Raw genomic sequence first — 57,162 nt, 5'->3', positions numbered from 1 at the left:
CTTTAGCTCCGTTTTTTACGGCATCAATAATATATTCATCGTCATCAAACGTAGTTAAAATAAGCGGCTTTGCTTTGGTTGACTCTGAAATAAGCTTTGTAGCCTCTACACCGTCCATAACAGGCATTCTTACATCTAACAATGCAATATCAACGGAATGATTCTTGCAATATTGAACGGCTTCCTGACCATCTTTTAAAGTAGCAACAACGTCGAATTCCTCGTATGTATTTAATATAATTTTCATTCCTTCTCGAATAAACGAATTATCATCTGCAATAATAATAGTAATTTTCATTTCTGTAAGTGAGAACATCTCACTTTTTTTCACATCCTTTTTTCACATCCATCCGGATGCTTCTCATTTATTGTAGCCATAATAAACCAAAAGTTCAATGCGATAGTTCGCAGTCTTTCTAAGCACTAAAAAAGAGCAAACCTCCGCAGGTTTACTCTTTTATCTCATTACTTCTGAGCTAACTTAATCACCGTCTCTAAAAGTACATTTACACCTTTTTCACATTCTTCCCAAGGAGTGAACTCTTCCTCACAATGACTTTTTCCGTTTACGCTCGGTATAAAAATCATAGCCGTCGGAATATAGCTAGCTAAAAACTGTGCGTCATGTCCAGCTCCGCTTACCATTCGCTTGTAGGAATAGCCAAGCGAACGAACCGACTCTTCCACTTCATCGCAAACCGTTTTATCAAACCACACGGTATCGCGACCCCAAAGCTTGGTCACCCGCACTTCGCAGCCTTCTAACAGCTCCGCTTGATCAGGCAGTGATTGAATAATTTTTTCCACAGATGCAATGACATCTTCATCCGTATGTCTCGCTTCAAGCGAAAAAATAACTTTATTTGGAATAACGGTATGAATATTAGGCAGTACGTTCATACGACCCATTGTATAGACTAAATTTGAATCTAATCTGCCGAGCTCATGACGAGCTTCAGCAATCAGGTTATTAGTTGCAAAAAGCGCGTCTTTCCGCATGTCCATCGGCGTCGTCCCGGCGTGATCTGACTCCCCGGTAACTTCAATTTCATAGCATACCATTCCGAGCACGCACTCGACTACACCGATTGATTTGGCTTCTCTTTCTAAAATAGGCCCTTGCTCAATATGTAATTCTACAAATGCCGATGCTTCAGTAAGACGGTTACTCGTATCGCCTTCATATCCGCATGATTGAAGGGCTTGCTTAAACGTCACGCCGTCAACATCTGTCTTCTTCATCATAACGTCTTTTTGAAACTTGCCCGATAAAATACCTGAAGCCATCATGGAAGGCTCAAAACGCGCTCCTTCTTCATTCGTAAAGTTAACAATCATAATCGACACCTTCGGCTTAATATTATGTTCAACCAGCGTCCTTACTAACTCTAACCCTGCAACTACACCGAGGATTCCATCAAACCTTCCGCCTTTTTTTACGCTGTCCATGTGTGAGCCAATCACAACAGGCGGCTTATCTTCTAGTCCTTCAAGCGTGGCGTAAATACATCCAAGGTCATCGATTTTAATGTCCATTCCAAGATCCCGGCAGCATGAGCAAAAATAATCTCGTGCTAAACGGTCTTCTTCTGACAGCGCTAGGCGGGTTACACCGTTATTAGGTGTTCGTCCATAATCGGCAAATCGTTCAAGCGTATTTTTTAACCTTTCTCCATTCACTGCTACTTTTTGTCGTTGCAACTCAACCACTCTCCTCATTATTTGGTTATAAAGTGCGTCTAAGATGCTGTGTTAATGAATATCATTCATTATGACATAAAATAGGCGATATCACTTGAAGTCTGTTAGAACCCCTTCCATTATTTTTATAATGAAAGTGCGCAGTTTGCCTTATGTATCTATTAGCTTCAAAACGTAAATTTCCTGCTTTTTTCTATGAATAATGCACGCGTTATTTATGCATTTTTATTATAAAAATAGCGATAGGTTTTTTTCAAAAAAAAGAGAATTAGTTATTATACTAACTCTCCTCTACATACTTACTTTTTATTTGCTTTCTTCGCAATCGCAATCATTGTAGCTAAAACACCGACTGTAATAATCACAATAGCAATTACAGCAGTGGTAATAATAATTCCTGATGTTACTTCTGAAACACCCATTAGTCTACGTTCTCCTTTTGTGCCTGACCTATTTACCTACATCAGCATACTGGTCGGTTTATTCCTATTATATACGAACTTGTAAAGCGACGAAATATGTGACACATAATTGACATACTGTTTATATGTTTTCTTTTAATTCTACGTTTTATTTAAGAAAATACGGGAATAATTCAAACATATATAAGAAATACTCTTTATTTCTTTAAAGAAGTATTGTAATATAAATGTAACAATTGTAATATTAACAGCATGAATGTTACATATATTTCAATGAATGAGTAGGAGGGAAATGGAAATGAAAAAATTTGGAATAATCTTAGCATCACTTGCTCTTTTCTTTTCACTAAGCACAGGAGTTACAGCTCAAGCAGCATCACAAAATCTATCAACGACTAATGCGGTAAAAATTGCAGCAAACGCAAGCAACCATTTCTGGAATGCACTTCATGGATCTAAAGGTAATTTATGTACTCAAAAAACATTTAATTATAAAGGCACTCAGTACTCATATCTTTGTCAAGATTTTAATACAAAAAGCAAACTAGTAAGCTACTTATCTGAAACGTTTACAAACAGTGCTATTCAAAAAGGATTAACAAATTATCGCTACATCACATATAACGGAAAGCTTGCTCGTCCTGTCGGTGACGGATTCAGCATGCTAGAGTGGAACAAAGCAAAAGCAAAACTAACTTATCAACGTGCCGATGTTCGCTCTTATCAATTTACGGTTCCAACAGTTGACGGAGGAAGTGTAAAACGCACCGTTACATTTTATAAATCTGGTTCACAGTGGAAAGTAAATAAGTTTGATGCTGTACTATAAGCAATATAAAAAACAAGGTCTTCTAAGGCCTTGTTTTTTTATGCTCTCTCTTCCGCTCTTTATTAAAGAAGTTTCACTTTATTTTCACCAACTCCCCTTATAGTATGGAGACACACTACTACTTATTCGATACATTGTCATCGGAGGATTTTATATGAACATACTACAAAAAAGAACGGCTTTTATCGTAATGGCTGCTTTTCTTTTAGCATTTGTTTTCAGTATCGTTTCACTATCACACTATAAAGGAGAAGAACATTTATTTTCGATTCAAGAAAGTCATCAGTTAAAAAAGATTACGAATGGTATATCTGCTCCTGATAATAATTCGAGGGATCATCGTCTTCCTTCAGGAAACGGTTCCGCTTCACCCAGCAATTCCGGAGAACACGTAACGCCTTTTCATAATCTATCTATGGATAACGGTGCCGGAGGTCAAGGAGCTAATAAAGACTATGAAACGCCGCTCGCTCTTTATACGGTGGGCTTTTTTATAGCAGCAGCTTTCGTTTACGGATTATTAAAGAAAAAGAAATGGCATCATTCAATAGGGCATTCTCGCGTTATTTTATGGTCATTACTTGGCACTGGACTATTTATCCGGATTGCGCTGATTCCGTGGGTAGGCTCTCATATGGATGCATCTCTTTTCAAAAACTGGGCATCGGTTGCGGCTAATCATTTTTCAAATTTCTATGCTAAAAGCGGAAGCGATTATCCGCCGTTTTATATTTATATCTTGTTTATCGTTGGGAAAGTTGGCAGTTTACCGGATTTTCAGCAGTATTTTTCGCTGTTGATTAAAATCCCGCCTATTTTAGCAGATGTCGTCACATCATATTTACTCTATCGTTTAGCTCGTAAATACTTGGCACCTTCTTTTGCCTATCTGTTAGCAATTGGGTATTTATTTAATCCGGCCATTTTAGTTAATTCAACGTTTTGGGGACAAGTCGATTCATTTTTCACTTTGCTTATTGTCCTAGCCATTGTAATGATTACGGAAAAAAGAATTTATGCGTCGGCCGTTATTTTTACAGCAGCGGTCTTAATGAAGCCGCAGGCGATTATTATCCTGCCTATTTTGTTTTTCGAGCTCATTCGCCTAAAGCAAGTGAAACATTTCTTCGGCATTGCTTTAACGGCGGCTTTCACTGCTGCTGTGATTTTATTGCCTTTTTCAGCTGGAAAAAGTCCTACGTGGATTATTAATTTATTTTCATCCACCATTGGAGAGTACCCGTATGCCTCTGTTAACGCCTATAACTTTTTTAGTTTAATAGGCGCAAACTATAAAGACAGCTCTGCAACGCTGCTGTTTTTCAGCTATCATACGTGGGGACTTATTTTTATCGTCGCGACGACTATTTTTTCTTGGCTTATTTATATAAAAGGACGCAGCTTTAAATACGCCGCTCTTGCAGCACTTATTCAAATTTCCGGAGTATTTACGTTTTCTTCAAGCATGCATGAACGCTACTTGTTTCCAGCAGCAGCTCTTGCTTTGCTTGCTTATATTTATTTGAAAGACAAAAACTTGCTTTATTTATCCCTTGGATTTAGCATCAGTATTTTTATGAACACTTTTTTTGTTTTATACGGTGACAGCAATATGCAAAACAGTACGTCCTATCCGTTTTCTATGTTTGCTACGTCTATGCTAAACGTTTTGCTTGTTGTTTATTTAGTAAAAGTTGCTTGGAATTTAGTCCAAAAAAGTACGATTTTAAAAACTGCATAATACAAAAAGCTCAGTGAGTATGATTGATCACTGAGCTTTTTTATATAACAAGCGACATGCCTGGCGCGTCTTCTTCTCTTTCTTGAAACCCTAATTTTTTATAAAAATGATGCTTTCCTTTTGCTGCAAACAGCTGAATGGATTCAATTCCGCTTTCTTCGCATTTCGTCAACAGCTCTTGAATAATTTTCTTTCCAAGCCCTTTGTTTTGGTATGTAGGATCTACCATCACGTCGCAAATAAGCGCTTGGTAAATTCCGTCTGAAATCATACGGCCAAATGCAATTAATTGTTCATTATCGTAAATACCGACTCTAAACCAGCTGTTGGCTGCAGCTTCAAACAGCTGTTCTTTTGTATAATTGCCTTTTTTACTTTTATGTAATCCGCTCGCTTCATGCAAAGCTGCAAACTGCTCAAATGACGGAACCTCTTTTTTTATTACGTAAGACACGTTCATTCTCCTCTCAATACCGTTGTTTCTATATTATATTTATACATCAAATAGAATAATAATTCAACATTTTTATCTAGTTATCTTGTTACCCTTTCTCCAAATAAAAAAACTGCCGAACGGCAGTTTTTTAGGCTGGTACTGATTTTTTTCGTTTTTTAAGATCACTTCCTGCAATGATAAGCAAAATGACTCCAAGAACAATCATGATTTTACTCACCGTTTCTAGCCACTCCGGTGCGCTTCCAGCAAGTAAAAGTGAAAACCCAATGATATAAACCGGGAACCCCGCAAGAGCCCAAGGGGATTTCACCTTCTTTTTCTTCATATGTAGGATCTCCTCCTTCTTTACAGATTCTATGTAGACTGTATATGATGAGTTTATCAGAAAAAATTGGAAACAACAAAGGAGACAAACGCATGCATACGTTGCCTCAAACGTTTTGTGATACGATTACTCACCTTCACCCTCATAAAGGTCAAAAGTGGCTAACTGACTTTCCTCAGCTTATTCGCTACTGTGAAGAGCGCTGGCGTATCGACATTCACAGTCACTTCCCTCTTTCTTATCACTTTGTTGCTCCTGCGCGCAAAGCAGATGGAAGCGAACTAGTTGTCAAACTTTTTGTAGAGCCTTCAGAGCTGCTTCATGAGCAAGAAGCACTGACAGCACTAGCTGGTGAAAACACGGTAAAGGTCGTGGACAGCGATGCTGAAAAAGGCATTTTACTGCTTGAAAAGCTATCTCCCGGATGCCCGCTTTCCTCTTTATCAACTAAAGAAGAGGCTGCGTTAATCGCTGCTCGGCTCATGAAATCTCTATGGCGCGTGCCTCCTCACTCGGACTCCACTATTGAAACAGCCGTTAAAAGAGAGAAGCAGCTTCAAACGTGTGTAGAAACATATCCCAAGGGTATTGATTTTCTTTCATCTGAAACGCTTCAACACGCACTTGCCGTTTTCTCTGAATTAAACCGCACTTCTCAGCAGCTTTTTTTGCTTCACGGCGACTTGCATCATGATAACCTCTTACAGTCTGGTGAGGCGTGGAAAATAATTGATCCAAAAGGGTTAATTGGAGAAAAAGAGTACGAAATCATCCCTTTTCTTTTAAATCATCTGCCTAAGATAAACGTGGCAGAGACAATTGACCATCGAATCAATATATTTGTAAAAGAACTGAACGTAAGTAAAAAACGCATTTTACTGTGGGGATACGCTCATTCTGTGCTAGCCACGTGCTGGTTAATAGAGGACAGCCAAGATGCAGCTTCTTTTTTACGTGCTATAGAAGCATTTCAGCACTTATTTGAGTACTATTACGGGCATAAAAAATAAGAGCCGACATTTGGCTCTTATTTTTTGCATTTCTTTGCGACAAGCTCATATGATTTTAATCGGGCAGCCGGATCATGTGTAATGGTGACAAGCATGAGTTCATCCGCTCCGTAGCGTGCTTGAACTTCTTGAAGACGGACGTGTACTTCTTCTGGGTCTCCGATAATCATGGCTTCTTTCATCTTCTTCATTTTTTTCTCTTCTTCTTCCGTCAGCGGATAGCTGGCCGCTTCTTTAATAGAAGGCACACCTTTTGCTTCCATTTTATCCTGCTGAATTTTCCATACGAGTGAGCTCGTTGCGATGCGATGCGCTTGCTCCGTTGTTTCAGCGCAAATGACCGATACAGTGACAATCGCATAGGGCTGATCACCGGTCCGTCTTGGCTGAAATGCCTGTTTGTACTGATCAATAATAGCTGAACCATCTTGTTCACTCATAAACTGTCCAAACGTATAGGCCATTCCGTTTCTAGCGGCGAGCTCGGCACTTTTTTTACTTGTGCCAAGCAGCCAAGGTTCCGGAGAGACAGGAGGTAGCGGCGAAGCTGAAAGCTTTGCGTATTCATGTTCAGCCGGAAATTTATCGTCTAAAAACTGCAGAAGCTCTTTAACAAGTTCAGGCATTTTAAATACTTGCTGCAAGAAGTTATCCGACAGCGCATTTGTTGCTTCAGCCGATCCACCCGGCGCGCGCCCAATCCCTAAATCAACGCGCCCTGGAAACAGCGTTGCGAGCATGTTATACGTTTCAGCTACTTTATACGGCTTGTAGTGAGGCAGCAGCACCGCTCCCGATCCAATTCGAATTCTATTAGTCTGTGCGCCGATATAGCCAAGCATCACTTCAGGAGCCGAACAGGCAAGTCCAGACAAATCATGATGCTCTGCAATCCAGTAGCGTTCATAGCCAAGCTTGTCACCCGCTTTAGCTAGCTGCATTGATGCTTCTAACGCTTCCGCTGGGGTCTGATGGGATGAAACGGGCGATTGGTCAAGTATACTTACTTTCATCACGCATCTGCTCCTTATTCGTTCACTTCAATTAAACTTAATGAAAAATCCCCTACCTGGCCTTTTTCATATAAATTGGTAAAAGACGTAGAGTACTGGTGAATCGTTCCTTGGAAATCGAGATCTTCTTCCGGGACATTTACATGAAAAGTACCTTTATATAAAAGTGTAGTAATATCATGATATTCCTCACTTGTTACTTTAAAATCAACTGAAATTTTTGTTTTGCCTTTTACAATCTCTTGTTCATAGCTGTAAATTTGAATAGGCGTATCATTTAATACAATTTCTTGTACCACGTTAAATCGTCTCCTTTTTTAGTGCGTATGAAAAATAATAGCACTTGAAGAAGTCATGAGCAAATAAAAGAGCTTGTTTTTGTTCATGCAAAAAAAGCATGGCTTTTTGCCATGCTTTTAGTTCAAAAACGATCTTATACGCGCTTTGTACGCGTGCGTTTGAATACGAAATAAAGAACAATAATCACAAATGCCGCAACCACAAACGGAAGCGTATATTTGCTTGCTACGTCTTCAATGTTCGCCCAGTTCTCCCCTAGCTTTCCGCCTAAGTAAATAAATAAAATCGACCAAGGAATCATCGCTAACACGGTTAAAGACGTAAACTTCCAAAACGGCATTTTAGCAATACCCGCAGGAATCGAAATTGCATGTCGAACAACCGGGACAAAACGAGCGGAGAAAACAACGCCCGCGCCGTATTTATTAAACCAGTTTTCCGCAAGATCGATATGCTTATCATGAATGAATAAGTACTTGCCGTATTTTTGAAGAAACGGACGTCCTCCGTAGGCTCCAATCCAATATAAAAACCACTGTGCAATCGTTCCGCCAATAATTCCGGCAATGACTGCTCCAGGAAAACTAATCATGCCTTGAGAAATCATATACCCTCCGTAAGCTAGTACAATTTCACTTGGAATGATTTCAATCATTAAGCCGAGCGCAATACCTAAATAGCCAAGGCTCGTTAAAAAATCCAATATACTCGCAACAAATGAACTCACCTTTAATCACCTTACTCATTCTTTAATAATTTTACACTACTACTATATTCCAACCATCAGTATAAAAGGAAACTATGAACTCACTATGAACAGCTTACTTCCCTGTTGACTGCCGGTACCTTTTCCGCAGCTCATGCGTATGCAGATCCGCTAGGCGGACCGGAATCGGAAGCTTACTTTCTTTTGAAATAAAATGCATCATAAGCTGATATGACATGTCCAAATCAATATAGTTTCCGCACGACAGAAAAATAGGCTTTACCCCTTTGGCTGTCCTTACTACTCTACCATAAACTTCATCATCAATCACAATATCTTCATAAGCGCCCTCTGTATCTTCAGGCATAACGTAATCATGTCCCTTGATCTTTAAATAGCTTTTCCCAATTCCAACGGTAGGTTTATTGAGAAAAAACGAAGCATGTGTGGCTACTCCCATGTGCTCGTAGTGCAAATATCCGTTGCCATCAAATAAAAACACGTCGGGCTCTATTTGAAGTTTTTTAGCCGCTTCAAGAATTAAAGGAAGCTCTCGAAAAGCTAGGAATCCAGGAAGATAAGGAACGGTTACTCCTCCTACACTGTGCACTTTTTCTACAACGTTTTTCGTCTGATAATCAACCACTACAATGCTGCAAGCTCCGTAAGATATGCCGTTTTCTTCCCAATACGCAACATCAACACCAGCACAGTTATGTATATGCGTCATTTTGACCCGTGATGTTAAATCAATTTGTGCTTTTAGCTTTTGCTGAAGCGTCCGGCACTCCTCTTTCGTTTGCATCGTAAACGTATGTATGTACTGAATATCTATGTTCCATTCCTTTCATTGACTGACTCACCTATTATACAACTATTTTCTAAGAAATTCCTATTCTTTTTTTCACACCTTTTATTATAGCGCTGTTTCCTTAACGTTTGATTAAAATCCCTATTCGTTTACGCATTTTTTGTAAACATCGCCATGAAAAAATCCCTATTTTTCTTTACGAAATGTCAACGCTTTCTACACACTTTCTCTATATCAGCATCACATTTTTTCGTTACGCTATTTCTATACCAACGCATAGGAGAGAAACGTGATGAAAAAATATTTAGCTGGTCTAAGCGTAGTCGCCTTATTATGCTGTTCGATTGCTTCTTCTGCTTTTGCACGCACGGAAGAAAAACTCACAAATATCGCGCACCGAGGAGCCTCTGCTTACGCACCTGAAAATACAATGGCTGCTTTTCACCAAGCGCTAGAAATGAATGCGGATTACATTGAACTTGACGTGCAGCAAAGCAAAGACGGTGTACTCGTTATTATGCATGACCGTACCGTAGACCGAACGACAAACGGAAGCGGACACATTCGAGAGTTAACGTACGCGGAGCTTCAGCGCTTGGATGCAGGAAGCTGGAAAGACAATTCATTTGCGAATGAAAAAATTCCAACTCTTTCACGAGTGTTAGATGAATTTCAAGGAAAAATCGGTATATTAATAGAGTTAAAAGCCCCGGAACTTTATCCTGGAATTGAAAAAAAAGTAGCTTTTGAAATCAACAAGCGAAAGTTCGATCACGTTATCATTCAGTCTTTTAACGTTTCATCCATGAAAAAGATGCATGAGCTTCTCCCAAACGTTCCTATAGGCATACTAACTTCTTCAGAGCGAGATACAAACCCAAACTCAATTCAGCAATTCGCTGACTTTGCCACTTACTTTAACCCTTCCTATGACATCCTAACGCCTGCTCTTATCCACCAAGTCCATTCTGCCGGAATGAAAATATCGCCGTGGTCTGGAACCAAGCGGCTTCCCGCTTCATTTTTGTGGAAAACAAAAAGTGACGGAGTGATTACGAATTATCCCGATGAAGTGAATTGGGTGCAAACATCAAGTGCTATCGGACAACAGCTCGAAAAAGGAAGCGCACGCCGAGTAATTACACTCGCCGTCAAACTGTGGCCATAGTTCCTGTAATCTTTTACTAGTAACCTCGTCTTCCTTACTGCCTTTTTAACGCTTCAATACGTTTGATTTCATTGAAATACTGAAAGTTCCCTTTAAAACATCTCTCCATCGTTTTAAAAAACTGCTCCGCTCCTCCTAACACCATCATAAAAAAGTCTTGTTTCGGAAGCACTGCTTTTACGGGAGGAGATGTATGCAAGGTATACAGTATAAACTGTTCAGAAGCCGATTTTAAGGTTAATGCTAAAGCTTGATCTGGAAAATTCATCTCTCCATACCCGGTCTCTTTTAAACTCTCCATTGCATTCAACAAATAAAGCCACATCCCATCTATAACGTCCCATGCAGATGCATCAAGAAGCGGCTCACCGTAGTATTCGAGCTTAATAGCTCCTTCAAGGCAAGTAAAATCAAGCTGATTACCGTAACGAACGAGTTCTGCTTCATTTGATATCTCGATAAAATAGGTAGATTCCTTTTCATATAGAGATGATAAATCGGTAATCAAAATATCTGGACGCTTAATTAATGTTTGAACACGAAACAACGTTATCCCTCCATGCTCTGTTTACTTTCACAGCTCAAATAAATTTTCTCCGTCCTTATTTACCCAATACTTTTCTATTTTTGGAATCAAACCTGTAAAGTCTTCATACGTTCCTTTCCAATCGCTTGGAACATATTCTTCAAATGAAGCCGGCTCAGGAAACAGTGAGTAGAAAGTCTTTTGATCAAAATCCACCAAAAACGAAGGGCTAAAATCTAATACGTCTTCTCCATCTCCGCTTTCTATTTTATCTTCAAACAGCTTTAAAAGAGTAGCTGCATCTACTTTATATGACTCTATACGTTTTAAAAAAAGCTCAGCATTTTCACTGCTGAGAACCTCCATTCCTTTTCGTTCAGGTTCAATATATTCATCAACCGCTGAATCGCCTTCACTTTCAAAAGCTTGTGCAAACTTTACATAATCTAAATACCATAGCTCTCGATCGGTTACATACCATTGAAACTGCTTTTTATGTATAACTCCGACAATTACGTTTTCAGCATATATGGGTTCTAGCATGAGGTGGACCTCCTTTCTTTTATTAGCTTTGTGACCTGTTGTATAAGATTTAATTAGTCTTCAAATACTCTCTTTTATACTTTTTCATTTAGCTTTCGTATTAAATATTCAGCAATTTCTGTTTGTCCAAATTCCTTAGCATATCGGTACGCATCCATATCCTTAATATTCTCCCCCGTATATCGAATGGAAATATCTATACCTTGATCAACTAGATATTCAACTATTTTTTTATGACCACCGTAAATTGCTGCGAACAATGGATTTCTTTTTGCCGAGCTTACATCTAATTCTGCTCCAGATTGGATTAAATACTGTACTATTTCTACATGCCCCTCACCTGCTGCCACTCGTAAGGGAGAAGCATCAAATATATCACCTTTTATATTTACATCGATTCCTTTATGCACTAGATACTCTACTATGTCCATCTGTCCTTTTTTTGCTGCTATATGCAACCAGCTACCAAATGGAGTCATGGTGTGTAGAATTGTTTTATTACTACCTATTAATTCTTTGACTGAGTTAATGTCACCACGTTTAATTGCATTTCTTATTGCCTTATTGACGCTGTTTTTTTCCAAATCATATCCCCCTTAATTTAGTTGCCCATTATTGCCTTGTTTTAATGTAGACATCTCCCTCAATAATTTAGCTGTTTCTACCGTTTTTACTTTTAAATAGTTGTGGTCAATTAAAATTACTGTCGTATTTGTAGTTCTTTTAACACTTTTGTTCGCAGATCATTCACTGTTTTTCTATTCGTATCATCATTTAATAAAGAAGTTAATCTTTCTATGTAACTATTCGCATTCTCTATACATCTTTCAAAACCATTTACAAAATGCTCTACTAATGTATCATCAACTAAAGCAATGGGTTCGGGATAATATTCGACGCCTTTTCTTTCAAATGCTTTTCTACTAGTATAAGCAACTGCATCAATAATACAGTCCCAGGCTATAACATCTGTTTTATTATCTGACATCTCTTGAATTATTGTGATACCATTTCCCTCGTGATCTAATAATTCATAAAGAGTATCTCCACTATTTTCTTTGTCTTTTAACCATTCCCAGCATTTACATATAACTTTCCGGACTGAAATTTGATCTTCCGTACGAGAAAGTACCGGTACTACTTTTTCTGAAAGTGCCAGAAAAAATATCACTTTATCATGTTCTGTTAAACTATTGAAATTAGTATTAGTCATTCTTAAACTCCGTTTCCACTTCTCTCACTATGATGAGCTTAACGCCTCCGTCCATATATCTTTTGCTCTTCTATGATTAGGAAAGAAATTTTTTTATGATCTTTTTATCATATTCATCTTCTGAAATAATCCCTAAGTACTTATACTCCCAAATCACCTGTTGTTCATACGGGTCAACAGTAAGAATATCTTCATACCCGTAGTCTATCTCAAATTTCCCATCATGACCTAAATGCAAAGTTAAACTTGTCCATATCTCCTGCTTGTTTTCTATAAATACATCTAACAACTCACGAAAGCACTCTAACTGTTTATCTAATAACACTAAGTAGCTCTGTTCTGACACATCAAATAGTTCAGGTATATCATGACTATATATAGGTTCATCGCTTCCTTTTGGATAATAAAAGAAATACGTTGTTTGAGAACCTTCTCCTACTTCTGCATACAAATAGATTTCTCGCCAGCCTTCTTGTATCATTTCCTTTAAATTATCGGCCACCTTTTGATAAATATCATTAAGCTTTAATTCCATTTACTATCCACCTTCTGCTTTAAATATTCAGCAATTTCTATTTGTCCTCGTTCAATCGCAAATTCATAGGCATCTATATCTTTCATCGTATCCCCCGTATACTTTACAGTAATATCAATACCACTCTGAACAAGGTATTTTACAATATCAAGATGACCACCATAAACCGCTGAAAATAAAGGATTTCTACTCGAATCGCTTACATCTAACATTGCACCTCTATCGTATAAGTACTGAACTATGCTAAATTCACCTACACTCGCTGCATGTGCAATTGGCGCTGACTTTGGTACACCTTCATTTATGTTAATATACATCCCGTATTCAACTAGGAACTTTACCATGTCAAGACTACCAGCTCTAGCAGCCACGTGTAGCCACGTTCCAAAAGGAGTTATAAACTCAAGCAGCGTTTTATCTGTAATCAGAATCTCTTTTGCTTGTTCTGTATCACCATTCTTAATGAGATCATAGGTTTTAACTGCTTTTTCCTTATTATCCATAGAAACCTCCTAAGATATTTTTGTTCATACGGCTTCTTCACCAGTTTATAGTATCAGAGAGATTCCTTTAGTCTTCTGAAATCCCTTCCAGAATTCTTCTAATGATTTAAATAGGATTATGTGGATATTCTTTTAAATAGTGCTCTATTAAACTCTTACTCTATTTCAGCATATTCGTTCACACGCCCTACTCATATGCATTAAAATCAAAAATCCTCAATAGCCTGCTCTACTGAGGGTTTTACTCTTCACTTAAACTGTATTTTTCTCTATTTAAATTAACTCTATAATAAGTTTAAAGTATTTATCATCTTCCTGAAAAAAGATTTTATAATCTTCAATTTGATAAGCCTTGTACAAATACGCTTTTGCTTTTTCAAACTCTCCAAGCTCATAAAAACTTTCCCCTAACCGCAACAACAGAAAAGGATTTCCTTTCCCCTCAGGACAATTTAAGGCACATTCTAAGCTGTGTATAGCGTCTTCATAGTTTTTTATTGAAAAGTATGTATCACCTAAAGTGCCGTAAATCCACGTAGCCGCTGACCATTCTTCCTTTGGCTCTGGAACTAATTCAAGTGCTCGTTGATAAAAAACAATCGCTTCACTCATTTGTTGCAGTTCAGCAAATCGATCACCTTCTTCACATAACTTGACAATTTGCTGGTGAAGTTGATCGTTCATTTCCATTACAGCATCTCCCTACTGAAATAATAAGGCTTCATCTTCATCATCCTTTTAGCAGCTTTATATATTTGACATCTTGCCCTTCGAACGATCTTCCTTCTGACTTTTTATTAGCAATATCAAAAAATTCTTTTGCGACATTTAATTCGCCCAACTCATAATAAATAGTTCCTGATAAAAATTCACGCTCTCCGTCATCTATTCTTTCAAAATCCGATGTATATAAATGATTTAACCATTGCTTAGCGCTTTTGTAATTCTTTATCACTGTAAATGTATCAAGAATATCCCGTACAATACTGTAAGTGTCAGGATATAACCCTTTAGGCTGTGGAATTTCACCCCAAGCTTGTACCAATAAATCTATAGATGTTTCGTAATCATTATTTTCAAAGCATTCATCGCTTTTGGTCTTATATTTCTCAATTCTCACTTGCTTTTCAGGGTCAATTTGTATCATTTCTTCCTCCACTCAAAATATCTTCATCTCTTTCATTTAATATTGCCTTCACTTGATCTCTTTCAAAAATCACCATATATTCGTATGGTAAAGCTAAAACTTGAATAAGGGATGGACGAATCTTTAATAATTGATAAACATAAAAAGCCTCAAGCTCTTCTGTATCATCTTCTTCATTTACCGGCCCTATGTACCAGCCAGAATCTCCTCGTTCAGCTCCGCCGCTTCTTTGTAAGTAAATACTATCTACTTCTAGTATATTTTTAGCTACCACGACTTTATCTCTAAAGCTGACGCCTTCACCATTTTTCATGTTTAACTTGCGCAAAAAGTGAACTTGTTCCAACTGCGCCCATAGAGCAAGCGTTAAATCTTCTGTATAATCCTCAAAGGGATTCCCTGAATAGTCCGGTGAAAGAATGTAATACTCTTCATTCTTTACAGAAACAATAAAGTTCGACCATCCTATTTGTATCGAAAAGCCATCAGTCCATTTTTCTCTTTCTATCGTTTCAAAGATACGAAATAGAATCTGAACCTGCATTTTTAATTCGTGTTCTGCTTGAACTACGACTACTTTATCCCCTATATTTTTAATGAATTTTTTCAATTATTCTTCCCTTTCTTTTTTCACTAATTTTGTTGCCAAATATATTGCGTTTGGACAATACGTAAGGTTGCTTTCTATAGCTTATACCCATAAAAATACTTTTGTCCTTTTTCCCAGTTTTTAATGGTTCTTCGTTATGTGCTGCACTCATCGCTCTTTGGACTAATTTTTGTGCTAAGTCTCCGGGAAAAGCTAAATTTTGTTGAAAGTAATAACTTTCTGGATCATTCTCATCGCAATACTCAACATAATAGTCTCCTATTTCCTCGGCAGTCGCCTCTTCTCCGATTTTCGCTTCATAGTCAAGGGAAAAATCAAGCGAATCCTTTATGATAATAGCCGTATCGTCAATTTCATTCCAGTCTTCAAGCAAAGCCAATAAATACGGAACTACTTCAAGAGAAAATGATGTTATCGCTGCTGATGCAAACGTATCAACCGTTTCTTCAGTACTTTTACTCAAAAATCGCAGATTATTTGAATCTCTTAAGTCGTCATGTGTTGCGATAGCGAAAAAGACCCTTATACACAAATTCAAAACCGCTTCATCTTGAGTCCCGTTCATCAATTGAATTAATAGCGGCTTTTGAGTAAAATCCCCTATTTTATATAACTCGATTAAATTAAATAAAATGTCCCTTTCTGTATGGCTTTTCAATAGATGTTCTTTTATTTCAGCTTGAGATAAAGTGGTCTTTTCACCAAACCATATACTATTCATAAGGTTTCTTGAGCCTACCATCATTACACCTGCTTTCGCTAAGTAAATTATCTATTTCAACTTTCTCTTTAAATATTCAGCAATTTCTATTTGTCCTCGTTCAATCGCAAATGCATAAGCATCCATCTCTTTCATATTTTCACCAGAGTATGTAATCGATATATTAATATGATTCTCAACTAACAGTTTAACCATCTCAAAATGACCGTTATATATGGCAGCAAACAGCGGATTTTTATCTGGTTCACTGATATCAATTTCAATATTATGGTTAATAAGATACTTAGCAATATCTATATGTCCTTTTGCAGCCGCTCTTTCTAAGGCATTGGCAGAAAAAGTTCCTCCTTGTGCATTAACATCTATTCCAGCACGAATAAGGTACTGGACGATTTCTAAATGACCATGAGCTGTCGCTACATGTAGCCATGTGCCAAAAGGTGTGACCCATGTTAACATTTCTGGCTCTTTCTCAAGTAAGTCTCTCACCTTATTTAAGTGACCACCTTTTATATCACCTCTAATAGCTTTTGTCATTTGAGTTATTTCCATTTTTCGTTTTCCCTCTACTTTCTACCTTGTAGAATTCTCTCCAAAATATATCGTCTCTCTGCTTGGTGTAATGCGCTGTAGTGTGGGGAGCTTATTGTCTATAGCAAGACTCGATTCGTGGCTTCTTTATGTACTCCTACTAGTCTTCGATACTATAATTTTGTTTGATTTTATGTAAAAGAGCCATCACTTTTTCTTTATCATGGGCATGATCTTCAATATATACGCGGCAGATTTTGTGCAAGTAAGTTAAAAACGTTTCATAATCGACAATAACACTTTTGTCAGTGTCACCCGTACCGTCTAGAAATTCAATTCCGTTTTCAACATAACCCTCTTCCCACGGCTCTAAGTCACCTGAAAATGTACAAATGTGGTACTCATTTCCATAACCAGTTTCCTCTGAAAAATAGTGTAAGACTTTTAAAAATTTTTGATCTGATAAAGCGCTATAAAAACTTATCATGGGAGACAACGTACAATCTATATCATGAAATAATTCTACGATTTTCTGCATTCGTATCACCCTTTTATAATTAATTGAATCAACATTTACTATTTGACCGTGACCACTACGCAAACGCTAGGGTTATCTCTTGAACCTCTATAATCTAAACACACAAAGTCACCTGCAAACAAAACAGCTATTGGTAGCAGTTCCGTACCTACTAAATTTTCATCAAAAACAATTCTTTCGTCAAATTGTGTTCTAACCACTCCTATATCGTAATACTCATCATCTCTCTCCCCAGTTATGTTTAAAAACCTATCAATCATATACATATAGTTACTGCACTTAAAACGATTCTTTATAGGAGCGCCACCATTATATTTTTTACAAATTCTTTATACGTTTCTGGTAAATTTATTCTCCATTTACCTTCCTTTTCAGAAAGCACAGTATCGTCCGGCAAGGGATAAATGATTGATCCATCCTTACATTCCATTTGTATACCTCCTTAACATTATGATGAAGTGTAATAGTAAATTAGATAGTAACAATAGATACTCGACTTTAGCATCCTTGCTCAAATTATTAAATCGATTTATTTGATTGGGTGATCCTCCTTCATACATGGTTACCTTTTGAGTAATTTTATGTATTTCGTATCTTTCCCTTCAAATAATCTTCCTTCTGATTTTCGATTAGCTATATCAAAAAACTCTTTGGCAATTAAAAGGGATCCCAATTCATAATAAATAACGCCTGAAACAAACTCTTTTTCACCATCATCAAATCGTTTAAAGCCTGATGAGTATAGATGAGTTAGCCAAAACTGGGCACTTTCATAGTCATTTATTATGATAAAGGTATCAATGATATCTTTTACCACCTCATAAGTATCACTATATAACCCTTTTGGAAGCGGAATTTCTTCCCAGCCTTTGATTAATACATCAACAGATTTTTGATAATTTTTCTGTTCAAATAACTGATCACTTTTCACTCTATATTCTCCAACTATTTGTTGGATATTTAATTCCATTTTCATTTACATTCTCCTTAATAAAATGGGGTGACTTGTTAAGACTAAAGATACATTGTTATTTAATAGTTTTGCACTTATAAAATTTGACCAGATCTATTGATTCCTATCCTAAAACGTAAAAAGCACCTTTTACTTTACTCATTATTTCACCCAAACTTTAGAGCGGTTTAATATTAATTAAAGTAAAAACTTTGAAAAGCATTAGCCCATCAAGATCTAGTTTACAAATAACTTTCTCTTACTTCTTCGAACCAACAATCAAAAAGATCATCAGGTAATAGTTCGTCATCATTTGTATAAATTAAGTCATATCTATAGTTTGCTTTTACCCTATTCTGCTTCACATCATAAAAAAGTTTTATTTCGGTTGGCATGTCCCTATCAAATTCTTCGCATTTCTTATGAATAAATTTCAAGTTTTCATTACCGATTTTCAAAGCAGCCTTCTGTCTTTCTCTTGAAACATCATAAACTAGATTGCCTTGACCATTTAATTCAGGTTTGGCCTCATTTAGTTGATGTTTATGGACTACCTTTTCATTAATTTTAAAGAAAAAATCAAAAACATACATTTTTGGCTCGTATGAACAATAGATATAGATTTCATCTGCTTTATTTTCGACATACTCTAAACAAATAGCTACCATGTCTGTTTGTAATTCTGAAAAAAATCTTCAAATACCTTCATTTAATCACCTTTAATTTTCTATACTTGTAAAACTCATTTCATAATCTTTAATTAGTATGAGCATTATTTAATTGTTTTTAATCTCAGTTTCTTGTTGGAGTTTCCTTACCCAATATTCTTTGACGTTCTTGATAGAACTTGTTCATATCAGTATTTCTATATTTCACAATGTTTTTTATTCCTTAGGTTTAATGCACTTTTAGAATAATTTTATAAAGTCTTCTCTTTTTATTGGGGTTTCATTGCTTGTACACTCATAATCATAAAGAACTAATTCCATTCTTTCAATTTCCTCTACTGTGATAAAACCGGTTTCAACTGCGCTATTCAAAAAGACAGTGATACTATCTGCACCGATACCTTCCAATGCTTGGGGTACATATTTTACTTTTTCGTTTTTATAAGCTTTCCAAGATGTATAAGCGACGGCATCCACTAGTAGTGACCATAGCCTAGCCATATTCAAGTCTTCTTCTTCCTCAGCAAATTCTGAGATCCCTGTATAGTCTGCATTATCAATAAGCTCATAGAGTTCATCTCCAGTTACAGTATGAGATTCACCCCATAACCAACATTTGTCTAACGCTTCTCTACCTGCTGGATATCTTTCATCACCTTTACTTATTACAGAAAATACTCTTTCAGCAACAATTAAAACAACCCCAACTTTTTGTTCACTTTGCAAATTATGAATGGATTTATTTCCTATAAAATCCTCCTTATGTTTATTTAATAATCTTTCCATTTTTTTAAACGTACACGTAATTCATTTTTGAACTTTTCTATGATTGTACTGATTGTTACGCTCAAATAAAAGAAAGCACCTGCTTCCTTTTATGGACAATCAAGTGCTATATGCTATATAAACTTACTTAGTCTATTTACACATTATTTTTTAATTATCTTGTAACCCTATTAAAATCCATTCATCTACAATATCCCAGAAATCAACACTATATTCAGGCTGGTCATTGGTGAACCACAGTGTTGCTCTATTATCCGTACAATTGTTCAAATCTACCGCAACGTATCCACCCATACCATTCTCAAAAAATCCATAAGTGGTATCAAGATTGATTTCTAATGGATGCTCTAAATCATCAAGAATCCCCCATTCACCTTCTTTAAAATAAGTTACTCTCTCTAACGGTACTAGACCCATTGCTCGACTTGGCATATAATAAAAGCCATTATGTAACTTTCCATAAAATTTAACAATAGATTGCGGAACACTTGACCAGGCTTGTTGCATGTCTAAACCGTAAATTGATTTATTTGGTATTCCCCCTTCATAATAAAGAATTTCGTCATTTTCACTCTTCACGCTATATAGAATGGCGTACTGTCCATTATCTATAATGATTTCAACATCTACTAAATTCTCTTTTAAATATGAAATCGTATGACTTAATTCTTTTTCACATACCCGATTCCATAAAGCAATTAGTTTATCTTTCCTTTCAGTCTTATCAGTTTCTATAAATACTTCCATCCATTCTTCCGGGATGTTCTCTTTCTCAATATTTAGTAAGTCTTCATTAGATACAAGCTCAATACTTTTTCTGTATTGTTGTAGAAAAGACAACTTATCCACTTAGAATCCCTCCTATTTATCCGCTTAAATTCATTTATTAAACTATATTTATTTGCTTCCAGTAGACTATTGTAGAAACCAATAGGTGATTTCCAGTATTCATCAGTTTTCGGGTCTATTTAAGCTAGTCAGTATATTTAAAATCATGAGTTTTCGACTTTTCACCTGTCATATTACTTCAATACATTTTGTTTTCGTATCGACCAATGGTCTTTAATGATTTTTTGTGGAACTGGCTTTGTTTGAACACTAAATTCCAAAATTAATTCTCACTCTACTCGAACACCTTTTAAAGAATTTAGGTTAAATTTACCATAATAGTATTTTTTAGTAAACTCACTTAAATAACTTAATGCGGTCTTTTCTTGTACTTCAGTCAGTTGAGTGAATTTCCTCGAGACAATTTCCCCACCTGGAATATAAGAATCAACAACATATTTCTTCCCATTGTTTTTTCACAAAATTGGGTATTGATTTCTTTTTAGATACTGCTTTACCGTTCTCTTTAGCATACTTATAAAATTATCATGTTCATTTCACCTTTCATACTGAAATACAAAAAGCACTCATCGTCTCTCTTAGACAATTAAGTGCTTTAAGTTTGCAAGTTTTATAGTGAGAGTGTGACACCCTTTACATGCTGTGACAAATCATACATTAAAACGTAGGTGCCAATTTTACATACAATTTAAAATCAACTTCTATATCATTTTCAACACTTGTTCTTTCACATTTTCGTCAAACTTAGCTCCTTCTACATTTGCTCCTGTCCAAACTACATTGTCGAGTTTAGCACCGCTGAAATCCGCTTCTGTGAAATCCCCATTTAAAAGGATTGCTCCGGTAAAATCTGCTTCTGTGAAATTAGCATTTCTAGCATCTACCTCTGATAAATTCACATTTTCCAAATGCGCTTTTTCAAATTTACCATCTGTCAGATTGGCACCGCTGAAATCCGTTCCCGTACAGTCGGCCTGTTCCGCATCAATTCCTGACAAATCTGCACGGCGAAATGTAGCATGATTTAAAATTGTTCCAACTAATTCTCCATGTGAAAAATCAACTTCGTCAAAACGAGTTTCAAAGCAACTACTTATATTTATCTTTGCATATTTCATATTTGCTTTAGAAAAATCCGCTTCGCCAAACCTACAATCTGCCATGTTAATTTCCTCTAAATTACAACTTCTGAAATCAGCTAACTCAAAATCGCAGTCATGAAACGCTGCTCTCATTAGTGAAGAGGCTCTCAACACAACACGTTTTGCCATAATACGCCTTGCCATTACTTCTGACAGGTCTGAAAAACTAAGGTCTAAATCACTCATATCTACCTGATCTATAACCTCATCATTATATTGAGATCTATTTACTATTTCCATAACCCTTATTCGATCATTACTTTTCTCATCCATGATTACAAATTCCTTTCCTTTAATTTTCTAGATACTTCTTCCAAGCAACATTGGGCGAATACGTGACAACCATTCGACTTTCATGAAAACTTGGCACAGCTATTACTTGAGCTGGTTCTAAGTATTTCATTACATGTAACCACCGATCTAGCAATGTATCCCTATCAGCTTCTAATGGATTTTGTAAAAGATCCATACAAACCCCACCCCATTCCAATTCTGATACGACAGCGGGACTATTTAGTAGGAATTCCTTATCAAACATTTCTAAAATATGACCACTAAAATATGTTCTAGCTCCTACCCCCAAGGGACCGTTAGGAAGAAACCTGACCGGTATAGGTAGTGAAGACATATTCATCCACATATGTAAGCGTTCATATTCAGTATTCCATGGATAAGATGCTTTCCAAAAAATTTGCGACACTCCATAACGCGGCTTTACAATTTCTGCGATTTGATCAGATAACTCAAAAAAAACAGACCATAATTTTTTAGGTATTGATTTATGGAACTCAAACTCCAAATATGAACTATGACTCCAGTTAACTTTAAAACTCCCTTTATAGTGCATCGCTTTATCACGATACAGGTGAACTTCAGATACTCTACGCTCTGAAATCACTTTTTCTAGAATTTCCCGAAGATTATATTCTACCTTTACTGTTTCAGAGTTACCCCAATGGGTAGGAGCAAATTTTTCATTTGACTCAAACACATCCAAAAGACGACCTAGTATCTCTTCCTGATTAATAGATACTGTAGGATACATTGAAATCGTAAAATAATTAGGTTTCATTTAAATCCCCCTTAGTACTAAAAAGTAAAGTTACATACTTATTTATATTTTTATCCATATACCTCCACCAGGGATATCCGGATGATATTCCCATTTATGTGTTACTCTACCACTGCTTGGATCAGTATAGAAAATGTCACTCTCTTTCGCTAAAGGGCCACTTGGTCTTGGCTTAGGAGGAATTCCATTTAAATCAGGTTTATCACTTGATATTGTCACAACATGACGACCATTTTTCCCTTGTGCCAGTTCTCTTTCAGCTCGCATTTGACTATCATTATGAATAACATGTTCTTTGTCACTTATTTTGTGTTTGTGATCATGAACTAAGTCAATTTCACCCTTACTATTACGCCCTATACTGTCTGGACGTGTAAGATGCCCTTCACTGGATGTATAGGTAACAACCTCACCGACGTTATTGTTCTCTAGCTTACGATCAAGATGTTCTCCTAAAGCTTTTCTTCCTTTTATTTCTTCTTCTCTACCACGCTCTGTGATCTTTTTTAGATTCTCATTCCTAACATCCCATTTTTCACGATCTAAAGGTTTTTTCGTTTCTTCACAATAACGATCATATCTAATATCATCTGCATCGTCTGTTTCTTCACATTTTGCAAGGTCTCCCTCACCGTCTGCTGGGCAAGTTCTGGACCTGCCGGCACAAGATCTGGCATGAGTCGTGGCATACTGCTGTCTAGGAAGGATGTTGTTATACGTTTTATGTAGCGACTGTGTCCAAGAGGCCGGTGCGTTTTTGACGCTTTGGTAGGCTTGCTTTGTGACGTTGGCAACGGCGCTTGTGCGAAGCGTGTTGCGCATGTTGTTGAGCTTTTGGGTTCCTTTGGTCGCCAGCTTTGTCCCATTTTCCCCGCTACCTTCGTAGAAAGCGCCCCAGCTCCAGCAATTCCTAATGCTTGCAGAAGGCTTGCTTTACGCTGCTCTTCACTGATTTTATTCCCGAACATGTCGCGTCCGGTCATGTATTCTCCTAAGCCGTTTGCAGCTCTTCCTTATTCCTTATCAAGGCGGCTGCTACAGTAAGGTGAGATTTGAAGAGTTTTACACCAGTGAGAAAGGCTTAAATTAAAGTCTTAGTTGCTGTATAATATAAAAACACACTGATTTTCACAAAATACAGTGTGTTTACTTATAACTTTAATAATTATTTAAATAGGATTACTGGGATACTCTTTTAAATATTGTTCTATTAAGCTCTTAGTTTTTTCATCTATTGGTACTTCATCTAAATATCTATACTCTCTCATCTTTTCATGCGCTATGAAGCCCTAATTTGCATTAGACCAATCCGTGCAATCAAATTGTATAAAGAATTTTCTAGTTTGGTTAAACATTAGCGTAAAAGAATACTCTAGTTCTTGGTTATTTTCTTTAGGAATTTCTCTAAGCTGTTCATTAGAATCAAAAAGCTTATCTTTTATCTAATCGGTTTTTAATAATGTTTTAGAAATAAAACGTAGATTATACTTTCTTTATCTACGTTCTATTAATTTATTCAAATCCTATAACCATCCATTCATCCACTACATCCCAGAAATTTAAGTTATATTCTGGTTCTTCTTTTGAAGACCACAAAGTAGCATTGTCATTCAGACTGTTTTTATAGTCAACTACTACATAAGTTCCCATTCCATTGCTGAAAAATCCATAAGAAGATGTGAAATCAATTCTCAAATTATGTTCTCCAATTTCATCAACAATCTCCCATTCATAATCATCTAGATACGTAACATCTTCTAGTGACTCTAACCCCATTGACTTACTTGGATAATAGTAAAATCCATTATGAACATTTTCATAAAAGCTTCTAATTTTATCCGGGATTTTACTCCAATCTTCTTGAAGCTGCTCGTTGTTAAAGTATTCTTTAGGGTTTCGACCTTCATAATATAAAATTTTCCCTCTTGAATTTTTCACCGAATACAACATAGAGTATCGATTACCAATAGCCATTAATTCAACATCAATTAAAAATTCATTCAGGAAAGATATGGTATTGCTCATTTCACTACTTACATATCTTTTCCATACATTTAATATTTCACTTATCCTAATAGATTTATCTTTCTCTTTAAAAATTCCTCTCCATTCATCAGGAATTAAATCCTTTTGGATATTATCAATGTCATTAGGTCCTATTAAGCTCACAGATAGTTTCTTACTTAGTGTATATTTATTTAAGAAATCTAATTTATCTTGAAGCATTATCCCTGTCAACTCCCTATTCTTTTAAAAATCCATCTATTAAACCCTGTATTTTCACTTGCAATTCTTTTTCAATTCCCATCATTTTCTTTCTAAACGTTGGATCAACCTCAATATTTCTTTTTTTATATATTACCCATTCCTCATAAGTTTTTGACCCTTTAGAAGTATTAGCAATTTTACTTAATCCTATAAAGTTATCCCTATAATTTAACAAAGCTACTTGCTGCTCATAAGTTAACTTGTCAAAACCTTCCATACGCGCAATGTTCTTCATAGGTACTATGTGATCAGCTTCTAATCTCTTGGTAATCTCTAGACCAGGTAGCGCAGGGTCAGGCATAGGCAAGTCAACCCCTTCATTCACCATATCTCTAAGCTCATCAGTAGGCGTTTCTTTTCTTAATCTACTATAGAGTTTATCAGATATTTTTTGATCACCGTACCGTGCTCCCGATTCACTTTCAACTCTCCGAGCCGTTTCACCAGTTTCACCACTCCGAACCGAAAACATCCGCCCAACATCTTTTCCGGTAATCCACTCATCTACCACTGGCATACGCGTTCCAGTCAGCGGTTCTTCTACTACTCGGACCTTCTTAGGAGCCAGCTTAATATCTCCGGCTTGACTAATTTTCTTTTTGACGTAATTCGAAGAAGAACGATAAGCTTTCTGGGCGCTTTGCAGCGGCGGCATAATACGTTGAGTCGCTTGTTTGCTAAGTACATTCCGCATATCACTAAGTTTCTTCGCTCCGTTTGCCACGGCATTAGCGCCTGCTTTCGCTGTTTTCCCCGCTGCCTTCGTAGAAAGCGCCCCAGCTCCAGCAATTCCTAATGCTTGCAGAAGGCTTGCTTTACGCTGCTCTTCACTGATTTTATTCCCGAACATGTCGCGTCCGGTCATGTATTCTCCTAGGCCGTTTGCGGCCACAAGACCGTAGAGGCCTTTTTCGGTTTGCTCCAGGACTTTGAAGGATTTGGCGGATTTGTAGGCGTCTAAGGCGTGATCCGCTGCGCTTAGGCCTTTAGCCGTTTTGTAGATGGCTTTTCCGCCTTTTGCGGCTCTTCCTACCCAGCCGACAACCGGAATGAAGCCGGCTGCTGCCATGGCTCCTGCTGCGACGCGCTGTGAGGTAGAAAGTTTTTCACCCGTAACAGGGTCCACGCCTTCTGCTGCTCGTTTATAATCATAATATCCGCTGACCTCTCCTGTAAAGGTAGAAACCGCGTCCCACGTTTTTTCATACCACGGCTTGTTTGCTTCTTCTTCTTGCTTTTTTTCCAGCTCGTATACTTCTTCTTGCTGCTTGTTGTAGTCAACATATGAAGTTGCATAGTCGTTTAGCTTTGTTTGAACTTTATACAGCTCGCTGTCGTGATAGGCTTTTTCGTCAAAGGCAAGCTGATAGACACTTCCTCCTTGACTCGTAGCCAGCTCTAAGCCGCTTACTAGCGTATCCACTACCGCATAGAAGTCGTCCATTTCGCTGTATTCTTTTGACCATTCAGCGTCAAGCTGGTTCACTGCTTCAATTGTATCGGTGCGTTTTTTCTCTGCTTCTTCTATTTTATCGTTAAACTCACTCGTTGAAAACGCTGAAATAGAGACGATGTCGTCAATGCCGTTTAAAATACTCTGCAGATCGTCGTGCTGCTGCGCAACCATTTCTTTAGCATTGCTGTTAACGTTTTTTAGCTCTGTTTCTAAAAATGATTCAGTTACAATCGTGCTTCCTGATAGCTTTGCTTTTTCAGCTTTAACGTGAAGCGTTGAAAAATAGCTTTGCTGCATTTTAATTAAGTTTTCCCACTGTCCGGCCGTATCGGCGTGCTGCTTATAAAAAGATTTTATATTGTCAGCGCCTTTTCCTTCTAAGCTGCCTTCTAAGTCCGCTACGCCCTGCAGCGCTTTTTTCAGTTCACCCAGCTGACTGAGTAACTCATCGTAGGCTTTTTCCCTGTCTTTTGCTACATCAAACAGCGCTTTTGCATCGTATACCTTTCCCACAGTCATCCCCCTTTGCTGCTACGAATGGATAATAGATTCGTCTTGTTCTTTTAGTAAGTCTACATTAGATTTTGTATCTTTTACGTTTTTGTTTAGTGCTTTTATATAAGTAGAAATAAGCGTTTGAATTTCTTCTTCGCGCGCTTCCCATTTCTCTGTAGTATCAAGGCTGTTTTTTCCAAGGTCAGGCATTTTGCTAATGGATAAATTTCCAATCGCTGTGCTGACTGCTTCAAGCTTTTTGATAACGTCAGCGTGATCAAGCTTAATTGTCATGAAAACAGCCCCCTTCTAATTTCACTAATCTTGTTTTCTACTGCGTCATAGGCTTCTTCACCTTTAGCTAATAAAGAATCCGCTTCTCCAATAACGGCGTTCAAGCCACTCAAAGCTCCTTTTTCAGCTTCTAGCGCCCATATCTTTGTTTCAATTTCACGAATGTATCCATCGTAATCACCGTCTAAAATGCCTTTTATGTTGTCGTAGGCTGCCGTACGTTTTTCGTCAAAATCATCCGATAACGTACCCGTCCATTTGTCTCCCAGCTCAGGCTTTTTGATGTGTTCAATTTCTTTTAATGAAACAGCTTGTTCATGCTCAATTTTACTTTTAGCCGTTCTTAGCTTAGAAATTTTCCCTTCTACATCTGAGACTCTTCCAGATACTTCACCCAGCAGTCCGTCTAATACGCTTCCTAACCCCATATCGTTCCTCCTGTTCCGCACATTTCGAGTTTAATCCAATAATTATAAGTATAAAATTTGTCTCATTATAGCTAAATAGGAAAAAACTCTCTTTTTTATGCTTCTAGTTTCATGAATTGAGATAAAAATGAAAAATAAGAGAAAAAAGACTCATGTCTAAATACGTTACCCAACCATATACCGTTATCTAAAACAAAGAATAAGTAGAATAAAACCATTCCTTTGTACCCATACCCGTTTTTTCCCACAAATTAAAGCTTTTTGCGTAAAAAGACCAACTTCACTTCGTTTTTTCACACAGCAAAAAACCTCTGCACATCCTGCAGAGGTTTTGTTTTATACTTGAACCGGCGTTGGTTCTTCAGCTGTTTGTTCGTGCTGTATAAGTCCGTAGTTTTCCCATGCTCGGCTTTTCCAGCGGAAAAACATAATAACTGCGCGCGTCCATTCATCGGCTGCGATGGCAAGCCAAATGCCAGCGAGCCCCATGTCTAAATGGAAAACGAAGAAATAACCGAGCGGCAAGCTCATCATGACCATCGACATCGCACCAATTAACACCGGATATTTGGCATCTCCCGCTGCCCGCAGCGAGTTAATCAGCACAATGTTCATCGTTCTTCCCGTTTCAAGCACAATGCTCAGAAGCAGCACCGTCGCCCCAAGCTCAATGATATGCGGATTGTCTGTAAACACGCTGATCAGCTGTGTTCTGAATGTCATCACAAGAACAACCATCATCATCGTTACGGCACTGGCCCATTTGACGCTTTTCCATACGCGATGGTACGCTTCATCTTTTTCGTTTCCGCCTACTAAACGGCCGACAATAATCGCTGTACCCATTCCAATTGCAATGGCAAATAAGTAAATGAACATTGAAATATTCATCGCGTACTGTCTCGCAGCAAGTGATTCTGCTCCTAGGTAGGTTGCATAGTATAAAAAGACAATTTGACAGCCTTGATACATCACTTGTTCAAAAGCCGACGGAATACCGATTTTTAAAATTTTACCGATATATTCTTTTGAAAGCGTAATGTAGTATTGAAATTTTACTCTATATTCCATCACTTGATACAGCAGCCAAAAGAACACAATAAGGGCAACGAATCGGCTGAACGCAGATGAAATCGCTGCTCCTTGCACGCCCATTTCCGGAAAGCCGAACTTCCCGAAGATTAAAGCATAGTTTCCTGCAATATGAAAAATGTTCATTCCAAGTGAAACAAACATTGCCTGCTTCGTAAAGCCATGTACGCGAATAATCGCTGCAAGAGAGTTAATAATCGCTTGAAGAAAAATAGCTCCTCCAACGATGGATAAATAGCTTTGTGCATATATCAGTATGTCACCTTGTAAGTTCATCGCTTCCATCATATGTCTGGAAAACAAAAGAAAACCCGCGCTAATGACTAGCCCGACTCCTAAATTTAACGTAACGGCCAAAGCAGAAATCTTTGACGCTTCCATATACCGTTTTGATCCTAAATACTGAGAGACAACAATTGCCGCTCCGTTACCAATGACCTCTAACACCAAAATCGCAATGTGAAGGTATTGATTGGCTGCTCCAACTCCTGATACGGCATCATCCGACAGCGCACTTAGCATAAAGGTATCAGCAATCCCCATTAACATAAAAAGAAACACTTCTAAAAAGATCGGCCACGTTAAGAAAAACAAATTCAGCTTTTCTTTTGGCCCTTTTTTTGTTTCGACCGCGGTCATCCCATCACCTTCTTTACCGATATCCAATTTCAAACAAGAAGTATCTTACCACACATTTCCTTTGTATACATCCCCTTTTTAGCACATTTTTTATTTTATTTGTTTAGGCATAAAAAAAGCCGCTCCCTTAGAGGAAGCAGCTTTTTTTCCGTTATTAAATTGAAATTTTCACTTCTGCGTTCATACCTGGAAGAACTTTATCTGATGCATCATCAATTGAAATTTTCACCGGTACTTTTTGCGTTACTTTTGTATAGTTTCCTGTATTTTGAGCAGGAAGCATAGAAGACACTGAGTTTGTTGCGCGGCCGATTGCTTCAACATGACCTTTGAAAACTTTACCTGAGTCTCCGTCCACTGTAATATCGACGCTGTCTCCTTCTTCTAAGTCACCTAGGTCTGTTTCTTTAATGTTTGCATTGATGTAGATTTTAGATAAATCAGCTGTTTGTGCTAACACATCGCCAGCTTTTACTAATTGATTTTGAGATGCGTTGTTTTTAATAATTGTTCCGTCAATCATAGACGTTACGTCTGTTGATTTTTCGCCTTCTTTTAAGCTTCCAACAGAATCACCTTGAGAAACGCTATCTCCTTCTTTTACATTCCATTCGCTTAACTGACCGTTAGCTGAAGCGATGACTTGTGAAAGCGGTGCTTCTACCTGCGCTTCATCTGTTTTAACGTAATTTGCTTTTTCGTAGAAATAGTATCCACCAAAGCCTACTAGTAATAAAATCACAATGATTCCAACAATGTTAGTAACCAATAAACGACTTTTACTCATCGGAATTCCTTCTTTCTATAGTTAGTATATTATACAGAGGTTTCTTCTGTTTGAGGTGCCGGCAGCATTTTTCTTTCTTCTTGCGGCTCAGCTTCTTCTTGAACCTCTTCTTTTTGAACAAGAATTCTATTTTCACCGCTCCACGCTTTACTTAGTGAAGCAATGAGCATAATTACGCCTAAAATACCAAGCATGAAAAATAAGTTATGATACGCATGTAAAATCGACGCTTTTTTAGCGCCTGCTACAACAGCCGTCACAGCCGATGTTTTTGCGTCCGCTTGACTCATTCCCATACCCATATAGCGTTTGATCATTTCAGACAGCTGCACCTTCACCTGAGGATCTACTGAGCTAATTTGACCTCGAAAATCTTCATAATAAATCGCGTTTTGTCGAACAACAAACCATCCAATCACAGGTGCTACAATCGCCCCTAATAAATTTCGAATGGAGTGCAGTGAAATGGAACGCATCGAAGCTTGATGTAAATCTCCGGCTAGTGCCGCTCCTAGCGCGCCGGATACCAGTGCCATACTAACACCCATACCAAAGAGCATAATGTGAACATATAAACTTACTAGTGATGTATCAGCTGATACGTTCACCCAGCTAAATCCTACAATGACAATAAGAAGTGATCCAATTGCTCCAAGGTAACCTGGACCAAATTTGTCATATAAGAATGTCGTTGCAAACGCTGAAATCAGTACCCCAACAAAAAAGTATAAATAAAAATAAGAAAGCGTGGTGTACGATGCATTTTGCACATTTTGCATGACGCCATTAATACCTGCAATGGCTAGAATATACGCCATATGACCGCCAATTGCCATAATTGTACCTGCAACTGGTTTTACGGCTAGCAGCGATTTTAATGGTACTAACGGATTTTCAGCCGCTAAATCAACTAAGACAAAAATGACAACTAATCCTGCTGCAGCTAGTAAGAACGGCCACACTTGAATAGAAGCAAATCCTTCGTATCTTAGTTCATACAGTGGATACACTAATAAAATCATAATAAGACTAAGAATAAAGATACTTTTCTTATCCACTGGTCGATCTTCTTGCTGAGTTGGATCATGAGCAGGTAATACCTTATATCCAATAAACAGACAGACAAGAGAAGCTATTATTCCTAAAACAAAAACCCAGCGCCAATTATCCATGCTAAGAGATACAGCACCTAAAAAGGCTCCAATCGCCGTTGAACCGAACAGTCCGCCGATTGCTAACACTAAAAAGAAGTTTCGGATTTTATTCGGAAACGAGATCAGCGCAGCTGGAATAATGGTTAAAAACAGCATTCCTGAACTTAAGCCTTGAATCAGACGACCAAGGGATAAAAATGCAACGTTTTCCGAAAAAACGTTGATAATTGAACCCGCTAAAAAGACCAAAACGAACGTTAAGTATGCTTTACGCACGCCATATTTTTTCGTGAGCATCGGACCAATCGGTACCCCAAGTCCAAATGCCAAGTTAGAAATAATAGATGGCAATAGTAAGCTTTGTGTACTCGCATCAAATCGATTTTGAATCAATACTTGATTGACCGTGTAAGATAAATTCAAAAAATACTGAGGGCCAATTGAAAATAGCGTTAAAATCGCCATAATCAAGTATTTAGGTACGCTTAAACCTTGTTTGTCGGAGGCTACTGCTGGATTATTCTGACTCATATTTATTCCTCCTTTTATTAAATTCTTTTCATATGACTAACAATTCCTTACATATTTTATTGTACAAGTTGTATCATGCAAGTTATAGCAGCACTACATATTATACATCTTTTAAAGAAGAAATCAACTTCTTTGTTTCAACTTAAAAAGACTATTTTTCAATAGCCTTTTTGTTTATCTATATGTATTCGCTTTAACATCCATTACTGCGCCATTTTTTAAAATCGAGATTCAAGCGTGATAAGCTTTTTTCTAGTGCTAAAATCTCTTCTTCCGACCAGTCTTCCAATACTTCAGCATAGGCTTGTTTACGCTTGTTTTGTACATGCTGCAAAATATCTTTTCCTGAATCCGTCATTTCAATTAAACTAATTCGCCCGTTTTCTGGACTTGGAAAGCGGCGAACAAACTGTTTGGTTTCAAGCGCAGATACTTGCCGGCTAGCTGTAGATAAGCTCAGCTTTAAATTTTCAGCTAATGCATTAATCCCGAGCGGACTGCGCTGATCTAGCTCGCTTAACAGTAAATATTCAGAACGGTCCAAGCTTCCAAGCTTCGGACTGTGCGTCGTTGTTAGACGAACAAGTAGCGCAATTTCGTGCTCAATGGTTTGCAGCGAGTCTCGCTTCACCTCTGTCTCCCCCTTTATCTCATAAAACATTCTGTATTTTTTAATATGTTTACTATACCGCAACCGTTCGCGTGAACCAACCTTTTTTCCGTTTTTCTTCTATTATATAGAAAGATATCATAGATGGGGTACATTTAATTCTAGCATCACAGGACAGTGGTCGCTTCTCATTACATGCGGATGAATAGCAGCTTCTTGAGTAACGTCTTTCATTCTCTCCGATACGATAAAATAATCAATGCGCCACCCGATATTTCGTTCTCGCACTTTGTTCATATATGACCACCAGGTATAGGATCCTTCTTGATTCGGATATAAATAGCGGAATGTATCAAGAAATCCACTAGCAAGAAGCGTCGTCATTTTCCCTCGCTCTTCTATGGTAAAACCAGAGTTTCCTCGGTTTGGCTTCGGATTACGCAAGTCAATTTCTTCGTGTGCTACATTTAAGTCTCCGCATAAAACTACCGCTTTACGGCTATTTAATTTTTTTAAGTACACGAGCAGATCATCTTCCCATTGAAGCCTTTCTTCAAGCCTTGCTAAGTCTCTTTTAGAATTTGGCGTATACACATTTACTACATAGCATTGTTCGAACTCAAGCGTGATAATACGTCCTTCGTCTTCTGATTCTTTATCCACGCCGTATGAAACGGATAAAGGCTTTTGCTTTGTAAAAACAGCCGTTCCGGAATACCCTTTTTTCACGGCATAATTCCAGTACTGATAATATCCTTCTAGCTGCAAATCAATTTGGCCTTCCTGCAGCTTCGTCTCTTGAATACAAAATACATCCGCATTCACTTCTTGAAAATAATCTAAAAATCCTTTTCGCACACACGCGCGAATGCCATTTACGTTCCACGAAATCAACTTCATAAACTCTTCACGTTCTCCTCACTCGATTTATGTATCAGTGTTTAGTGTAGACAATTTCTTGCATGAGTTCAAATAATTTAAAGCGTATACTTTTCTTTTCAAGGTATTCCTGATATTTCTTCTTATTTTATTTTCTGTATCTCAAACACTAGATACAAGAGGTGAAACATAATGTCAACAAACCACACGTATGAAAATAACGAAGAAGTTTCTGCTGTTTCTAAAAAAGAAGAGCACCCTACTAAAGAATGCGAAACACAGAATCAAACGGCGCTTACTAAAGAAGATTTTTCTTTAAATGATTCTGCCATTAAGCACTTTAGCAGGTAATTCATAAAAATAAAAACGCGTTAACTGGTAGCAAGACTCGCTGTCTCAAGCTCTTGCTATCCATTTCTTAAACATAAGGTGGTCGTATGCTAAAAACCATTCAAATGATAGAAGCCATTAAAAAACATTCTATGCCTTTTGCTGATGTCGATGACTTACTGCCGCTTATTAACACAGCAAGCCGCGCTCAATACGTACTTCTCGGAGAAGCCTCTCACGGCACATCTGAATTTTACGAAATTCGAGCAGCTATTACGAAAGAATTAATTCAGCATCATGATTTTTCCTTTATAGCAGTGGAAGGAGACTGGCCTTCGTGTTTTGAAGTTAATCGCTATATTAAAGGATATACAACTCAATACGCGAATGCCGAAGATGTCTTAAGATCTTTTAGCCGCTGGCCTTCATGGATGTGGGCCAATCAAGAAATAAAAGAATTGATTGAATGGCTTCGTGATTATAACAACAACTTGCCAGCACATCAGCCAAAAGTAGGTTTTTACGGCTTAGATGTATACAGCCTGTGGGAATCGATGGAAGCTATTATTGAGTACTTAGAAAACAACCACGCTCCTGATGCAAAGAAAGCGAAAAAAGCCTTTGAATGCTTTGAACCTTTTCATCGCGAAGCACAGATGTACGGAATTTCTTCTGCCCTTTACGGAAAAAACTGCATGGTAGAAATCTTAGAGCTTTTACAAACCATTCAGCAAAAAAAAGATACCTATACTCATGAGCCTGAGGCTTCGCTTAGTATGCAGGTAAATGCGCTGGTAGCAAGCCATGCTGAAGCTTATTATCATACGATGATTACCAACGACAATGAATCGTGGAATATTCGCGATCGTCATATGGTAGAAGCTTTAAAATATATTCAATCTTACTACAAAGATAGCGCTAAAGGAATTGTATGGGAGCATAACACTCACATCGGAGATGCAAGAGCAACGGACATGAAAAGCAGCGGCATGGTGAATGTAGGTCAGCTTACCCGTGAAGAATACGGACAGAAGCATGTTTACGCCGTCGGATTCGGAACTCATCACGGCACGGTCATTGCTTCTGATAGCTGGGGTAATCCTCATCAGGAATTAACCGTTCCTCCAGCTATAGAAGGAAGCTGGGAAGATGCCATTCACCGAGCAGGTGCTTTTGATCAATATCTCATGTTCACAGAGGAAAACCGAACATTTTTTCATTCAACGATAGGCCACCGCGCCATTGGTGTTGTCTACGACCCAGAGATTGAACAATACGGAAATTATGTTCCTTCTCGCTTGTCAAAACGATATGATGCTTTTATTTATGTAGAAAAAACACACGCCTTATCGCCACTCATCTTTTAATGAAATAAGCGGACTTCCAACGAAGTCCGCTTATTTTTATTGCAAAAAGCTACGAATCGTATCTGTCACAAGTTCATGATCTTCTTCTTGCGACATGCCTGATACAGTAATGGTTCCAATTACGCCAACGTTTTTAACCGAAATCGGAAATGACCCGCCTACCGCTTCGAATTCCTGAGGATTCGCTGCATAAAACTGCGCGTAAGAACGATCTTTTAACTCGCAGTACAGCTTCATATAATACGAGCTGTGATGGTGGCGAAGAACGGTATTTGATTTTCGTTTAATCCATTCTTCATGGTCGGGAATGGCCCCTTCCATCGCATGTTGAAAGAGAGTTTGACCATTTCGTTTAATACTTACAGTTACTGCCTTACCCTTGCTTTTTGCTTCATTAATAATGGCCGTGCCGATCTGTAACGCCTGGTCATTTGTAAATTGATGAAAGATCAGTTCTTTTTCCTGTTGAACTACTTTTTCAAGCAGTTTCTCTGTCGAATGATTACTCACTGTTTCTCGCTCCTTAGTTAAAATAAACCGCTCGTTTTTCCTTGCTGCTTTCAAATGCCGCTTCGATAACTTTAACTACGTCACGAGCTTCTTCTGCTGAAACCGGAAGCTCTTCTCCTCGAAGCAGGCTGTCGGCAATTTTTTGATAATACGTCACATAAGAACCGTGCAGTGTTTGAATTTCTTTCGTTTCGCCTTCGCCAGTTGTCAGCTTCCCGTAGTGTTCAGGGCTGTCGGCTCCCCACGTATCGTCCACAGGCTTCTTGCCGGCTCTTAGCATATCTTCTTGGCCGTCAATGCCGTATTTAATATAGCTTGCTTTTGTTCCGTGAACTTGAAAGCGCGGCCCGTTGCTTGGCACAATGGCACTTGAATGTAAAATAACGCGAAGAGAACCGTATCCAAGCACTACGTGGAAGTAATCATCCGTACGTGCATGATCTCGCTGACCAAATACATCAGCTTGAACAAATTCAGGCATTCCAAAAAGGTGTAAGGCTTGGTCTATTAAATGAGAGCCTAAATCGTAAAGCGCTCCTGACCCAGGTCCTTCATTTTCTCTCCAGCGGTCTCGAACAGCTGGACGATAGCGGTCAAAATGCGCTTCATACATTTTAACGTCGCCTAATTTCCCTTCTTCAATCAGCTGTTTCACCGTCAAATAATCATTATCCCATCTGCGGTTATGATAGACGCTTAGTTGAACATCTTGTTCTTTTGCTAATTGAATTAATTCATTTGCTTCTTTTTCTGATACAACCATTGGCTTTTCAACAATTACATGCTTGCCTGCGCGTAGTGCGTCTTTCACCATTTCATAGTGCATGCCGCTAGGCGTTGTAATAATAACTAAATCAATGCTGTCATCTTCTAGAAGTTCAGATAGAGTGCTCACTACTTCAACATCTTCTAAGTCACTCTTTACTTTTTCAGGATTTGAGCTCATTACCTTTGAAATATGAAATTCATCTAACACGCTTAAAAGCGGCGTGTGAAAGACCGTTGCTGAAAATCCGTACCCTACTAATCCTACTTTTATTTTCTTCATTGTGTTTCCTCTCCTTTATCAAAATCTGTTACGATAAGCCGCACTTGATTTTGCTCTATTTTTTCTTTTACATCCGCTTCTGGCTCTTTATTTGTGATTAAGATATCAATATCGCTCATATCACATACTCGATGTAAAAATTCACGTTCAAACTTCGTATGATCCGCAAGCATAATAACTTGTCTTGCACATTGAATCATCTGTCTTTTTAAAAATGCTTCTTCTTCACTTGGAGATGTAATACCATCTGCACCAACCCCGCACGTACCTAAAAACAGCTGATCTACTTTGTATTCCTGCAACGTAGAAATCGTTCTTGGCCCGGTGACGTTACGGTTTTTCCCGTTAAACTTGCCCGGCAGCAAAAACGTATCACACGCTGTATATTGATCGAGCAAATTCACATTATCAATGGAATTTGTAATAACGGTTACATGCTTTACATCCATATACTTCGCCATCAGTGAGATGGTAGAAGACGTATCTAAAAGCACGTCATACCCCTCCGACATTAACGAAGCTGCTTCTTTAGCAATTTGTTCTTTGGCTTTGGTAGGCGTTCGCTCACTGTAATCAATGATATGACTTGACGATAGCGTCGCTCCGCCTTTAACTCTCATAACCTCACCGTGTTCTTCAAGCTTGACTAAATCGCGTCTCGCCGTATCTTTTGAAACGGTGAACATATCGCAAATTTCGTCTAATGTAATCGTGCGGTGTGTGTGAAGGTATTCAATAATCGCACTCATGCGCTGCTCTTGATACACCCGAATACCCTCCTTTTTTACTTTGATATGAGCTAATTGTAGCGCAAAGAAAAGTTAAAAACCAGCAAAAAAACTTAAAATAATTAAGTTTTTTTCATTTTTAACTTAAATTATAAAAGTACATAAACGTCTTCTGGAAATAACTATCTTATTTTGGATAATACTTCTTTTATATCTGATACCCTTTCACGCTTTTCACTAATCTCTTACGGTTCAGACTTCCAGCAAACGTATAGGCAAAAAAAGCGGGAATCGTAAAGATTCCCGCTTTTTCGTTACATCTTATGTTCAAGCGCCTTGAAGTTTTCTTGAAATTGCGCTAAGCGAACAAGTCCTTCTTCACGAAGGCGTTTGTTTTCTTCTTCGATTGCTTTTGTTTCCTGCATTCCTTTCATAATAATATTCCACGTTTGTTCCATCGTTTCTACTTTTACGCTAGGAGCACCGGACATTTTGGCAATTTTAACGCTTTGCTGTGAAATGTTTTCTGCATTGCGAATGAGCAGCTCATTTGTGCGTTTGTCTAATTCGTTCATAGACTCCGCTACTAAATTTTGACGTTTTGCTGCGATTGCGTTAATAAGTCCATTTTTAAAAATAGGAATCGTTGTAATAAACGCAGAATTGATTTTGCCGATCAGCTTTGTATTTCCTCGCTGCAGCATACGGATTTGAGGAGCGGATTGATAAGATACTTGTTTTGCCATTTCTAAATCATATAATCGCTGCTCCATCAGCTCAACCGCATTTTTTAAGGTTTGAAGCTCCATTGCCGCCAGCTGATTTCCACTCGACGCTCTTTCTTCAAGCACCTTTAGCTCTTGTTTTAACTCTTCTACTTTTACTTCGCCCGCTACAATGTATTTTTCAAGCTCCATATAATACTGATAGTTTTGCTCGTAAAGCTGTTCAAGCGTCGTGGTTGAATGCTTCATTTCAGTTTCATATTTTGTAATCTCTACATATACTTTATCAATTTCAGAGCCCATTGTTTCATATTTTTGAAACAGCTTATCCACTATTTTTTGACCGCGTTTAAAAAGCTTAGAGAAAAACCCTTTATCTTCAACAAAATCCTTTGCATCGAATTTGTCCATAATCTTTCCAAGCTGCTTTAATAATTGACTTGACTCTTCCATGCTAGACGATTTAATTGTACTAAGCACTTTTCCGGAAAACGAGGAAATTTCATTGGCTGTTTCTTTCCCATACTCAAGTAAAGCCAGCTGATTTTTATAATCAATTTGTTCTGCTAAGCGACGTACTTCCGGCTCTTCTCGCAGTTTTGCTTTTACTTCATTAGGCTTTGTTTCTAAAACTTCTTCGGCTTCGTTTACATCTAAAGGCTGTAATTCGTTTGTTGCCATTTAAAAACCCTTCTTTCTTTAAAAGATTCGTTTTAACCATTTTTGAATGAGCGACGGCTCTTTGAATTCTTCATTAAAGCTAATATCTTCTAGCCAATGTATATCGAAATATTTTTCTTCGACAAACGCTTCTATATCTATTTGACCGGTCGGATTAAAAAGAACAATATCAACGCCAAATTCATTTAACAGAAGCAGTAAAGCTGCATCTTCACGCGTAAACGTTTCATGTTCATTTCCGTGATAAATAATGAGCCGAGGGACGTGCTGCGTATAATCAAATTTTTGAAGCATGCGAAGCACGTTGTTTGGAAGCTTCAAAGACTGATTAAACAAGTACATTTGATGCTGATACGCATCTTCATGATCCAACCGAAGGAGCTTTGAATGTGCACAGTATCTGGAAATAGCTCCAGCTAGCCCTTGCTGAAGCCCGATAGGGAGTTCTTTATAGCGCCACCAGTTGCTTTCAATCATTTTATCAGGACTGAGCGTCCCATCACTTCCGAGAGCGCCTTGGTAGTGAAAGTGATTATTTCCTTCTATTTTTTTAGCAAAAGGAACAGAATCAACAGTCAGAGCTAACTCATTTTCTGTTTGCATGAGCTCATGCACTTTACTCCAGTACTCTTTTCGGTTTTTGGAAATGCCAAGCACTTTTGAAAACAGAACCGGCACTTGTACATATGGCTTTGACACTTCAAAATTAGGACGAATAAACGCCCGTTCTCTCATTAATAAAAAAATCTCATCATACGTCGTTTTAAGAGTAACTGAAGTTGGAAAATACGAACGAAATTGCCACGGTTTATACAGCATAGGCTCCTCTGAATGAAGCACTTGCTCAATTTCTTGAGAAGCTCGAAATGCTACCGTACCTTTTCGAACCGGTTTATCCGTTGGAAAAGGTAAAAGCGCGCTAGTAGAAGGAAACGTATAAACAGTTGTTAAGCGCTGATTCTCATCTACTTCTTTTAAATGATCCTTTCCCTCTGGATGAAAGGTAAGGACGTCAAAACCTAGTAAAATTAAATAATAGAGAAAATACCGCTCGCTTTTATTCGCATCTCCATACCACATGATGCGAGGCGCGTGTTCAGGAAATGCTTGATCGACCATCCAAGACTTCACATGATTCCACTGCCACTTTATTAAATCGATTAATACACGTTGAAACTGCCCGTCCATAAAACCGTCTGCGTGCTGTTCTTTAAAACACGTTAACGTTTCAATAAATTTTTCGCGTATTCTTCTATGTATAGCGGGATTTTCTGACTTCACGATCAGCTTTTTTCCTTCTAAAAAAGCAAACAGTCGATTGACAGAAAGGCCGCGTTCTTCTTGATTAATTTTAAGAATCGTTTGTACTTCTTTTAATCTATCATTTGAAATGGACTTATCAAGCTTATCGTGCAGGACAAGGATCGATGATGATGAATGCGCAAGTTCATAAAGAAAAGCTGCGTACTCGTCCGCATCAAGATGGGTGCCTACATATCTTCCCGCCACTTGTTTGTAGGAAGTTTGCTGCTCATTTTGTATAAAGTCACCTCGCAGAGAAACATCTTGAGAAAAAAGAGAAGTTCCATTTTGCTCGTTAAGATTAATGATATGAGGATCAATTAGTTTACTCACGCCTTACAGCTCCTTTCTTTTCAGACATATACATGCTAAAAAGAAAGGGTACTCGTTAAAGCACCCTTTCTTTTTCATTTATCCCATGCCTTTTTTATACGGATAATCCGTAGTTGCGGCAAAGGTCGGCCAAGCCACCGGAAAATCCGCTGCCAATGGCATTAAACTTCCAGTCGTTTCCGTGCTTGTATAGCTCGCATACAACGACAGCTGTTTCGATTGAAAAATCTTCACCTAAATCATAGCGCAGTACTTCTTCATTTGTTTCAGCATCAATCAGACGAACAAACGCGTTGGATACTTGTCCAAAGTTTTGTCCGCGAGCATCTGCGTCGTGAATCGTGACGCTAATTCCGATTTTTTCAACGTGGTCAGGAAGAAGGGAAAAATCAACGGCTATTTGCTCATCGTCTCCATCTCCTGCACCCGTACGGTTGTCACCGGTATGCTCCACAGCTCCATTTGGACTTTTTAAATTGTTGTAAAAAACAAACTCCTCGTCATTTACAACCTGACTTGATTTATTGGCTAAAAATGCACATGCATCTAAATCGAAATCCTGAGATCCAGCATATTTGTTTGTATCCCATCCAAGGCCTACTATTACTTTTGTTAATCCTGGGTTGGTTTTCGTTAGGTCAATGCGCTGACCTTTTGATAAAGAAATTGACATAAAAACATCCTCCGTACGTTTTCTTACTTTAATGATTAGGCGTTTAAACCAAAGTCGTTGACAAGTGCTGCTAAACCGCCCTGATAGCCGCTGCCAATAGCATTAAACTTCCATTCTCCGCCGTGTCGATACAGCTCTCCTACTACAACGGCTGTTTCGATCGAGAAGTCTTCACCTAAATCATAGCGAATTAGCTCTTCGTCATTTGTTGCATTTAAAATACGAACGTAAGCATTGCTTACTTGGCCAAAGTTTTGACCGCGCGCTTCCGCTTCATGAATCGTAATGGTGAATGCGATACGTTCAATAGATTGAGGCACATTTTTCAAATCTACTTGAACCTGCTCATCGTCTCCTTCACCTGCGCCTGTACGGTTATCTCCTGTATGCTCAACCGCTCCGTTTGCACCCGTCGTATTGTTGTAAAAAATAAAATCAGATTCTGAAGCGCATTTTCCCGCTCCGTTTAATAAAAAGACAGATGAATCTAAATCAAAATCGTTTCCACCGTCATACTTATTTACATCCCATCCAAGACCTACTACTACGTTTGTTAATCCTGGATTCGTTTTTGTTAAATCTACTTTTTGTCCTTTTGAAAGATTAATAGCCATTTCGTTTCCCTCTTTTCAAGTTGTTTATTTTGTATATTTATTTGCAATTTCTCCTAATCCAGTATCTCTCGTTGCATCTCCAGTTGCTGAAAACTTCCATTCATTCCCGTCTCGGTAAATTTCACCTGCAAATAGAGCGGTTGCTCCTGAATGGTCTTCAGATAGATTAAAGTAGACAAGCTCTTCGTTTTTAGCGCTGTCTACAACGCGAATAAACGCATTTTTAATCATACCGAAATCTTGGTTTCGCTCAACACACTGATAGATGTTGACTACAAACACAAGTTTATGTACGTTTCCAGGAACCTTTTTTAAATCAACAAAAATTTGTTCATCGTCTCCTTCACCTGCTCCGGTAAGGTTATCGCCTGAATGCTTAACGCTCCCGCAGTTACTGTGACGATTTCCAAAATACACAACGGCTGAGTTACTTACAAGCTTATCGTTTGAATTTAGCATAAGAACAGATGCATCACAGTCAATACTTGGTCCGTTTCCTCCGAAACCAAAAAAGCTGCGTTTTTTTACAGGATCCCATCCTAATCCAACTGTAATAGAAGATAGGCCTTCTCTTCCTTTTGTTAAATCAATTTTTTGACCTTTTTGTAGATTAATAGCCACTTTTATTTACTCCTTTACTGTAACGAACATATTCTATTTCAGGTTCTCTATAGCTCTATATCATAGCGCAGATAAATGAAAAAATAGTGAAATTTTTATACCACTTTTAACGTTTACGTAAATCTTCTTTCCATGGAAAGAATACCACAATCTGGTGATTGTTTCAAAAATTAAGCGGTCTGTTATAGGGTAAATTAATTGATTTAAAGTTTGAAAGTAAAGATATTCTACTAAAAAAGACTGTCTCTAAACCGGAAATCCGAGTTATGAGACAGTCTTTTTTGGCTTATTGAGCTATTTTTAAAGTAGGTTCTTGCTGTTCAGCTGTTTTAGCAGCTGCCACGTTTTGAATACGGCCTTCAGCTTTGTATTCAAACGGGCTGTTAAGGGTTTTAATATAGTTTACCGTTGCTTGTAAATCTTCTGGTCCCACTTCCATATCTGAAGAAAGTGCACCAATACCGTATTTTTCGTTTCCATACATATAGTTATTGACTACTACCGTGTATTCTTTTTCTTTGTCAATTTTACTTCCATCTGGAAGCGTGATATCGACTACTTTATTCGTGCTTCCATCCCACGTATAGTTAAAGCCTGCAACATGGAAATCTAGTCCGGATGATGTAATTTGATTGTTTAACACCGTTTCTAAATCCGCTCCGCTTAGCTTTACTTTATTTAAGACGTTGCCAAACGGCTGAATCGCAAACAAATCACCGTATGTTACGTCACCTGCATCAAGCTGTGAACGAACGCCTCCGCCATTCATTAAAGCAAAGTCAGCGTTCATTTCTGCTTTCATGCCGTCAGCAATTAAGTTTCCAAGCGCGATATCCCCTGTTGCTCCGCTAGAAGGATAGCCTTTTGCCAAATCTGTAGATGACTTCCCAACCACTTCTGCTTTAATAGGCGCTGCTAAATCTTCGTACTTTTTCATAATGCTTGAAACTTCAGGATCTGGCGTATAGTCTTTTTGGTATACGGTCACAATTTTTGCATCTTTTTTCACGATGTCACCCGTGTTATCGATTTCAACGTCTACGTCAGAAAACGCTGAGCCGTATGAATAAGCTTGAACAATTAGTTTGTTATCTACTACTTTGTTGTTGTATACGTGATTGTGAGCTGAAAAGATAACGTCAACTTCATCGTCAACTTTTTTAGCGATATCTGCTGCATCAAACTCGGTAGAAGTTCCATTTTGATTAGATGGATTATGAGCTAGTACTACAATTGCTTTAATACCTTGCTTTTTCAATTCTGCCGTATATTTATCGATCGCTGTTGCTTCGTCCGTAATTTCTAAGTTTTCATTTCCTTTACGTACAATCATGCTTGGCGTTTCTTGTGTGACAACGCCGATAAAGCCGATTTTCTTGCCGCCTACTTCTTTTATTGCATAAGGCTCCGTAATTAATTTATTAGTTGAAGTATCATAAGCATTTGCCGCTACAACCGGGAAATTCATGCCGTCGTATCCTTTTGTTCCTTTTGGATGATCGCCGCCTTCAATCATACGGTGAAGCTCAGCAATGCCTTCATCAAACTCATGATTTCCAAGCGTACCTACATCAAATCCAAGTGATTCCATCACTTCAACCGTTGGCTCATCTTGAAACAGCGCTGAAACTAACGGGCTTCCGCCAATCATATCTCCAGCATGAACTAAAAGCGTATTCGGATTTTCAGCTTCTTGTTTACGAATAGCTGCTGCTGTATATTTCATATTTCCAGCTAAAAGCGCTTGGCCATTTGAATTGATTTTTGTATCTGTATCGAGCTGACCGTGCAGGTCGTTCATGCCTAAAAGCTGAACCTTTGTATTATCTTTTGATTCGCCGTTTAAATTAATTTTGTAAATGCCGAACCCTTTGTCATCCGTTTTATTTGTATACGTAATGTTGCTTCCTTCAGTTAAATAGCTTTCTCCGCGCGGTGAGCTTGTGAACGTCACGTTAGCCGTTCCGTTAATTGGTGCAATGGACCAGTTATCGTCAGCTGTTGGTGTAATTTCTTTTTGCTCAGTGATGTAGTCCATTAGAATTTGACGGTTTTCATCCGCTGAATCCACCACAAGCTCGCTTCCTTTTAGACCAGGGAAGTTTCCGCCTCCGCCAGCTCGGTAGTTATTTGTCACAACGATAAACTCTTGGTTCGGATCAACCGGCTTGCCGTTATACGTTAAGTTAACAACGCGGCTTGAATCTCCGTGAATCACGTTTCCATTCACATCGTATTTTGCTGGTTTTGTGACGTCGATTTGGTATTGAACGCCGTCAATTACGTCGAAGTTATAAACAGGGAAGCTTGGGTTTAATAATTCCTGCTCTTCTGTTTTATTCGGTGTAATTTGATTAAACTTACCCGCAGACATATCAATCCAGTCTTTTACAACAGAACCTTTTACTTTAACCGCTTTTAATGTGTTGTCATATAGATACAGGTCGCCAGCGCTTCGGATCGTTAAGTCACCTTTTTTAATTTCAGTATATTCATCCACGCCGTTCCTTCCTGCTTTAAAAGGTGCTCCAACTGATAAAATTGGAAGGTCTTTGTATTGCGGCTTGTTTTGAGAAACATATTTTTCTACGTAATCTTTTTGTGCGTTTGTCACAACTTGAATAGACGGGTCATCTTGCACAAGAGAAAAATAGCTGTGGATATCATCGGTCGTTTTACCGATTGGTGTGTTCACGTATTTAACCGTTGCATCGTGATCTTTTTGAACCGCTTTAATAACGCCTTTATCCGGTTCTACCGTACTTTGCGTAACCGTTTTCCCTGATGCGTCTTTTACGTCTTTATACGTTTCACGCGTGGACGATTGAGAGCTTACTACTTTCCATTTTCCTTTTTCTTCTTTTAACGTTAAGTCGATTAAACCAAGTGACCCTCCGCCGTAACCTGCTTGAACAGCCGGAACGCCGTTGATCGTTCCTTTTGCATTATCAACTCCAGGAAGAGGCTTTTTATCTGCTCCGAGGAACAAACCGTCTAATGAAGCTTCCGTTTTAGCAGGGAAGACTTTATGCGTGTGTGAAAACGTAATAGCGTCAACGCCTTTTACTTCACTTAATGAATAAATAACATCTTCCGTGTTTTGCTTGTTGCTGCTAAATCCAGAGTGAGCCATTGCAACAACTACGTCTGCACCTTTTTTCTTCATTTCTGGAATGTATTTGTTGGCTGTTTCCACAATGCCTTTTGTAATGACTTTCCCATCAAGGTTTGCTTTATCCCAATCGTTAATTTGAGGGGGCACAAAGCCAATGAAACCAACTTTAATCGTCCGTTTCTTTCCATTTTCATCGACGACTTTTTTATTCATAATTTTATAAGGCGTAAATTTATTTTTATCGTTTTTCGGGTTGTTGTCATGATCATCAACGTAGACATTAGCATTTATGTAAGGAAAGTTCGCGTCGTTATACGCTTCTGTTAAGAAGTCTAATCCATAGTTGAACTCATGATTTCCAAGTGTTGCAATATCATAATCCAGCTGATTCATTGCTTTAAATACAGGATGAACTTCCCCTTTTTTTAGCGGATTAATCTTAGCTTTATACGTGCCTAGAGGCGTTCCTTGAATGAGGTCTCCGTTATCTACTAATAAGCTGTTTTTCACTTCTTTTCGAGCGTTTTTGATTAAGGTAGCGGTTTTAGCTAAACCCACTTTTTCATAAGAGGCATCTTTGAAGTAATCATAGTTTAATAGATTCGTATGAACATCGGTTGTTTCCATCAGGCGTATGTTCACAAGCGCATCTTTTTTATTATGGCCTTGATGCTTGCTTTGCTGTGAGCTTTGTCCAGGATGACGTTCTTCCGCTCCTGCCTGTGTAGTTAAAAAAGGCATAGATAATAGAGAAAGTGCCAGTGATGTGGATAGGATTTTTTTCGTTTTACTACTTTTGTTCTTTTTCATCTACCATTCACCTTTCAAGTAAGTTATCATCGCTATAAATCTAGCAACTGTTCAAAAATAGTATAGCAGAAAAGATTTATAAAGGATGTAAATTTTTTGATTTTTTAGTAAACCATTTGTATGCGTTTTATTAACTTTTTGTAAACCGAAAAAATTTTTTTAGTTTTCCTCTTCAAAATCAAGGACTATAGTTTTTATTAATTGGATGAACCCTCCTTTTTAAATGAGTCTTATTACCTAATAAATCAACGTTCCCACACCCTCTATTAATTCAAAAAAAATTTATTTCAAGCGGTGTGTATATATGTACTATACATAGGATATGAAAAGCAGACATTAAGTTTGTCACAGCTTCTAACAAAATTTCGTAGATATAAAAAAGAAAGAGAAGGTTTTTGCCTTCTAATAAATAGATATATTTATATAATTTTACATTTATAACAAAAAAACGAGGTTGAGTCATAAGACATAACTACATGAAACCTACGTTCACCCTACAAATAAAAAAATCCGAACGAAGTTGATTCTCCATCAAGAATCTTGATTCATCGTTCGGATGTTCTTTAGTTAACATACTTTTTTCTCAGCCGCGTTTTCTTACTGACCTAATTCTTTAATTTGTTTCATAATACTTGATACATCTTGAATTGATTGAAACAATTCACTGCTTTTTAGCGCTTCTGGATTGAAGCTGCCATCCTTTATATTGGCTTCATACGCTTCAATTCCACTAATGATTTTTTCATTTTGTTGAACAAGCTGATCGTGCACATCAGAAGCGATGTCAGGAGCTTTTGTTTGATTAAATTCTTCAGCTCTTCCTTTCATTTCCTGCAGCTTTTGCTCTAGCTTCTTTATTGCCTCGTCATCATTAACAGCTTTTTCCGCTAGAGGCGGTATTTCTTCAGCAAACTTTTGTGCTTCACTCACGTAATCTTTCGCATCATTTGCGTAGTTCAGCGTACTGCTTGTATCTTCAAGAAAAGAACAGCCGCCGACCATAAAAAGAACAGCAGTTGATATGACTAGCATCCACTTTTTCACTTAGCACTCAACCTTTCTTATTTTCTTTTCTGCTATCTTCTTTTCGATTTTCGTTTCTTTAACTCTTTCATAATAATGGGTACAGCTTTTTTTATTCCTTTTTTTACAGCGGGGCTTTTTAACAGTCTCGATAGTTTTGACATTTTTAAGCTCCTCTCTCATTTTGAAATAACAAAAAACACCTTTACCACATGTGGTAAAGGTGTTTGTATCCAGACCTTTACCAATGGCAACATTGGCAAAGGTCTCGCTAACAATTTGCATTGTCAATAAAGCCGGAGATAATAATCTCGAAATGACGACTTTACTGCAAGAGCTACTCCCCTTTGAACAAAACAGCATTTTTTGTTAACACAATCATAACGCACGTTCCTGATTATCGTCAACTTATACGGAATTAGTACACGTCTTTTTTGGTAAATACAAGAAATGATACGAGCAGCCCCGCAAGTCCCCAAATGGTTAAAACACCCAAGGAAAACCCTAATGTCATTCCTTCAGTCGGAGGAGCTGTGCCTTGCAGATAAGAAGTTAAATTTAAATTAACCATAAACAAATACTTAGCTGAATGCCATGAAGAAACCATGCTGCTTAAAATTGTACCTGCAATCAAACAAGCAAGCATCACACCCATACCCGCAGCTGTACTTTTAATTAAAACGGACAGCATAAAAGCAAGCGTTCCAACAACAAGTGAGACAAACCAAGCAAGACCAAACTCCATTAAAATATATCTCCACTGCGAAATTAAATGGACGTCCGCTGTATTTAAGTCATTTCCCTGTACGCTAAACCCCGTAAGAATCGGGGCTGTCCAGCCTTTAAATCCAAATACAACGCCAGAAATGAGGTACGACAAAACGCCAAACATTAAAATTAAAAACGAGACGGACATGACGAGCGTGATGTATTTACTAAGCAGGATTTTCCACCGTTTCACAGGCCTCGTCAACAATACCTTGATGGATCCCAAGCTGTACTCTGAAGACACTAAATCCGCTGCAATAATCATAATCATCAGAGGCAGCAAAAGCTGAATGGCGTTTTCAATGAACCCTCGCACAAACGTTGGTGCCCCTGGTTCCGAAGGATTGATATCATTATCTAAATAATACTGTTGCTGCGCCACGCGAATTTCAAGCTGCTTGCGCCAATCATCTGAAATTTGGCTTCCGCTCAGCCGGTTTTGCGTATCGATAATTTCTTGCTGCAGCGTACTGCGCCAATCGGTCGTTCCTAGCTTTTCTTGAAGGCGCTGTGTTTCGCGAAGCTGAGCATAGGTGAACATGGAAATCAAAACGCCCATGATAAGCGTAACGATTAACAGGCGCTTTTTTCGAACGAGCTTGATCATTTCATTTTGAACCAAACTAATCAATCGATTCGCCTCCTGTCATTTCGATAAACAAATCTTCAAGAGTTGGAAGCTTTCGATTCATTTCTTTTACCGTTACTCCTGCTGCAATGAGCTGTTTGTTCCACTCTCCCACTTCAGCTTCTTCATAAAATGTAGTGACATACTCCCCCTGCACTTGCACAAAGTCCGTCACTTGTTTTAAAACGTCTATTCCTGCAGGCTGCGGATCTAGCTTCCACAGTAAACGCTCTTGCTGAGTTAACAGGGTCTTCACCGATTCTGTATGAATAACTTCTCCTTTTGCGATAACCGCTACTCGGTCACACATTAGCTGAATCTCGCTCAGTAAATGACTCGATACTAAGACGCTTAGACCTTCACTTTCAGCTAAAAAGCGAATAAATTTACGCATATCCCGAATCCCAGAAGGGTCTAGTCCGTTCGTTGGCTCGTCTAAAATAAGCACTTTTGGTTTTCCGAGAAGCGCTTGCGCAATTCCTAAACGCTGCCTCATACCTAACGAATACGTGCGAACTAAATCGTGGATACGCTCTTGCAAGCCAACTAATTCCACCACTTCATGAATGCGTTCTTCCGTCATAGAAGGAATCATGCGTGAAAAGTGCTGCAGATTTTCCCAGCCGCTTAAGTATGGATACAGCTCAGGATTTTCAACAATACAGCCGATATGCTCCATCGCTTTTGTAAACTGCTTCGATACGCTGTATCCACAAATATAAATGGAACCAGCCGTCGGGCGAATCAAGCCGACAAGCATTCGAATCGTTGTCGTTTTACCGGCTCCATTGGGTCCTAAAAAGCCGAACACTTCGCCTCTTTTTAGTTCAAAATCAATATTTTTGATAATCTCTCGTTTTCCTATTACTTTTTTCAGTCCTTTTACTGAAAGCGTTACTTCACTCATATCATTCCCTCCCTTACCACGTAATAAGCGATGCTACACGTTCTGCGATCAGCTTGTAGCCTTTTGCATTAGGATGAAACTTATCAGTATATAAGTAGTCATCTACCTTTAGCTGAAATAAATCAAAGGTCGGAACAAAAACAGTTTGCTTATAATTAGCACTTAATTCACTGCTTTTGTAATTCCATTCTCGTACAATAGCCGTTGTCGTTTTTGCATCTTGCAGGTTATTAAACGGATTGTATAAACCAATTAAAAAAATTGTTGCGTCTTTATTTGCCGACCGGATGCTTTTTAAGATGCTGTCTACGTTTTTTAAATAGTCATTTTCTAGCTTTTGAATATTGTTTTTATTTAAGTTTTGCAGCGTTTGTCCGCCTTGAAATAAGTCATTTCCTCCAATGGTGATCAGCACGGTATCTGCCGACTTAACCTGCCGCTGAATTTCCTGCTGCTTTACTTGACTTGCCAGCTGTGAAGACGTTTGACCTTTTATTCCAAAGTTACTTAAGAGAATTTTCTTCTTCGTTTTTTCTTCAAGATTATCTTTTAAATACCCAACGTATCCTTTTCCCGCTGCATCTCCTGTTCCTCTTGTCAGGGAATCACCTAAAGCGACAATCGTATAATTCTTTGTACTTTTGTTACTGCTGCTTGTTTCCTGCTTTGGCTTTGGCATTTCTTTTACAGTAGCTTTTGAGGCGCTAACATAATCATAAATAGACATTCCAAGCCCCGCTGCAAACAGCAGACACGAAATAATCGAAATAAAGGATACAATCCATACCCACTTTCCTTTCGCTTTCACTGGCTGCACTCCTTTTCGTCTTTTTAGTTATCTTTTTTTAGAGCTTCAACTGTTTTTAGTAAAGCGGACCAGTCTAAATGACCCCAGCCATTTTCGATTCCTTGTTCATAATGACCTTTCACAAGCTCTCCTAACGGAAGCGGAGCGGACATTTTTTTGGCTGCATCAATAGCCAGGTTTACATCCTTTAGTCCAAGCTCCAGCTTGAACCCGGCTGGATCAAAGTCTCTTTTAGCAATTAAATTGCCGTAATTTTTATACACAGGAGATGCAAATAAGCTATTAACCACTTCAAGAAACTCCTCCGCTTGCATGCCATACTGCTCTACCATGACTACTGCTTCAGAAACAGCTTCTAACATCGATACTAATAAAAAATTATTGCCAAGCTTAGCTACATTTGATAAGTAAGGCTCGTCTCCTACAGTGAAAATAGTTTGACCAATCGCTTCAAACAGCGGCCAAACGTGCTCTCTTGCTTCTTTATTACCTGCAACTATTACTTTGAGAGCCGCGGCTGCTGCTGCGTCGGGGCGACCTAAAACAGTCGCTGCCACAAAATGCTGTCCTGATGCAGCATGTGCGCTTGTTAATTTTTCCGACAAATCTACGCTAATAGTACTCACAGAGACGTGAATACCACCTTCTTGAAGGCCTGCAAGTACACCGACTTCTGAAAGCGTTACTTCTTCTAAAGCCTCATCATTTGAAAGAATCGTAAAGACAAGATTCGCCTCTTGTGCTGCTTGAGCAGGTGTCTCCACAACCTTTGCTCCTTTTTTCACAAGACTTTCCGCCTTCGAAGCAGTGCGGTTATAAATAACAAGTTCATGACCCGCCTTTATCATATTTTCCGCCATCGGTAATCCCATATTTCCTAAACCAATTAAACCCACCTTCATCTTTACCACTCCATTTCAGCACTCAGTATGTACGTTTCTTATGCATGTCGTCTATCTTTAGAAAAAGCATATTTTCATTATTATATAACTACAGTAAAAGCGAATACAAAGAATAGCCTTTCTATAATGTTCAAAATGTGACATTTTTTAGACATGATTTATAAAAAACTTGTCTAAAAAATACGAATGGTTTTTAAATAAAGCGCTTGCAAACATAGGAAATTTCTGCTAAGATGTAAGAGAATTATTTTTGTTCGGTGGGGATGTATGAGTATTGTCACTTTTCGTCTTTAGATTTGAGCAAGAATAGTACCACAATGTGCGAGTCCGCACGAGGAGGCAACAATTATGGAACAAGGTAAAGTAAAATGGTTTAACGCAGAAAAAGGTTTTGGATTCATCGAGCGCGAAGGTGGAGACGATGTATTCGTACACTTCTCAGCAATCCAAAGCGAAGGCTTCAAATCTTTAGACGAAGGTCAAGCTGTAACATTTGACGTAGAACAAGGTCAACGCGGACCTCAAGCTGCTAACGTTCAAAAAGCATAAGAAACACAACATATCAGAAACAGATCCTTTAAAGGATCTGTTTTTTTGTGTACAAACATAAAAAAAAGCCCTGTTTTTCAACAGGACCAGTCGGTACAAATACAGAAGTAAAGTTAATGGTACTCTTAGTATAGCACAAGATCATAACAATCTATACGAAATAATAAAATAAAACTTTCATCCGGCACGTTTATCTATGTTTATAGCTATTCCAGACTCTCTAGGGCGCTCGCAAATCGTTTAATCCCTTCTCGAATGACCTCTTCTTCCCCTCTGCCAAACGTAAAGCGAATAGCTCCGCTTTGAGAACTCAGCACGCTTCCTGGGACAAAAGCCACACCTCTTTTAAGCGATTCTTCCAATAGACGATAGTCATCGACGGGCTGATTCACTTTGCACCATAAGTGAATCCCGCCTTGAGGCGAATCGAAAGATACTTTTGATCCGAGCAATTCGTTCAGACTCGACGACAGGGCATACTCTTGCTTTTTGAGCTCTTGTCTAAGCTTTTCAATATGCGAAGAAAACGTAGGAGAATCTAAGAATTGATAAGCAATCCACTGCGGAAAGATGCTGTGGCCAAAGTCAATTTGCTGCTTAGCGTCTGCCAGGCGCTGAATCACTTGCTCTGGCCCCACTATCCAGCCAATTCGAAGGCCCGATGCCACAATTTTAGAAAGCGAGCTGATATAGAGGACATTTCCGTTCTCGTCCATCGATTTCAGCGTTTGATGTACATTTCCGTCAAATGCCGTGAGTGAATAAGGATCATCTTCAATAAGCGGAATGCCGTATTCTGAAGAAAGCTCTAAAAACCGCTTTCGACGCGCTTCTGATAACACAATACCGGTCGGGTTTTGATAATACGGATTTAAAAAAACCATACGAATGCGATGCTTTTTATGTAATTCTACTAAGTCGTCCGGGTTGGCTCCATTTTTATCTACAGGCAGCAAAAACGTTCGTAAACCTGCTGATTGAAAAAGCGGCAGTGAATAGCTATAGGACGGATCTTCAATCGCTACTGCATCTCCTGGTTTTAACAAACACTGAACAATCAAATGAAGTGCTTGCTGTGCACCTGATGTGATTAAAATGGAATTAGCATCGGTGGAGATTTTCCGGTACTCATGAACATGAGCAGCAATAGCGTCACGCAGACGTTCATTGCCGTGAGGATGATCATAGCCTAAATGCTCATTAAACGGCATGCCCGCTAATATTCGCTGAAAATCTTCACTTGGAAATAAGCTAGGCGCTAATTCTCCGCTCGCTAAGTTTACAAAGTCTGTTCGCAAAGCTTCGCTTCTTATTCGCTGTACGAGCGGTAAATTAGGCAAAAATGAACCGTCTTCTACATATCTTCCCCAGTTTGGAATACGTTTACGGGAAATTCCCCAGATGCTCGAACTAACTCGCGTGCCGCTTCCTTTTTTACGTTCTACGATTCCAAGTGCCTGCAGTTCTTCATAAGCAGCTACTACCGTGCTTCTGTTCACGTTTAGCTCAGCAGCAAGCGTTCGTTCTGATGGCAGCATAGAATCCGGCGGAAACGCTCCCGATGAAATACAGCTTTCAATATATTCTGCAATTTGTTTATAAATCGCTTTTTTGCTAGCGCGATCTGGTCTCCAGTTCATGCGGCGTCAGTCCTTACGTTTAAACTTTCTTATTAGTAGTTTATCCTTTATCTCTCTTATCTTAAAGCAGTTTTATAAAAAAAGACCATCCAATTTGGTGTTTTTTTGCTCATCCACTTTACAAAATAAATATAATATCACTACTTTTCATTTGTCAGCATTAAAGTTTACATAATAATCTTATAGTTAATAAAATTACCTTCACTATTCCAACAAAAAAATCCAAACGAAGTTGATTCTCTATTAAGAGTCTCGATTCATCGTTTGGATCTTTACTAAAGTACTTTTGTCACAGCCTATTTTTTATAGAGGCGGTAAATCTAGCTTGCCTTCTTGAAACAATTCTTTCACCATATGCTTGGCATAACCCGTTGCTTGTCCTAGCGTAATCTTAGCTGGCATAGGCGCTTCGTTTGCATCAACGATTACATCGATAATACACGGCTTGTTTTGCCTAACAGCACTTTCAAAAGCCGGCAGCAGCTCTTCTTCTTTTTCTACTCGGTAGCCAACACCTCCGCAAATATCTGCATACCTGGCAAAGTTCGGATTTGTTAAGTCTGTTCCGAATTCAGCATTTCCCATTACTTCTTGTTCAAATTTAATCATACCGATTTTATGGTTATTAAATAGCACCACAACTAGCGGAAGATTGTATTTAACAGCTGTAATAAAATCTGCCATCGTCATCGCAAAGCCGCCGTCTCCACAGACCGCAAACACCTGCTTCTCGGGATAAGCAATTTTTCCAGCAAGTGCGCCCGGCAGCCCGCATCCAAGAGTCGCTAGCCAGCTTGAAATCACAAACTGCTGATTTGTCATACGAAAATGACGCGCCATCCATACTGTGACGTTTCCTACATCTACGGACAAGACCGCGTTATCAGCCGCTACGTGCTGAAGAGCTCGAATTACTCGCTGAGGCTTGATAGGTAGACTTTCTTTTGCCTCTTGGGTATCAAGCTGACTCCACCACCTTTTCATACGTTCTTGACTTTGCTCTAAAAACTGGCGATGCTCTGAGCGGCCAACGTTTTCTAAGAACCACTGAATTGTTGTTTTTGCTTCTCCTGCAAGCCCTGCATCTACAGGATATCTTTTACCAATTTGTGCGGGATCAATATCAATATGAATCGTTTTCGCATGGTCTGGCAAAAATCCTGTAAACGGATAGGACGTTCCAATCATGATGAGCGTATCCGCTTCTTGCATCGCTTCATACGCTGGCTTTGTACCGATTAATCCAAGTCCTCCGAGACAATATGGATGTTCATCCGGTATTGCGCCTTTTCCAGGAAGCGTAAGAACAATAGGTGCTGCGATCTTTTCGGCAAACGCAAGCAGCTCTTCTCTCATTTCATGTGTGCCTCGACCGGCTAAAATAACCGGACTTTCTGCTTTACCAATCAAATCTTTTGCTTTTTCAAGGTCTTCTCTGTGAGGAAAGACGTCTTGTTTAACGATTATGCTTGATGTTTCTCGTGCTTCTGATCCGACTTCAAAACGAGGGATATCATCGGGAATGGTTAACACAGCCACACCTTTTTTAGCATAAGCTGTTCGAATCGCTTGATTGACAACAGTGGGAAGCTGTTCAGCGGACATGATTCGCTGGTTATATACAGCCACGTCATCGAACATTCGCTCTAAATTAATTTCTTGAAACGCATCGCTTCCGATAAGATCAGACTCCACTTGCCCCGTAAGTGCTAAAACGGGAGCTTTGTCTAACTTTGCATCATACAAACCATTCAATAAATGAATCGCTCCCGGTCCGGCAATAGCCGTGCATACACCGATTTTACCCGTTAGCTTTGCATATGCAGCCGCTGCGAGAGCTCCCGCTTCTTCATGCCTCACTTGAATAAATTTAATTTTGTCCTGGGCTTTGCGAAGCGGTTCAATAATTGAATTAATGGAGTCTCCTGGCATTCCGTAAATATGATCAACGCCCCATTCAATTAACAGTTCAATCAGTTTTTCCCCTGCTTTTTGTTTAAACATATGACTGACCCCTTTCTTCTTATATATAGAGATAGTGTGACCTGATACGCTCTTTCTTACTTATTTTCACTCGTATAATTTTCGTTTTCTTTCATTAAATGAATGACCGTTTTCGTTAAATTTTCTTCATTCCTTGCAATTATCATTAACTTTTGCTATTCTATAAGAAGAATTATTTTTGTTCGGCAACAATCGATAGGTGAATACTTTCGTCTTAAAGATTTTGATCATGAGCAAGGATAGTAATACAATGTGTGCATAGCACACGAGGAGGCAACATTCATGGAAAAAGGTACAGTAAAATGGTTTAACGCAGAAAAAGGTTTCGGATTTATCGAGCGCGAAAACGGCGACGATGTATTCGTACATTTCTCAGCAATCCAAAGCGAAGGATTCAAATCTTTAGACGAAGGTCAAGCTGTAACATTCGACGTTGAAGAAGGTCAACGCGGACCTCAAGCTGCTAACGTTCAAAAAGCATAAGTAAAAAAAGACTCTGATTTCAGAGTCTTTTTTTTATGTAGAACCATGCATAAAACCTTTTTAACGTGCAGTTTGTACACGTTATTATAAATAATAAACTAAAAAAGGTCTCTTCATCCCGAAGAGACCTTTTGCGGAAGAAATAGTTGAAGAAATAAAGTGTGGATGTTGCGTCGTCATCATTTTTTAATAATTAGCACCAGCCGCCGCCGAAGCAAGAAGCGCCGATGATGATTAATAAGATGAAAAGTACAATGATTAAAGCGAAACCGCCGCCGCAGCCACCGCCGCCATAACCACAACCGTATCCGTAACCTCCGTAGTATCCCATGTGTTTCACCTCCATTTGCTATACTTTAAGATATGTGGATTTAGTTAAATTGCTCCTAATAATTCCATAGAACTTTTGGAAATGTTTGTCATACACTAAAAATACTGCGTTTTTCAAACATGCCCCACAAAGAGATAAAACCTTTGATTTTATGGGCATTTACTCCTCTTTTCTTTATCTTTTAAAAATGTAATCGCTCCCTTTTTCATGAATGTACACCGTGCTGAATACCTTTAGTTATGTACACTCACACAGGAGGGATTTAATATGTTAACACTCGAAATTTCAAAACAAATCGTTAAAAACGTCTACCCTATTGTCTTATCAAATCGCAGTAAAATCTTTCAAGAGGAAGTGAGCGTCGCCGCTTTGCAAGACTACTTTGGTCTTGATCATGCCTTTAGCGTGTATGCAGCTGCCACCATTATTTATCAGCTAGAAGCCGACGGATATGTATCCAAACCTCTGAAGCGTAATGAATACAAGCGAATTTTGCTCAAATAAAAACAAGCATCCCCGCAAGGATGCTTGTCTTATTTATAGCTATACCTGTCGAATAACTGCTCGACTCTTTTGTGGTAATCAGCAAGGTAGTCAGAAAGCTCAGTTTCACTCAATTTATTTGCCTGTTCCTCAAATAGTGACAGCAGCGAAATTTTAATCATTGCCATTTCCGTTTCCGAGCGACTTTCATTTCGCAAATCTTTTCTTAAATTCCACAGGCTTTGCTCCATTTCATGCTTTAATTGTTCTAGTGAGTGTGTTTCTTCAGATCCGGCACGAATGTCTTTTTTAAATCCACTCATCTTA

General features: G+C 38.4%; 67 protein-coding genes and 1 pseudogene (1 of these 68 cut by a window edge). 9 read left to right on the top strand and 59 right to left on the bottom strand.

Annotated elements, in window-relative coordinates; genetic code table 11:
- From AC1DEF_RS06510 to AC1DEF_RS06500, 3 genes are all read right to left on the bottom strand, one after another.
- Window positions 1–316: the 5' portion of a response regulator gene (locus AC1DEF_RS06510; RefSeq protein ID WP_373692950.1), read on the bottom strand. It extends 341 nt beyond the left edge of the window; only the first 316 of its 657 coding nucleotides appear in the window; its start codon is at window positions 314–316; its stop codon lies beyond the left edge, outside the window.
- A 149-nt stretch (window positions 317–465) separates the two neighbouring features.
- Window positions 466–1,701, bottom strand: coding sequence for an allantoate amidohydrolase (locus AC1DEF_RS06505; protein ID WP_477727326.1), 1,236 nt, complete (start codon window positions 1,699–1,701; stop codon window positions 466–468).
- Between the two features lie 299 nt (window positions 1,702–2,000).
- Window positions 2,001–2,123 (bottom strand): hypothetical protein, encoded by a 123-nt coding sequence (locus tag AC1DEF_RS06500; protein ID WP_013057357.1) that lies wholly within the window; start codon window positions 2,121–2,123, stop codon window positions 2,001–2,003.
- A 292-nt stretch (window positions 2,124–2,415) separates the two neighbouring features.
- Between AC1DEF_RS06500 and AC1DEF_RS06495 the strand changes: the two genes are divergently transcribed.
- Both AC1DEF_RS06495 and AC1DEF_RS06490 read left to right on the top strand, forming a co-directional pair.
- Entirely contained in the window at window positions 2,416–2,952 is a 537-nt protein-coding gene (locus AC1DEF_RS06495) for an IseA DL-endopeptidase inhibitor family protein (RefSeq protein WP_014459798.1), read from the top strand.
- Window positions 2,953–3,106: 154 nt separating this feature from the next.
- Entirely contained in the window at window positions 3,107–4,693 is a 1,587-nt protein-coding gene (locus AC1DEF_RS06490) for an MptA/MptB family glycosyltransferase (protein ID WP_097823227.1), read from the top strand.
- A gap of 40 nt (window positions 4,694–4,733) precedes the next feature.
- Here AC1DEF_RS06490 and AC1DEF_RS06485 read toward each other — a convergent pair whose 3' ends face one another.
- On the bottom strand, window positions 4,734–5,153 hold the full coding sequence (locus AC1DEF_RS06485; protein ID WP_255255697.1) for a GNAT family N-acetyltransferase: 420 nt from the start codon (window positions 5,151–5,153) through the stop codon (window positions 4,734–4,736).
- A gap of 124 nt (window positions 5,154–5,277) precedes the next feature.
- Window positions 5,278–5,475: a hypothetical protein gene (locus AC1DEF_RS06480; RefSeq protein WP_097823225.1), complete on the bottom strand. Its 198-nt coding sequence runs from the start codon at window positions 5,473–5,475 to the stop codon at window positions 5,278–5,280.
- Between the two features lie 44 nt (window positions 5,476–5,519).
- Here AC1DEF_RS06480 and AC1DEF_RS06475 point away from each other — a divergent pair, with 44 nt between their 5' ends.
- Complete coding sequence (locus AC1DEF_RS06475; protein ID WP_477727325.1) at window positions 5,520–6,485, top strand: aminoglycoside phosphotransferase family protein; 966 nt, start codon at window positions 5,520–5,522, stop codon at window positions 6,483–6,485.
- 17 nt (window positions 6,486–6,502) lie between these two features.
- Here AC1DEF_RS06475 and AC1DEF_RS06470 read toward each other — a convergent pair whose 3' ends face one another.
- The 4 genes from AC1DEF_RS06470 to AC1DEF_RS06455 form a co-directional block, all read right to left on the bottom strand.
- Window positions 6,503–7,498 (bottom strand): LLM class flavin-dependent oxidoreductase, encoded by a 996-nt coding sequence (locus tag AC1DEF_RS06470; RefSeq protein WP_097823223.1) that lies wholly within the window; start codon window positions 7,496–7,498, stop codon window positions 6,503–6,505.
- A 14-nt stretch (window positions 7,499–7,512) separates the two neighbouring features.
- Window positions 7,513–7,797: a DUF3219 family protein gene (locus AC1DEF_RS06465; protein ID WP_251393264.1), complete on the bottom strand. Its 285-nt coding sequence runs from the start codon at window positions 7,795–7,797 to the stop codon at window positions 7,513–7,515.
- A 134-nt stretch (window positions 7,798–7,931) separates the two neighbouring features.
- Window positions 7,932–8,525: an undecaprenyl phosphate transporter UptA gene (gene uptA, locus AC1DEF_RS06460; protein WP_013057365.1), complete on the bottom strand. Its 594-nt coding sequence runs from the start codon at window positions 8,523–8,525 to the stop codon at window positions 7,932–7,934.
- 94 nt (window positions 8,526–8,619) lie between these two features.
- Window positions 8,620–9,339 carry an endonuclease V gene (locus AC1DEF_RS06455; RefSeq protein ID WP_097823222.1) on the bottom strand — a complete coding sequence of 240 codons (720 nt, stop codon included), beginning with the start codon at window positions 9,337–9,339 and terminating at the stop codon, window positions 8,620–8,622.
- Between the two features lie 268 nt (window positions 9,340–9,607).
- On the opposite strand from AC1DEF_RS06455, the gene AC1DEF_RS06450 reads away from it, so the two are divergent.
- Window positions 9,608–10,483, top strand: a complete 876-nt coding sequence (locus AC1DEF_RS06450) for a glycerophosphodiester phosphodiesterase (protein WP_097823221.1) — start codon at window positions 9,608–9,610, stop codon at window positions 10,481–10,483.
- A gap of 34 nt (window positions 10,484–10,517) precedes the next feature.
- On the opposite strand, the gene AC1DEF_RS06445 is transcribed toward AC1DEF_RS06450, so the two are convergent.
- The 31 genes and pseudogenes from AC1DEF_RS06445 to AC1DEF_RS06295 form a co-directional block, all read right to left on the bottom strand.
- The gene (locus AC1DEF_RS06445) at window positions 10,518–11,030 is read right to left on the bottom strand and encodes a hypothetical protein (RefSeq protein WP_097823220.1); all 513 of its coding nucleotides are present in this window, start codon (window positions 11,028–11,030) and stop codon (window positions 10,518–10,520) included.
- Window positions 11,031–11,057: 27 nt separating this feature from the next.
- Complete coding sequence (locus AC1DEF_RS06440; RefSeq protein ID WP_097823219.1) at window positions 11,058–11,552, bottom strand: hypothetical protein; 495 nt, start codon at window positions 11,550–11,552, stop codon at window positions 11,058–11,060.
- 74 nt (window positions 11,553–11,626) lie between these two features.
- Window positions 11,627–12,136 carry an ankyrin repeat domain-containing protein gene (locus AC1DEF_RS06435; RefSeq protein ID WP_097823218.1) on the bottom strand — a complete coding sequence of 170 codons (510 nt, stop codon included), beginning with the start codon at window positions 12,134–12,136 and terminating at the stop codon, window positions 11,627–11,629.
- A 116-nt stretch (window positions 12,137–12,252) separates the two neighbouring features.
- A complete protein-coding gene (locus AC1DEF_RS06430; RefSeq protein ID WP_097823217.1) occupies window positions 12,253–12,765 on the bottom strand; it encodes an Imm6 family immunity protein in 513 nt (170 codons plus the stop codon).
- 76 nt (window positions 12,766–12,841) lie between these two features.
- Window positions 12,842–13,300: an antitoxin YezG family protein gene (locus tag AC1DEF_RS06425; protein ID WP_097823216.1), complete on the bottom strand. Its 459-nt coding sequence runs from the start codon at window positions 13,298–13,300 to the stop codon at window positions 12,842–12,844.
- Complete coding sequence (locus tag AC1DEF_RS06420) at window positions 13,291–13,803, bottom strand: ankyrin repeat domain-containing protein (RefSeq protein ID WP_097823215.1); 513 nt, start codon at window positions 13,801–13,803, stop codon at window positions 13,291–13,293. Before AC1DEF_RS06420 ends, AC1DEF_RS06425 begins: the two co-directional genes overlap by 10 nt.
- 273 nt (window positions 13,804–14,076) lie before the next feature.
- Entirely contained in the window at window positions 14,077–14,493 is a 417-nt protein-coding gene (locus AC1DEF_RS06415) for a tetratricopeptide repeat protein (RefSeq protein ID WP_097823214.1), read from the bottom strand.
- Window positions 14,494–14,533: 40 nt separating this feature from the next.
- A complete protein-coding gene (locus AC1DEF_RS06410) occupies window positions 14,534–14,950 on the bottom strand; it encodes a hypothetical protein (protein WP_097823213.1) in 417 nt (138 codons plus the stop codon).
- Window positions 14,937–15,560 (bottom strand): immunity protein Imm33 domain-containing protein, encoded by a 624-nt coding sequence (locus AC1DEF_RS06405; RefSeq protein ID WP_097823212.1) that lies wholly within the window; start codon window positions 15,558–15,560, stop codon window positions 14,937–14,939. Before AC1DEF_RS06405 ends, AC1DEF_RS06410 begins: the two co-directional genes overlap by 14 nt.
- A gap of 74 nt (window positions 15,561–15,634) precedes the next feature.
- A pseudogene (imm47, locus tag AC1DEF_RS06400) lies at window positions 15,635–16,302 on the bottom strand (Imm47 family immunity protein).
- Between the two features lie 30 nt (window positions 16,303–16,332).
- Window positions 16,333–16,833, bottom strand: a complete 501-nt coding sequence (locus tag AC1DEF_RS06395) for an ankyrin repeat domain-containing protein (protein ID WP_097823211.1) — start codon at window positions 16,831–16,833, stop codon at window positions 16,333–16,335.
- Window positions 16,834–16,972: 139 nt separating this feature from the next.
- On the bottom strand, window positions 16,973–17,350 hold the full coding sequence (gene cdiI, locus AC1DEF_RS06390) for a ribonuclease toxin immunity protein CdiI (RefSeq protein ID WP_097823210.1): 378 nt from the start codon (window positions 17,348–17,350) through the stop codon (window positions 16,973–16,975).
- A 38-nt stretch (window positions 17,351–17,388) separates the two neighbouring features.
- Window positions 17,389–17,616 carry an SMI1/KNR4 family protein gene (locus AC1DEF_RS06385; protein WP_255255695.1) on the bottom strand — a complete coding sequence of 76 codons (228 nt, stop codon included), beginning with the start codon at window positions 17,614–17,616 and terminating at the stop codon, window positions 17,389–17,391.
- A gap of 26 nt (window positions 17,617–17,642) precedes the next feature.
- Window positions 17,643–17,780 carry a hypothetical protein gene (locus AC1DEF_RS06380; protein ID WP_255255694.1) on the bottom strand — a complete coding sequence of 46 codons (138 nt, stop codon included), beginning with the start codon at window positions 17,778–17,780 and terminating at the stop codon, window positions 17,643–17,645.
- Window positions 17,781–17,912: 132 nt separating this feature from the next.
- Complete coding sequence (locus AC1DEF_RS06375; protein WP_097823209.1) at window positions 17,913–18,326, bottom strand: hypothetical protein; 414 nt, start codon at window positions 18,324–18,326, stop codon at window positions 17,913–17,915.
- A gap of 218 nt (window positions 18,327–18,544) precedes the next feature.
- Window positions 18,545–18,970, bottom strand: coding sequence for a DUF600 domain-containing protein (locus AC1DEF_RS06370; RefSeq protein ID WP_141425867.1), 426 nt, complete (start codon window positions 18,968–18,970; stop codon window positions 18,545–18,547).
- A gap of 240 nt (window positions 18,971–19,210) precedes the next feature.
- Entirely contained in the window at window positions 19,211–19,756 is a 546-nt protein-coding gene (locus tag AC1DEF_RS06365) for an Imm6 family immunity protein (RefSeq protein WP_255255693.1), read from the bottom strand.
- Between the two features lie 150 nt (window positions 19,757–19,906).
- On the bottom strand, window positions 19,907–20,605 hold the full coding sequence (locus tag AC1DEF_RS06360) for an SMI1/KNR4 family protein (RefSeq protein WP_097823208.1): 699 nt from the start codon (window positions 20,603–20,605) through the stop codon (window positions 19,907–19,909).
- Between the two features lie 701 nt (window positions 20,606–21,306).
- Window positions 21,307–22,020, bottom strand: coding sequence for a pentapeptide repeat-containing protein (locus AC1DEF_RS06355; protein ID WP_097823207.1), 714 nt, complete (start codon window positions 22,018–22,020; stop codon window positions 21,307–21,309).
- A 19-nt stretch (window positions 22,021–22,039) separates the two neighbouring features.
- Window positions 22,040–22,819 carry a hypothetical protein gene (locus tag AC1DEF_RS06350; RefSeq protein WP_097823206.1) on the bottom strand — a complete coding sequence of 260 codons (780 nt, stop codon included), beginning with the start codon at window positions 22,817–22,819 and terminating at the stop codon, window positions 22,040–22,042.
- 42 nt (window positions 22,820–22,861) lie between these two features.
- The gene (locus tag AC1DEF_RS06345) at window positions 22,862–23,641 is read right to left on the bottom strand and encodes an ADP-ribosyltransferase (RefSeq protein WP_255255692.1); all 780 of its coding nucleotides are present in this window, start codon (window positions 23,639–23,641) and stop codon (window positions 22,862–22,864) included.
- Window positions 23,642–24,108: 467 nt separating this feature from the next.
- Entirely contained in the window at window positions 24,109–24,261 is a 153-nt protein-coding gene (locus AC1DEF_RS06340) for an immunity protein YezG family protein (protein ID WP_137738957.1), read from the bottom strand.
- A 70-nt stretch (window positions 24,262–24,331) separates the two neighbouring features.
- On the bottom strand, window positions 24,332–25,045 hold the full coding sequence (locus AC1DEF_RS06335) for a hypothetical protein (RefSeq protein ID WP_047931478.1): 714 nt from the start codon (window positions 25,043–25,045) through the stop codon (window positions 24,332–24,334).
- Window positions 25,046–25,061: 16 nt separating this feature from the next.
- Window positions 25,062–27,056: a ribonuclease YeeF family protein gene (locus AC1DEF_RS06330; RefSeq protein ID WP_097823205.1), complete on the bottom strand. Its 1,995-nt coding sequence runs from the start codon at window positions 27,054–27,056 to the stop codon at window positions 25,062–25,064.
- Between the two features lie 18 nt (window positions 27,057–27,074).
- Window positions 27,075–27,332, bottom strand: a complete 258-nt coding sequence (locus tag AC1DEF_RS06325) for a YwqI/YxiC family protein (protein WP_013083474.1) — start codon at window positions 27,330–27,332, stop codon at window positions 27,075–27,077.
- The gene (locus AC1DEF_RS06320) at window positions 27,329–27,760 is read right to left on the bottom strand and encodes a YwqH-like family protein (protein WP_013057382.1); all 432 of its coding nucleotides are present in this window, start codon (window positions 27,758–27,760) and stop codon (window positions 27,329–27,331) included. The genes AC1DEF_RS06325 and AC1DEF_RS06320 overlap by 4 nt, the downstream gene beginning before the upstream one ends.
- Before the next feature lie 336 nt (window positions 27,761–28,096).
- The gene (locus tag AC1DEF_RS06315; protein WP_477727365.1) at window positions 28,097–29,491 is read right to left on the bottom strand and encodes an MATE family efflux transporter; all 1,395 of its coding nucleotides are present in this window, start codon (window positions 29,489–29,491) and stop codon (window positions 28,097–28,099) included.
- A 154-nt stretch (window positions 29,492–29,645) separates the two neighbouring features.
- Entirely contained in the window at window positions 29,646–30,278 is a 633-nt protein-coding gene (locus AC1DEF_RS06310; RefSeq protein WP_025751627.1) for an HlyD family secretion protein, read from the bottom strand.
- Window positions 30,279–30,307: 29 nt separating this feature from the next.
- Window positions 30,308–31,963, bottom strand: a complete 1,656-nt coding sequence (locus tag AC1DEF_RS06305) for an MFS transporter (RefSeq protein WP_097823203.1) — start codon at window positions 31,961–31,963, stop codon at window positions 30,308–30,310.
- Window positions 31,964–32,156: 193 nt separating this feature from the next.
- The gene (locus tag AC1DEF_RS06300; protein WP_043982995.1) at window positions 32,157–32,594 is read right to left on the bottom strand and encodes a MarR family winged helix-turn-helix transcriptional regulator; all 438 of its coding nucleotides are present in this window, start codon (window positions 32,592–32,594) and stop codon (window positions 32,157–32,159) included.
- A 117-nt stretch (window positions 32,595–32,711) separates the two neighbouring features.
- Window positions 32,712–33,473 (bottom strand): exodeoxyribonuclease III, encoded by a 762-nt coding sequence (locus AC1DEF_RS06295; RefSeq protein ID WP_097823202.1) that lies wholly within the window; start codon window positions 33,471–33,473, stop codon window positions 32,712–32,714.
- A gap of 171 nt (window positions 33,474–33,644) precedes the next feature.
- Between AC1DEF_RS06295 and AC1DEF_RS06290 the strand changes: the two genes are divergently transcribed.
- Together AC1DEF_RS06290 and AC1DEF_RS06285 are read left to right on the top strand one after the other, a co-directional pair.
- Window positions 33,645–33,803, top strand: a complete 159-nt coding sequence (locus AC1DEF_RS06290; protein WP_165802510.1) for a hypothetical protein — start codon at window positions 33,645–33,647, stop codon at window positions 33,801–33,803.
- Window positions 33,804–33,889: 86 nt separating this feature from the next.
- A complete protein-coding gene (locus AC1DEF_RS06285; protein ID WP_097823201.1) occupies window positions 33,890–35,149 on the top strand; it encodes an erythromycin esterase family protein in 1,260 nt (419 codons plus the stop codon).
- Window positions 35,150–35,185: 36 nt separating this feature from the next.
- On the opposite strand, the gene AC1DEF_RS06280 is transcribed toward AC1DEF_RS06285, so the two are convergent.
- From AC1DEF_RS06280 to AC1DEF_RS06210, 15 genes are all read right to left on the bottom strand, one after another.
- Window positions 35,186–35,659, bottom strand: coding sequence for a heme-degrading domain-containing protein (locus tag AC1DEF_RS06280; RefSeq protein ID WP_097823200.1), 474 nt, complete (start codon window positions 35,657–35,659; stop codon window positions 35,186–35,188).
- Between the two features lie 13 nt (window positions 35,660–35,672).
- Window positions 35,673–36,707 carry an oxidoreductase gene (locus AC1DEF_RS06275; protein ID WP_097823199.1) on the bottom strand — a complete coding sequence of 345 codons (1,035 nt, stop codon included), beginning with the start codon at window positions 36,705–36,707 and terminating at the stop codon, window positions 35,673–35,675.
- Complete coding sequence (locus AC1DEF_RS06270; RefSeq protein WP_097823198.1) at window positions 36,704–37,474, bottom strand: DeoR/GlpR family DNA-binding transcription regulator; 771 nt, start codon at window positions 37,472–37,474, stop codon at window positions 36,704–36,706. The genes AC1DEF_RS06275 and AC1DEF_RS06270 overlap by 4 nt, the downstream gene beginning before the upstream one ends.
- A gap of 275 nt (window positions 37,475–37,749) precedes the next feature.
- Window positions 37,750–38,841: a toxic anion resistance protein gene (locus AC1DEF_RS06265; protein ID WP_097823197.1), complete on the bottom strand. Its 1,092-nt coding sequence runs from the start codon at window positions 38,839–38,841 to the stop codon at window positions 37,750–37,752.
- Between the two features lie 18 nt (window positions 38,842–38,859).
- A complete protein-coding gene (locus tag AC1DEF_RS06260; RefSeq protein WP_477727324.1) occupies window positions 38,860–40,476 on the bottom strand; it encodes a YceG family protein in 1,617 nt (538 codons plus the stop codon).
- A 94-nt stretch (window positions 40,477–40,570) separates the two neighbouring features.
- Window positions 40,571–41,149: a TerD family protein gene (locus tag AC1DEF_RS06255; RefSeq protein ID WP_013057395.1), complete on the bottom strand. Its 579-nt coding sequence runs from the start codon at window positions 41,147–41,149 to the stop codon at window positions 40,571–40,573.
- Between the two features lie 35 nt (window positions 41,150–41,184).
- On the bottom strand, window positions 41,185–41,763 hold the full coding sequence (locus AC1DEF_RS06250) for a TerD family protein (RefSeq protein ID WP_097823195.1): 579 nt from the start codon (window positions 41,761–41,763) through the stop codon (window positions 41,185–41,187).
- Window positions 41,764–41,787: 24 nt separating this feature from the next.
- A complete protein-coding gene (locus AC1DEF_RS06245; protein WP_034651381.1) occupies window positions 41,788–42,384 on the bottom strand; it encodes a TerD family protein in 597 nt (198 codons plus the stop codon).
- Window positions 42,385–42,670: 286 nt separating this feature from the next.
- The gene (locus tag AC1DEF_RS06240; RefSeq protein WP_318331367.1) at window positions 42,671–46,309 is read right to left on the bottom strand and encodes a multifunctional 2',3'-cyclic-nucleotide 2'-phosphodiesterase/3'-nucleotidase/5'-nucleotidase; all 3,639 of its coding nucleotides are present in this window, start codon (window positions 46,307–46,309) and stop codon (window positions 42,671–42,673) included.
- A gap of 597 nt (window positions 46,310–46,906) precedes the next feature.
- Entirely contained in the window at window positions 46,907–47,353 is a 447-nt protein-coding gene (locus AC1DEF_RS06235; RefSeq protein ID WP_097823193.1) for a DUF6376 family protein, read from the bottom strand.
- The gene (locus AC1DEF_RS06230) at window positions 47,354–47,617 is read right to left on the bottom strand and encodes a hypothetical protein (protein ID WP_244856694.1); all 264 of its coding nucleotides are present in this window, start codon (window positions 47,615–47,617) and stop codon (window positions 47,354–47,356) included. It abuts the gene before it with no gap.
- A 133-nt stretch (window positions 47,618–47,750) separates the two neighbouring features.
- A complete protein-coding gene (locus AC1DEF_RS06225; protein ID WP_013057401.1) occupies window positions 47,751–48,731 on the bottom strand; it encodes an ABC transporter permease in 981 nt (326 codons plus the stop codon).
- The gene (locus AC1DEF_RS06220; RefSeq protein ID WP_477727323.1) at window positions 48,724–49,635 is read right to left on the bottom strand and encodes an ABC transporter ATP-binding protein; all 912 of its coding nucleotides are present in this window, start codon (window positions 49,633–49,635) and stop codon (window positions 48,724–48,726) included. Before AC1DEF_RS06220 ends, AC1DEF_RS06225 begins: the two co-directional genes overlap by 8 nt.
- 13 nt (window positions 49,636–49,648) lie before the next feature.
- The gene (locus AC1DEF_RS06215; protein WP_477727322.1) at window positions 49,649–50,443 is read right to left on the bottom strand and encodes an SGNH/GDSL hydrolase family protein; all 795 of its coding nucleotides are present in this window, start codon (window positions 50,441–50,443) and stop codon (window positions 49,649–49,651) included.
- Window positions 50,444–50,466: 23 nt separating this feature from the next.
- Window positions 50,467–51,345: an NAD(P)-dependent oxidoreductase gene (locus AC1DEF_RS06210; protein ID WP_097823190.1), complete on the bottom strand. Its 879-nt coding sequence runs from the start codon at window positions 51,343–51,345 to the stop codon at window positions 50,467–50,469.
- 348 nt (window positions 51,346–51,693) lie between these two features.
- Here AC1DEF_RS06210 and AC1DEF_RS06205 point away from each other — a divergent pair, with 348 nt between their 5' ends.
- Window positions 51,694–51,894, top strand: coding sequence for a cold-shock protein (locus AC1DEF_RS06205; RefSeq protein ID WP_013057405.1), 201 nt, complete (start codon window positions 51,694–51,696; stop codon window positions 51,892–51,894).
- Between the two features lie 206 nt (window positions 51,895–52,100).
- Here AC1DEF_RS06205 and pdxR read toward each other — a convergent pair whose 3' ends face one another.
- Both pdxR and AC1DEF_RS06195 read right to left on the bottom strand, forming a co-directional pair.
- The gene (gene pdxR / locus AC1DEF_RS06200; RefSeq protein ID WP_013057406.1) at window positions 52,101–53,534 is read right to left on the bottom strand and encodes a MocR-like pyridoxine biosynthesis transcription factor PdxR; all 1,434 of its coding nucleotides are present in this window, start codon (window positions 53,532–53,534) and stop codon (window positions 52,101–52,103) included.
- Window positions 53,535–53,837: 303 nt separating this feature from the next.
- Window positions 53,838–55,538 (bottom strand): pyruvate oxidase, encoded by a 1,701-nt coding sequence (locus AC1DEF_RS06195; protein WP_097823189.1) that lies wholly within the window; start codon window positions 55,536–55,538, stop codon window positions 53,838–53,840.
- 282 nt (window positions 55,539–55,820) lie between these two features.
- On the opposite strand from AC1DEF_RS06195, the gene AC1DEF_RS06190 reads away from it, so the two are divergent.
- A complete protein-coding gene (locus tag AC1DEF_RS06190; RefSeq protein ID WP_013057408.1) occupies window positions 55,821–56,021 on the top strand; it encodes a cold-shock protein in 201 nt (66 codons plus the stop codon).
- 193 nt (window positions 56,022–56,214) lie between these two features.
- On the opposite strand, the gene yjcZ is transcribed toward AC1DEF_RS06190, so the two are convergent.
- On the bottom strand, window positions 56,215–56,352 hold the full coding sequence (yjcZ, locus tag AC1DEF_RS06185) for a sporulation protein YjcZ (RefSeq protein ID WP_013057409.1): 138 nt from the start codon (window positions 56,350–56,352) through the stop codon (window positions 56,215–56,217).
- Window positions 56,353–56,619: 267 nt separating this feature from the next.
- Here yjcZ and AC1DEF_RS06180 point away from each other — a divergent pair, with 267 nt between their 5' ends.
- Window positions 56,620–56,856: a hypothetical protein gene (locus AC1DEF_RS06180; protein ID WP_013057410.1), complete on the top strand. Its 237-nt coding sequence runs from the start codon at window positions 56,620–56,622 to the stop codon at window positions 56,854–56,856.
- Between the two features lie 29 nt (window positions 56,857–56,885).
- On the opposite strand, the gene AC1DEF_RS06175 is transcribed toward AC1DEF_RS06180, so the two are convergent.
- Window positions 56,886–57,158, bottom strand: coding sequence for a hypothetical protein (locus AC1DEF_RS06175; RefSeq protein ID WP_028408230.1), 273 nt, complete (start codon window positions 57,156–57,158; stop codon window positions 56,886–56,888).
- Between the last annotated feature and the right edge of the window lie 4 nt (window positions 57,159–57,162).

This window comes from Priestia sp. 10L35, assembly GCF_056395685.1.
This window is presented reverse-complemented; position numbering and strand designations above follow the sequence as displayed.

Coding starts and splice junctions, on each gene's coding strand:
- AC1DEF_RS06500 (WP_013057357.1), bottom strand. CDS start 2,123: ATGGGTGTTTCAGAAGTAACATCAGGAATTATTATTACCACTGCTGTA.
- AC1DEF_RS06495 (WP_014459798.1), top strand. CDS start 2,416: ATGGAAATGAAAAAATTTGGAATAATCTTAGCATCACTTGCTCTTTTC.
- AC1DEF_RS06490 (WP_097823227.1), top strand. CDS start 3,107: ATGAACATACTACAAAAAAGAACGGCTTTTATCGTAATGGCTGCTTTT.
- AC1DEF_RS06485 (WP_255255697.1), bottom strand. CDS start 5,153: ATGAACGTGTCTTACGTAATAAAAAAAGAGGTTCCGTCATTTGAGCAG.
- AC1DEF_RS06480 (WP_097823225.1), bottom strand. CDS start 5,475: ATGAAGAAAAAGAAGGTGAAATCCCCTTGGGCTCTTGCGGGGTTCCCG.
- AC1DEF_RS06475 (WP_477727325.1), top strand. CDS start 5,520: ATGATGAGTTTATCAGAAAAAATTGGAAACAACAAAGGAGACAAACGC.
- AC1DEF_RS06470 (WP_097823223.1), bottom strand. CDS start 7,498: ATGAAAGTAAGTATACTTGACCAATCGCCCGTTTCATCCCATCAGACC.
- AC1DEF_RS06450 (WP_097823221.1), top strand. CDS start 9,608: ATGAAAAAATATTTAGCTGGTCTAAGCGTAGTCGCCTTATTATGCTGT.
- AC1DEF_RS06440 (WP_097823219.1), bottom strand. CDS start 11,552: ATGCTAGAACCCATATATGCTGAAAACGTAATTGTCGGAGTTATACAT.
- AC1DEF_RS06430 (WP_097823217.1), bottom strand. CDS start 12,765: ATGACTAATACTAATTTCAATAGTTTAACAGAACATGATAAAGTGATA.
- AC1DEF_RS06425 (WP_097823216.1), bottom strand. CDS start 13,300: ATGGAATTAAAGCTTAATGATATTTATCAAAAGGTGGCCGATAATTTA.
- AC1DEF_RS06420 (WP_097823215.1), bottom strand. CDS start 13,803: ATGGATAATAAGGAAAAAGCAGTTAAAACCTATGATCTCATTAAGAAT.
- AC1DEF_RS06415 (WP_097823214.1), bottom strand. CDS start 14,493: ATGGAAATGAACGATCAACTTCACCAGCAAATTGTCAAGTTATGTGAA.
- AC1DEF_RS06410 (WP_097823213.1), bottom strand. CDS start 14,950: ATGATACAAATTGACCCTGAAAAGCAAGTGAGAATTGAGAAATATAAG.
- AC1DEF_RS06395 (WP_097823211.1), bottom strand. CDS start 16,833: ATGGAAATAACTCAAATGACAAAAGCTATTAGAGGTGATATAAAAGGT.
- cdiI (WP_097823210.1), bottom strand. CDS start 17,350: ATGCAGAAAATCGTAGAATTATTTCATGATATAGATTGTACGTTGTCT.
- AC1DEF_RS06385 (WP_255255695.1), bottom strand. CDS start 17,616: ATGTATATGATTGATAGGTTTTTAAACATAACTGGGGAGAGAGATGAT.
- AC1DEF_RS06380 (WP_255255694.1), bottom strand. CDS start 17,780: ATGGAATGTAAGGATGGATCAATCATTTATCCCTTGCCGGACGATACT.
- AC1DEF_RS06375 (WP_097823209.1), bottom strand. CDS start 18,326: ATGAAAATGGAATTAAATATCCAACAAATAGTTGGAGAATATAGAGTG.
- AC1DEF_RS06370 (WP_141425867.1), bottom strand. CDS start 18,970: ATGGTAGCTATTTGTTTAGAGTATGTCGAAAATAAAGCAGATGAAATC.
- AC1DEF_RS06365 (WP_255255693.1), bottom strand. CDS start 19,756: ATGGAAAGATTATTAAATAAACATAAGGAGGATTTTATAGGAAATAAA.
- AC1DEF_RS06355 (WP_097823207.1), bottom strand. CDS start 22,020: ATGGATGAGAAAAGTAATGATCGAATAAGGGTTATGGAAATAGTAAAT.
- AC1DEF_RS06350 (WP_097823206.1), bottom strand. CDS start 22,819: ATGAAACCTAATTATTTTACGATTTCAATGTATCCTACAGTATCTATT.
- AC1DEF_RS06345 (WP_255255692.1), bottom strand. CDS start 23,641: ATGCGCAACACGCTTCGCACAAGCGCCGTTGCCAACGTCACAAAGCAA.
- AC1DEF_RS06335 (WP_047931478.1), bottom strand. CDS start 25,045: ATGCTTCAAGATAAATTAGATTTCTTAAATAAATATACACTAAGTAAG.
- AC1DEF_RS06325 (WP_013083474.1), bottom strand. CDS start 27,332: ATGACAATTAAGCTTGATCACGCTGACGTTATCAAAAAGCTTGAAGCA.
- AC1DEF_RS06320 (WP_013057382.1), bottom strand. CDS start 27,760: ATGGGGTTAGGAAGCGTATTAGACGGACTGCTGGGTGAAGTATCTGGA.
- AC1DEF_RS06315 (WP_477727365.1), bottom strand. CDS start 29,491: ATGACCGCGGTCGAAACAAAAAAAGGGCCAAAAGAAAAGCTGAATTTG.
- AC1DEF_RS06310 (WP_025751627.1), bottom strand. CDS start 30,278: ATGAGTAAAAGTCGTTTATTGGTTACTAACATTGTTGGAATCATTGTG.
- AC1DEF_RS06305 (WP_097823203.1), bottom strand. CDS start 31,963: ATGAGTCAGAATAATCCAGCAGTAGCCTCCGACAAACAAGGTTTAAGC.
- AC1DEF_RS06295 (WP_097823202.1), bottom strand. CDS start 33,473: ATGAAGTTGATTTCGTGGAACGTAAATGGCATTCGCGCGTGTGTGCGA.
- AC1DEF_RS06290 (WP_165802510.1), top strand. CDS start 33,645: ATGTCAACAAACCACACGTATGAAAATAACGAAGAAGTTTCTGCTGTT.
- AC1DEF_RS06285 (WP_097823201.1), top strand. CDS start 33,890: ATGCTAAAAACCATTCAAATGATAGAAGCCATTAAAAAACATTCTATG.
- AC1DEF_RS06275 (WP_097823199.1), bottom strand. CDS start 36,707: ATGAAGAAAATAAAAGTAGGATTAGTAGGGTACGGATTTTCAGCAACG.
- AC1DEF_RS06265 (WP_097823197.1), bottom strand. CDS start 38,841: ATGGCAACAAACGAATTACAGCCTTTAGATGTAAACGAAGCCGAAGAA.
- AC1DEF_RS06255 (WP_013057395.1), bottom strand. CDS start 41,149: ATGTCAATTTCTTTATCAAAAGGTCAGCGCATTGACCTAACGAAAACC.
- AC1DEF_RS06250 (WP_097823195.1), bottom strand. CDS start 41,763: ATGGCTATTAATCTTTCAAAAGGACAAAAAGTAGATTTAACAAAAACG.
- AC1DEF_RS06240 (WP_318331367.1), bottom strand. CDS start 46,309: ATGAAAAAGAACAAAAGTAGTAAAACGAAAAAAATCCTATCCACATCA.
- AC1DEF_RS06230 (WP_244856694.1), bottom strand. CDS start 47,617: ATGCAAATTGTTAGCGAGACCTTTGCCAATGTTGCCATTGGTAAAGGT.
- AC1DEF_RS06220 (WP_477727323.1), bottom strand. CDS start 49,635: ATGAGTGAAGTAACGCTTTCAGTAAAAGGACTGAAAAAAGTAATAGGA.
- AC1DEF_RS06210 (WP_097823190.1), bottom strand. CDS start 51,345: ATGAAGGTGGGTTTAATTGGTTTAGGAAATATGGGATTACCGATGGCG.
- AC1DEF_RS06205 (WP_013057405.1), top strand. CDS start 51,694: ATGGAACAAGGTAAAGTAAAATGGTTTAACGCAGAAAAAGGTTTTGGA.
- pdxR (WP_013057406.1), bottom strand. CDS start 53,534: ATGAACTGGAGACCAGATCGCGCTAGCAAAAAAGCGATTTATAAACAA.
- AC1DEF_RS06195 (WP_097823189.1), bottom strand. CDS start 55,538: ATGTTTAAACAAAAAGCAGGGGAAAAACTGATTGAACTGTTAATTGAA.
- AC1DEF_RS06190 (WP_013057408.1), top strand. CDS start 55,821: ATGGAAAAAGGTACAGTAAAATGGTTTAACGCAGAAAAAGGTTTCGGA.
- yjcZ (WP_013057409.1), bottom strand. CDS start 56,352: ATGGGATACTACGGAGGTTACGGATACGGTTGTGGTTATGGCGGCGGT.
- AC1DEF_RS06180 (WP_013057410.1), top strand. CDS start 56,620: ATGTTAACACTCGAAATTTCAAAACAAATCGTTAAAAACGTCTACCCT.
- AC1DEF_RS06175 (WP_028408230.1), bottom strand. CDS start 57,158: ATGAGTGGATTTAAAAAAGACATTCGTGCCGGATCTGAAGAAACACAC.